Here is a 57671-nt window from a genome sequence, read left to right on the forward strand (position 1 = left end):
ACTACCCATACATTTGCTTTCATTTTGTTTAACAAGACTTACAGTAGGGAACTAAAGATAATAAGAATAAACAAAGGAGTTGTTTTCATTGAAACCATTATATACAGCTACAGTTACCGTACACGGTGGTCGTGAGGGACATGTTAAATCAGAGGACGGGATTCTGGATTTCGATGTGAGGTCACCGAAGGAATTAGGTGGTTCCGGTGAGCGTGCTACAAATCCTGAACAGTTATTTGCAGCCGGTTATGCAGCTTGTTTTGACAGTGCCTTGAATCTTGTTCTGCAAAAAGAAAAGAAAAAAGTCGATACTTCCGTGACGGCAAATGTCACGATTGGTAAAGATGAGGAAGACGGTGGTTTTAAATTAGCTGTAAGGTTGGATGTTTCGATTCCCGACCTAAGCAGGGAAGAAGCCGAAGACTTTGCCAAAAAAGCTCACATGACCTGCCCTTATTCAAAAGCAACTCGCGGGAACGTCGATGTCACCTTGATTTTAGTATAAAAATATGCAAGGGAATGGATACGGCATTAAGGCCGGCTCCATTCCCTTTTTACTATTTCACTTCTTCCAATCCCTTCAACTTCAAAAGAAAGCCCAGACCTATTACCGCCATGATGATCAGTGACCCTAATGCCATCCGGCTCGCCAATGTACCGAGGTCATGGAATACCAACGTTATCGTTCCATATAAAAGCGGACCGATTATGGAAGAAACTTTTCCGGAGAATGCAAATAGTCCAAAAAATTGCCCCCTCTTCTCTATCGGGGTCAATTCAATGATATATGTCCGTGATGTCACCCACATCGAACCTAGTGAAATACCAAACATACTCCCTGCAACCCAGAACCAAAGAGCGGTTTGTGCGAAGACTGCTATAAATAAAGCGACCAAGAGCAGAACTCCCACATATGTCACAGCTAGCCGCGGTCCCTTCGACTGAGTGATATATCCAAACAGAAACGATCCGGCAATACTCGATACTGTCGATACCAAGTAAAGCAAAATGAATCCGCTTGAGGAAAATCCAACAACAGTCTTGGCATATACGGCCATCATGCCGATAGTGGTAGCAATTGCATCATTTAAAAAGAAATAAGCAATCATGAATGTAAAAACCGATCGATAGGATTGCATCTCTTTAAATGTTGATTTAATTTCCTTATAACCGGATAAAAAAGGTTGTTTCGCTTTTTGCTGTTTTGGAGTCTCTTTTAAGAAAAAGAATAAAGGAAGGGAAAAAACCAGAAATAAAATCGCCGTTGGAATAAAGGCTTCATGTGAACTCCCTTTACTAATGAATGGATAGATCGACAGTCCCACTAACGTTCCAAGATAACCTACCGCCACTCCAAATCCTGATATAAGCGGCAATTGCTGTTTCGTGCCTAAATCACTCATCATCGTATCATAGAAAACAAGACTCGAATGATAGAAAAACTTTGCTATCACAAATAAAAGAATGACGATCGCTAAGGAAATTGGAATGCCCAGAAGCTTTCCATCGAACGGAGCCCCTCCAAATACCCCCATTAAAAATGTACATACAACAGAAATGAGTGTAAAAATTATAATGTATTTTTTCATTTTTCCCGTTCGATCGATCATGACTCCGAACAGCGGGGAAAACAAAACAAGAAACAAACTGGCAATCGCATTAGCGTAGGAGATGAAGGTACTTGCAATCTGATCAAGAACGGCATTTTCCCCAATCTGTTCCTGGAGGAAGAATGGAAAGAAAATCGTATTTATATTAGAAGAAAAAATCGTATTGGCAAAATCGTAAAACGCCCAAGAGAGAATGGGCAGGGAAAAATATAAACCAAAATTCCCCTTCCATTTTTTAGACTTCGGTTTCACCTGCAATTCCATCCGCTTTCCCTCCTTTATAGATGCTTAAATTATATGTATTCCATACCTTTACAATAAATCCTTTAAGTCTGGATTATAACATTGTGTAAAACATGATTTTTTCCTGCCTAACATGTAAAATTATGAAATAAGGCTGTCCTGCTAACTTCTTCTTTATATTCTTTAAGTTTGGGTAAAGGATATATAAAATAATGTGCCTAATAGGAGTGTGAAAGATGATTGCATTTATTCTTATTATCTTGTTAACCATACTTGTACTGTTCGCTATCTACGCTAAAAGATCAAAGAGTGATTTCCCTGAAAGCTTCATAATGCAGCATTCCCCCCTTAAAATTGGACATCGCGGTGCATCTGGATATTGCCCCGAGAATACCATGGCTTCTTATATTAAAGCAATTGAATTGGGAGCTGATTTCCTGGAAGTGGATATCCATCTTAGTAAAGATGATGTACTTGTGGTTCATCATGATCCCACACTGGATCGAACCACAAACGGCAAAGGGAACCTCCGTGATTACACGGCAGCCGAATTAAAGGAACTTGATGCAGGAAGCTGGTATCATTCTCGCTATAAAAACGAAAGGATTCCTTTACTGAGTGAGGTATTGGAGAATTTCGGGTCAGAAGTTGGAATCTTAATCGAAATAAAACATCCATCTGCTTATCCTGGCATTGAACAGAAACTTGCAGAAGAATTAGAGAAATTCCAAGAATATTCAACAAGTAAAAATAGGATAATGGTACATTCGTTCGATATGGAATCCATGAAAAGGTTCCATCAATTAATGCCGGACATACAAGTGGGCGTATTGATAAAACGGCGAATTAATGACCAAAAATTAAAAGAGATTGCCGAGTTTGCATCATTTTTGAATCCAAAGCAAACGATTTTAAGTACTAAGCTGCAAATGCGAATCCAAAAGCACGGGATGAAAGTATATACATGGACCGTCAACAATAAAAAACAAATGCGCATGTTCAAAAAGATGCAGTTAGATGGTATCATTTCTGATTTTCCTGATTATTTCCTGGATTGAAACTTTGAATGTGTTTGCCTATTATTTTTTCTTTAAAAACGTTCCAGTTGATTTCAGAAATCCGCCCCTTTCAACATCTAGCGGGATCTTGGCTAGCCAGTTATTCGGTAGGGGTGTCGCAAATTCCTTCAAGCCAGTCAGGGTTTCATTTCAAGTATTCTTTTATAATCATGGTTCGGGGTGAGACCATTCGAACTCCCCCTTTGTCGACAAACTGAACAATCCGCAAATGCGGATTGTTTTTTTAAATAACATTGAAATGATTGTATCTCATGCCCATCCGTACCATTATAGGCCCATCGCTATTGGCCTCTTCTCCATCGATAACCTGCCACGGAATTTAACCGACAAGTGGGGGAAAGCCAAAATGAGCGGACATTCTTAAGCCATACATAAGTATGTTGGTAAAAGCACCCTTTCATTGAACAAGCGTCAATTGCCTTATACATCCATCATGAAAGTTGTGGAATAATTAAAGGCGGAGCTATATGAGGCGGGCCTCCTCCATAGGACGGACCAGGCGGAATCCTTACATCCATTATTTGATCTTTTAATGGATTATCCATGCTTCGGGGATGTGCATTTTGATATAAATTATTTTAAGTACCGTTATGACGGTTCTGTTTATCGAATGAATTGAACTTCCTTTTATCCGTATGTAGACGTATGACCATGTGTGCAATCTTCGCTCTCGAATCTAGGTTCTATATGACCTTTAACGAGAAATTAATGCACCAGAAAATATTCCCTGTTTATTTTTTGAAAAAATCCCTATATTTTTTGGCTTTCTTGTACTAGAATTTGATATAGTGTTCTTAATGATTTAAACTTATTCAAGTCCCTAAATCGTTTTTGGGGACCAACCGAACTAAATTTTCTTATCTTAGAAAAAACGAGGGATTCCTATGTGGGAATTATTATTAGAATTCGATTATCAGACCGTTCGCCATGCGGTATGGGCAGGTTACTTATTTACCTTTGTCTTTCCACTGGCTGCGTTTTACTTCTTAAATAAAAAGCAATCACTCTTGAACGACAAATATCAAGCTTCCGTTCATTCAGATAAAAGTAAATCTCCTGTTCAGAAAGGCAGCACTTTTGACTGGCGCGGTGCACAGCGCTTTTTCACATTTATCCGGCACAAGGATTCACCAGATGATTCCGATGAGCCAAGCCTCCTTCTCGTTGTTTAAACATTAACAATTCGAGGAGGAAATTATAATGAAGAAGAAAAACATGTTTCTAATTGCCGTCCTATTTTTGGCAACGACCCTTTTGACAGGATGCTCAGCAGCAACGAGCGGGCCATTTCATACTGCATTGGTTAATCCTATGACAAAAATGCTAGAATTTAATGCTGATTTATTTAATGGCAACTATGGTATAAGCATCATCATGATGACATTTTTGATTCGCCTTGTCTTGCTTCCACTGACTGCCAAGCAATATAAAACACAGCTTAGCATGAAAACGAAGATGAGTGGGCTGAAACCGGAAATGACAGCAATCCAGCAGAAAATCAAAGAGACGAAAGATCCAGCTAAACAAAAGGCCCTTCAACAGGAAATGATGCAGCTTTACCAAAAACATGGAGTCAATCCTTTAAACATGGGCTGTCTGCCGCTCTTAATTCAAATGCCGATTCTAATGGGCTTTTATTATGCGATTCAAGGTTCCCATGAAATTGCGACACATAGTTTCCTTTGGTTCAGTCTTGGCCAGCCGAATATTGCCATGGCGATTATTGCTGGTGTCATTTATTACTTCCAATCGGTCATTTCCATGAGACAAATGCCGGAAGAACAGCAGAAACAAATGAAGATGATGAGCCTGCTCTCACCAGCAATGATTTTATTCATTTCTTTCTCTGCTCCTGCTGCATTGCCGCTGTATTGGTCGATCGGAGGTATATTCATGATTGTTCAGTCAATCGTGCTTCAGCGAATATATAAAAAAGACCATGCCGCTGTCCCGGCTGTAAATGAAACGGGTATTAAAAAAAGCTAATCCACTTGGATTAGCTTTTTTCATATCAGTCACTTTCCAGCTTCACTGAAACTCCTCAAGCTTGCCTTGATGGACAGTGAAGGGATTTTTAGGGCGAAATGCACTTTATTTTATTTCTTCGGCAATGGATTTGTTGTTGAAACCTTTTCGAAAAACCTCTCTACATATTCGAAATCCGTGTAAAAGAACAATAATAGATCACCCGGTTGTGATGTTTCCCAGGCTTTTACGAATGCATCCAATTCATTAGGTTCGATGAATGTCCGATCTTTATGTAACCCAGCCTCTACGGCAGCTCCCTGAAGCAGCCCCGCTACTTCGAACGGCTCCCTTCCACGCAAATCATCATCTTCTTTAATGATGAACAGATCAGAATTCATGGCCGCCACCTTGGAGAGCCTGATAAGCTCTTCATCAATACGGTCCCCCGGTCCTGCCAAAACAGTGATAAGACGATTTTTGTTATAGGCACTGACCGTTTCGAATATAGCCTTCAATCCTGCTTCATTATGGGCATAGTCGATGATGATCGTGCGCTCTTTCAATTTTTTTAAATTGAAACGTCCTTTGGACAAATTCGTATCAGGCATAAATGTGGCAGCCTTCCTTCTTAGTTCTTCCATTGAAATGCCTTGTGTTTCGGCTGCGGCTAACGCCTGAAGTAAATTGGCGATATTATGACGTGCCATGCCTGAAATCGTAATTGGAATAATGGTGCAATCCATAAATTGATGGATGACTCCATCAGATGAATGACAAATCACGCCTTGTTCATTGACGTACCAAACTTTACCTCCCCCATTTATCGCAGCCTTCACGTGAGGCTGGGTGGCATCAGTAGAGGTGTAAATAACCTCCCCATCTGTATAGGCGTTCATGGCAGCTACATTCGGATCATCTGCATTCAGCACACAATAACCTGTTTTCATTACGACTTCGGCTACCAGCCTCTTTAATTTTATGAGATCATCCAATGTATCGATTCCATCATGGCCGAGGTGATCCTCACTTACATTGGTGATGATCCCCACATCACATTTACGAAAAGCCAGACCTTCACGCAGAATTCCGCCCCGGGCCGTTTCCAATACGGCTACATCAACTTCAGGATGGGCCAATATCATTCTTGCACTGACAGGGCCACTGCAGTCACCTTGATCCAATACCTCATCGCCGATATATACTCCATCAGAATTTGTCATACCGACCTTTGTTTTTTCATTAGTAAGAAAATAATGAACCAATCGCGTTGTTGTCGTCTTTCCATTTGTACCGGTCACTGCGATGATCGGTATAGCCGCCTCTTCCCTAGTCGGAAATAAGTAATCGACAATGGCTTTGCCTACATCCCTTTTTTTTCCTTCACTCGGATAATGATGCATTCGAATTCCCGGTGCAGCATTCACTTCAATAATCGCAGTCCTTGAATGTTCGATTGGTTTGGATATATCCTCACAGATAAAATCTATTCCGGCTATATCCAAACCGATCGCTTTCGCGGCAGCAACAGCCATATTTTTAATGGTAGGGTGAACCTGGTCCGTTACATCGATTGCCTTTCCACCAGTCGAAAGATTTGCATTGCCGACAACTTGAACCAATTCCCCTTGATTCGGAATGGTATCGAGCGTCCGGTTCGATTTTTCCAAGTAACACGTCACGGTATGTGTAAGTGGAATTTTTGACATCGGCTTTTCATGACCTTCTCCCCGCAACTCATTACAATTTTCCTTTTCTATCAAACTGCGAATCGTTTCCTTACCGTTGCCAATAACATAGGGAGGAAGCCTCAAACTAGCGGCGATAAGTTCTCCGTTGACTATCAGTAACCGATAATCATGTCCTTCAATATGCCGTTCGACAATGTACTTCTCCACTTGCAACTCCAAACAATTAATTACATTGAATAGTTCATCCTTATTTTTGATATGGGTGATGACACCCTGCCCCTGTCTCCCATTATACGGTTTTATGACCAGTGGAAAACCCAGCCTGTCCGCCGAGGCAAAGATATCTTCAATGGAGTGGGCAACTTCCCCTTCAGGTACATGGAGACCACACCCTCTTAAAATTGATTTAGTCAATGATTTGTCACATGAATTCTCAACGGCAATATTCGAAGTTTGGCTAGATATTGTCGCCTGGACATACTTCTGCCTTGTACCGGTTCCTAACCGCAGTAAGCTTTCATCACCCATTCGCTCGACAGGGATATCTTTTGCCTGCGCTGCCTTAAAAATGGCTTCGGTACTTGGCCCCAGTTTATTTTTATAATATAACTGCTCTATTTGTTTTACATAAGATTGTACATTTATAAGTTTCTCACCATTCAGGATGGCTTCCACGATATCTTTTGCTGCTAAAAAAGCTTGAAGACCTGAGTGAGGCTCCTGATAGTCAAAGGTAACATAATAAACACCCTTCTTTTCCATCATTATCGTTTTTCCACGAACGGCTTCGATTCCGGCCAAGTTTTGAAGCTCAATCGTTATATGCTCCAATATATGTCCCATCCATGTTCCTTTTCTCAGCCTTTCGGCGAAACCGCCTCGATATCCTTTTGAACATGTATGGCTTCCCAAGTTCGGGAGCGCCTTTAACAATTTTTCATTGAATCCAGGTATTGAATCAGATGGTTTCTGTTCAAGTTCCCCTATATCCAATTCAATGCAAATCGTAGGTGTGTAAGCAAAATAATTAGGTCCTTTTAAATAACGGACTCGATTGATCATCATTGTTGGATCCCCTTTTTCATCAACAATTTCCTGGTAAGCAGGTCAAAACGGTATCCCCTGGTTAGTGCATGAAGGTTAAATCCCGAAAGAGTCAACTCTTCACTGCCATTATCAGAAGATGTGATATTGATATAATCACTGGTGCTGCCATCAAGAACCAATACTTGATGTTGGCCAACTACTTCAAAATGACCGTCTTTAACTAAAATTGCTGTATTTTCATCAATGCCAATACCCATAATTTCTTTATTCCCTGCTATCGCACTTAACAGACGATCAAAGCGGCCACGCTGGGAAAAATGTTGATCGATTATCAGGCCGTCAAGGAAGCCAAAGCCTACCCCAATTTCAACCTTTAATTTATTGGCATTCAGCATCGTGTCAGCAGCGACGATCATGTACTTACCTAAAATCGAAGCGCCAGCACTTGTCCCTGCTATCACCATTCCTTTATGCCAGGATTTAGAAAGGGCATCGTGGAACTTGGTTTTCCCAATCAGTTCAGACAATCGGCTTTGATTTCCCCCTGAAATGAAGATAGCTGAAAAAGATTTCAGCTGTTCACAAATTGCAGGATCATCTGCATCCTGCCTTGAATCCAGCTTGATCACTTCCACCCTGTTCACGCCTAAATCCCTGAAGATCTTGATATACTCTGCACTCACTTCCTCAGGAATTTCACTTGCTGTAGGCAATATTCCTATTCCGCCGTCGTTATGGGTTGCAAGCTCGACAAATTTATTTAATACTTCACCTTCAAGGCACTTATCCTCTGCCCCGCCAATGATAAGTAATTCACCACAATTCATTCATCATACTCACCTTTACAAATGGATTAACATCATGAAACAGAACACATAATGACTAGTATGGCAAATTCTTTCAGTCTTCATTCATAAAAATGGCAAACTGCATAATTTTGTTTAACTTAATGGAAAAAGAGGAAAAGTAATAGAGTAAAAAAATAAAAGGAGTGTGCAAAAATGAGCCAAAACCAATTAAAAGAAAAAGTATTGAACATCATTCGTGATCATAAAATAGGAGTTTTATCTACAGTTGAAAACAACAAACCACATTCACGCTATATGACATTTCTTAACGATGAATTAACTTTATACACACCAACGAGTGGAAAGACGGAAAAAATTGATGAAATTGAAAAGAATCCTAATGTTCATATTCTGATCGGCTATGATAATGAAGGATTAGGCGATTCCTACCTGGAAATCTCAGGTACCTCGAAAATTAACGATTCACAGGATTTGAAGGATAAATTATGGAATGAATCATTTGAAGATTGGTTCGAAGGTTCGAAAGATCCCAATTATTTAATCCTTCAAATTAAACCGGAAAGCATTCGGTTGATGAACAACAATGGTGAACCTCCACAAGAATTATCATTATAAATCATTAATATTTGTCACTCACGAGTAAAGTGACCAAACTCACGAGTATTACGCCAAAACTCATGAGTATAATAAGAATATCGCTAAAAAACCAATAAAAGCCCGCACTCATGTGAGTGCGGGCTTTTTTCAAGATTAAACCAACTCTGATTGGATATAATGCAAAATCAGATTGGCTGTATGTTTTAATGAAGAGACATGCGTCCGCTCGAAGGCATGTGAAGCATCAATCCCCGGTCCGATTAGACCATGTACGACATCATAGCCTGCCCGGATCGCTGCGGAAGCGTCCGAACCATAATATGGATAAATATCGACGCGGTAGTCGACAGCATTTGCTTTGGCAAGGGCGACTAGATGCTGACGTAATTTATAATGATAAGGACCCGAGGAGTCTTTTGCGCAAATGGAAACGCTGAATTCATCCGTAGATTGTCCATCACCGATCGCTCCCATATCGACAGCTAGATATTCCACTGTTTTCTCAGGGATATTGGAATTACCGCCATAGCCGATTTCTTCATTGTTTGAAATCAGGAAATGGGTCGTATTTGCCAATTTTATCTTTCCTGCGGAAATGAGGTCAATGATATGAAGCAGGATGCCGACGCTTGCTTTATCATCCAAATGCCTTGATTTCAAAAAGCCTGTATCCGTAACTTCCACTCTCGGTTCAAAGGAGACAAAATCTCCAACAGAAATGCCAATGGCTTCAGTTTCCGCTTTAGTTTTCACGACAGCATCTACCCGGACCTCAATTGTCTCATCATCACGCTTGGCATCCCCGGCATTTTTATATACGTGGACAGAGGTCTGATTGATTAAGATGGTCCCGGTGATAATTGCTCCGTCAGCTGTGTGGATTTTACAATACTCCCCTTCCACTGAGTTCCAGCGAAAACCGCCGATCATCGTCAATTTAAGGCGGCCATTTGCCTTGATTTCCTTTACCATGGCTCCCAAAGTATCGACATGGGCAGTCAACAAACGATGTTTGCCATCATCTTCGCCTTTTAATGAAGCAAGCAATGCCCCTTTATTCGTGATCTTGTAAGGAACCTTCCTCTGCTCCATGAAATCAGCCGCGTATTTAATCGCTTGATCTGTATAGCCGGAGGGGCTAGGTATGGACACCAATTCTTTTATGTATGATACGATCTCTTCTTCTTTTATCAAACTCATGCATATCTCTCCTTTCCTCTTTGTTCATTATATCTTTTCATGGGAACTTTTAACATATTAAAAGACCGCCAAAAGACGGTCCTATTAATCGATTTAACTCATATGGGCCAGGACAGGCAAGATGGCCATAACTAATGTTGAAATGCCATATAACGCTAAATTCTCCATATTAACTTTTCTTTTCCACTTATCTCGCCATACTTTGTATCTGCCCATATCTTCGTTCCTCATAAAAAAACCTCCTTCATGATGAAAGTTCAACTTATTTCAACTGTCTTTGTTTGTTGGACATTTCCTTCATATATTCCAAGAAGGCAATTCTCTTTTCGTCTGGATAGGCTACAATGTCAGCAATGATTTCCTCTTCAAGAGGTTTCAGTAACCGGCCAACCGATTCAGTAAACAATATTTCTAACTCTCTCTTTGTTTCATTAGGATTTCTCACTTCCATCAATATCACCCTTCCAATTACTTACTATTATCTATATAACCTTTATCCACTTCATTGAAACGCAAAAAAATCGACCGCCCATAAAGGCAGCCGATAGTCATCAATTAAATTATTTCGTTACCCCCACATTATGCCACTGATATTGGCGGCCTGCGAGGTAATCATAACCTGTAACGCGTTCATTCACTCCAGCCAATTGATAACGGAATAATGTTGGAATGACCGGTACCTCTTCATGAATCAATTCTTGCCACTCATTATACGTATCGATCCGATATTGATCATCGAAGGCTTCCTCTGAAATCCCTTTAGCAAGAAGCTCATCATTTTTTTCATTCACCCAGCGGGTATAGTTAAATTCTGCAGACCTTGACCATATTCCTGATGGATCAGGATCGGATGCGACACCCCATGCAGCTGAATAAACATCAACTTCGTCATTATCCTTTTTCAGCAGGTCGTAGAATGAATTGAACTCATGAAGCCTTCCATCCTGCAATTCAACGTCCAAACCTACTTGTTCCCATTGTTGGATATAATATTTTGCTAGTGGCTCAGAAACATCCGAACCGCTCATGGAAGCAAAGTTGATCTTGAACTCTTTTCCATCCGCATCTTCACGAATTCCATCATTATTCGTATCTACAAATCCTGCTTCATCCAAGAGTTTTTTAGCTTTTTCAGGATTATATTCATATGGTTTTAGATCTTTATTGTTATATTTAAAGTTCGGTGTAATGACCGAGTTAGCAGGGAAACGAAGGCCCTTGAACATTTTTTCGCCAACTTCTTCATTATTGATGGCATATGCCATCGCCTGACGAAGGCGTTTGTCTTCGAATTTAGGATTTTCATCCATAACATTTTCTTCTTTTTCCTTATCATAATGGCCGAAGTTGAAGCCAATATAGGAATAAGCCAATTCAACTTTCCCCAATAATTCGACATTGTCCAATTCCTTGGCCTGTTCATATTGTTCAGCCAGGACCTCCGCTACATCGAGGTCACCATTTTCAAGTGACTTAACGACAACAGACGGATTCACGACTTTTAATGTGACACTGTCCAATTTAGGTGCACCGCGGTAATAATCTTTATTCGCTTCGAATTCGACCGCTTCCCCTTGAACGATTTTCTTCACTTTAAATGGTCCAAAACCAATCGGGTTTTTACGGATTTTATCCGAAGATTCCAACTCTGCAATCGGAACATCTTTTAAGTATTCTTTATGAAGCGGATATGTCCATAATCCAGTCGTGACGGAAGGATTCGCTTTTTTGAAAGTGAAAGTGATTTTCTTGTCGTCCACTTTAATGCCTGAAATCTTATCCGCTTTCCCTTCATGATACTCTTCCATACCCTCGATTAATGCCATTTGTTCATCATAGCGTACCCCTTTGTAATCTTTGCTTCCCATGACAAGATATGCATATTCTAAATCAGCACCTGTCACAGGTTTTCCATCTTGCCAATTAACATTATCTTTTATTGTAAGTGTTACCGTTTTATTATCGTCTGATATTTCATAAGAAGCAGCACCGTCATTTGTGAAAACATAGTTTTCGTCTGTATCCAGTAAATCTTCATCAAAGAATGTAATAACTTGGTTATCGGGTTCGCCTTGATAGAAAACTTTGTTTAATATCCCTTCAAACGGGGTATCGGATACCAAACCATATGTCAGATGGCCGCCTTTAATCGGCTCTCCTTGATTAGTCGTCTTTGTCGGGAATTTAGAGGTATCGACCTGTTCGACATCTTTCCCCTTTTTCTCTTTCGTTGACGATTTCTCCGTATCATTCGAACATGCAGCAAGCAATAGAGACGAAATGGCCAATGCACTTAATACCTTACTGTAGCTTTTGATTTTCATATCATACACTCCCCTTTTTTTATCCTCTTCTTTGTCTTGCATCGGCGGCGCGTTTTAACGCTTGACCAACGAAATTTATACTCAGCATCAACACTAAAATCATGAGTGATGCGGGTACCCATATCCACCACTTGTTTTCCAGAACATCTGGATTTCGAGCATAACTGATGAGCGTCCCTAAACTCGGTGTGCTCTCCGGAAGGCCGAACCCTAAGAAAGTCAAACTGGATTCTAAGCCAATATTGCCAGCAAGGTTCAAAATGAAATTAACGATGATCAGTGAACTGACATTGGGCAGAAGCTGAAACAGGATGATTTTCCAATGTGGCGTCCCGAGTGTTTGTGAGGCGTGGATATAATCCAGCTCACGCTCTGACAAAGCCTTTGAACGAATCAGCCTTGCCTTACCTGTCCATAAAAACATCGTCATGATTAAAATGAAAACATATACATTGAAGATCGGTACAATCGTGACTACAACGATGATGAACATCATTTGCGGTAGGGCAATTACGAAATCGATAATCCGCATGATCACATTATCGGTTGCCCCGCCAAAGTAGCCAGCAAGAAGTCCTAATGATAAACCGATGATGGCCGTGAATAAGGTAATGAATAAGCTGATTGTGAATGAATTTCTGGTACCCACTATCAATTGTGCAAATACATCCCGGCCACCATAATCGGTTCCAAGCCAATAGTCTGAAGATGGTTCCATATAAATGGAGAGAAAATCTACCTTGGCTATTTCCTTGGCGTCCATGAAGAACGACGCACCGTAAACAAAAAGCAATATGGCTGCTAATATAATCAATGAGCCCATGGCAAGTTTATCCTTCTTGATTTCCTGCCAGATGATTTTGATTCCTGAAGGGCTCACATCGTTAACTTGTATGTTCTTTCCTGTTTCTACTTTCATTTCCATACGACTCACCCCGCTCCTATTCTATCCGTATGCGCGGATCGACCGCACTAAGTATGATGTCCGAAAGAAGAGTGCCAAGCAGAGTGGCAAATCCCGTCATCATGACAATGGCCGTGACAACGCTGAAATCCCGCAGACTGACTGAACTAAGGAAAAGCTGCCCCAGACCCGGATAACTGAAAATGGTCTCGATTATGACCGCGCCGCCGATTAATCCAGTAATTTCATAACCTAAGAATGCTGCTATCGGTAAAAAGGAATTTCTCAGGATATGCCGGGAATATACTTTTGATTCAGGTACTCCCTTCGAACGCGCTGTCCTTACGAAATCCTTGATTTTATTATCGATGATTTCATTTCGCAAATATTGGATCGTACTTGTTGTTGCAATTAAAGCTGTACTTAAAGCTGGTAAAATCAAATGATTGATCTTGCTTACAACATAGGCGAATGTACCTTCATCCACTTTTGAATCGACACTGCCGCCAGACGGGAACCAATCCAGGGCAAATCCGAAAACAAATAACATGATTAAAGCAAAAATGAAAATCGGCGTCCCAAACCCTACATAGCTATAACCCGTAACGGTTTTATCCACCCAAGTATCGTTATACCTTCCGCTAAGTATGCCTAATGGAATAGCAAGCATATATGTAAAGATCAGCGTGACCAACGCCAGGAACACCGTGTTCCAAAGCCTGTCTTCGATAACATCCATAACGGGCGTCTTATGTGTATAGGAAATACCGAAATCCCCCTGTACTGCATTGGATGCCCACCTTATATATTGTTGGTACCAAGGGTCATTCAAACCCAGTTCTTCCCTGATCCTATCAAGCTCGGCTGGATTGGCCCTAGGGTTGATTTCCTGGCCTGACAGTGCATCTCCCGGCATTGCTTTTGCCATCATGAAAACGATGATGCTCAATAAAAAGAGCTGCGGGATCATAACTAATAAACGTCTTAGGATAAACTTCCACATATTCCTTCCACCTCCTTATTGTAATGCGACTCTATGTGTCGATGAGATCGGCTTCAAATCGTAAGCACGTCCATTCTCATCGAAATATTTTGAGTAGGTAGACTCATATTCTGAGGTAAGTTTTTTTCTAAGCTGCGCTTTATCTTCGCGAACTTCCGGCTCTAAATCCGGAATGGCGGCAATCAGGCGCTTCGTGTATATATGTTGGGGATTTTCATAGATTTCCTCGCTTTTTCCTTCCTCTACCAATCTACCGCGATACATAACTCCCATCCGGTCACACATATGCCGGATTACGCCTAAATCATGCCCGACAAATAAATAAGTCAAATTGAACTCCTGTTGGAGATCCTGAAGAAAATTCAATACCTGTGCCTGAACGGAAACATCCAGTGCAGACACAGGTTCATCCGCAATGATCAGTTTAGGTTTCAATGTCAATGATCGGGCAATCCCAATCCGCTGGCGCTGCCCCCCTGAAAATTCATGAGGATACTTGTGAATCGATTCCGGACTCAGTCCGACTTTGTCCAAGAAGTCCTGTACGATTTTCTTTTCCTCTGAAGGGGATAACCGTTCGAAATTCCTAAGCGGTTCGGCAATGATGTCCAGTACCCTCTTCTTCGGATTCAATGATGAATACGGGTCTTGGAAAATCATTTGGATATCTTTTCTGAATGGTTTAATTTCTCTTCTACTTAAAGATGCTAAATCCCTGCCTTCAAACAGGATTTGTCCGGATGTCACCTCATTCAGTTTGACCACTGCCTTGCCTGTCGTGGACTTGCCGCTTCCAGATTCCCCGACCAAACCATATGTTTCCCCTTGCTGTAACTCAAAGGAAACACCGTCCACGGCCTTTACGTGATCGACCACCCTTCGAAAAAAACCGCCCCTTATTGGAAAATGCACTTTTAAATTATCTAATTTGAGTAATGTCATGGGCCGATGCATCTCCTTCAGCTTGAAAATAAAATTCTTTATAGCAGGTACAGCGCACAAAATGACCGTTGCCCACATCGTGAAGTCGGGGTGTCTCTTCATGCGCATGTTTAGGTATCCAAGGAATCCTATCTTGGAAGCGACATCCTATCCGATCCATTTTCGCTATCGATGGAACGATTCCTTCGATAACATGCAAACGGTTTTTCTCGTTTGCAGCCGAAGGAATCGAATTCAATAACGACCTCGTATATGGATGCAGCGGATTGTTGAATATCTCTTTAACACTTCCCGTTTCCACAACCTGACCTGCATACATGACAACGATCCTGTCAGCTACCTCTGCTACGACGCTCAGATCATGTGTAATTAGGATGATCCCCATTTTTGTCCTGCTTTGGATATCTTTCAGCAGATCAAGTATTTGTGCTTGAATCGTAACATCCAGTGCCGTCGTGGGTTCATCGGCAATGACCAGTTCAGGGTTGCAAGCAATGGCAATCGAGATCATTGCCCTTTGCCGCATTCCGCCCGAGAGCTCATGCGGATATTGCTTGTACGTCCGTTCAGGGTATGGAATTCCCACTTGTGTCAAAAGTTCGATCGTCCTGTTCTTTTTTTCAGCACTAGAAAGTTCAGTATGGTAATCAAGATTCTCCTCGATCTGTTTTCCGATGGTCATGAGCGGGTTCAAAGCCGTTAAAGGTTCCTGGAATATCATACCCAACTCCTTACCACGGACTTTATTCATTTGCACATCATTCAACTTTAGTAGATTTTGACCTTTATAATTGATGTTTCCTTCGGATTTCGTTCTCTGCTTATTATGTAATTGTATGATAGATAAGGCCAATGCACTCTTTCCACAACCTGATTCTCCAACAACTGCTACAATTTCATTTTCATTCACCGTAAACGAAACATCATCCACCGCTGCATGATATTTGTTACCGATTCGAAATGAGGTAGTTAGGTTTTCTATTTGCAAAATAGCTTTCTTCATCCTTGCTCCCCCTAAACTATTTTATCGAGAAAATAATTAATCTTCTGATAATTAGTTAGAATTTTAATCAATTTTTTACATTTATACAATAGTTTTTATAGAAAATAATCACATTTTTTTCATATTTTATAACTTTAGGAATATTTTTCTGCAATAAAAAAACGATTCCTTTATAACTTTTATACAGTAAAGTTTTGAAGTCCGATTAATTGCGTCGAACCAATAATTTTATAATTTATTATTTCAAGATAACTAGTTCAAAGTTCATACCTATTTATTGACCCTGTCATTTTACATACCGCAAAATGGTTCTGATTGAAGTATTTTAATATTTCAGAAAAGTTAGTATATTTGTAAGAATATCATAAAAAAGGTAATTATTTCATATATATTTCAATACTTTTAAAAAAACACCTAATTTTCATAAAATGCAATGAAACCTTTTTAAAACAGATTCGTAGAAAACGGTAGAAAATAAATGATGGGGTGATTGAATGTATTCACAAACTGTACAAACATATATGCCGTCCGTCATGCGGACGTTCGCTTTATCACTTGCCGTTTCCGTTTTAGGGATGGCTCTCGGCACTCTTGTTCCGCCATCCTTGTTTCTTCCCTTAGCGATACTTGAGATCGTCATGTTGATTGGAGCGTTCATATTACGAAGGAAAAAAGCCATCGGTTACACATTCTTGTATAGTTTCACGTTGATTTCTGGCATTACGACCTATCCGATCATTGCACACTACCTAGCCGCTGCAGGGGCAAATGTGGTAATCCTGGCAGGTGTTACGACAACAGTCGTATTTGGAGGACTGGCGGTTTATGCCACAACCACCAAAAGGGACCTTTCTTTCTTGGGAGGAATGCTATTTGCGGCCTTATTAGCTTTATTGGTCATTAGCATTTTCAACATTTTCTCTCCATTAAGCTCTACAGCCATGCTGGTCTTTTCATTTATTGGGATTTTAGTTTTCAGTGGTTATATTTTATATGATTTCAATCGAATGAAGCATTACGGGGTTACAGCCGAAGAAGTACCGCTAATGGCCTTGAATCTATATCTTGATTTCATTAACCTATTCATTAACATCTTGCGCTTCTTTGGTATTTTAGCAAGCGATGACTAAAAGTCAGATATGATCAAACCTAACAAGGTACATAAAAAAGACGCTTGGACTTATCCAAGCGTCTTTTCACGTTTCTTTCCCATAAGGATAATATCATCGCTGAAAGATGAGAGTACTGATTTTCCCAAAAACTATGGCGATTAATAAAAGACCAAATCACAATGAATTTGGTCTCAATCATCAATAAGAAGGCTAAATGGATGCGTATCTTATTTATATAATCCTGGCTTCGATTGATCGGTCCATGGCAGTTTCACACCGAAAGTACTTGCAATGAACTGTGTATCTTCCCTTCTTTTCTTTCTTATTTGGGCACGTTGTTTTGCTGATTCATTTAAATTCATTTCCATCTCTGTTTCAGGAACCAAACGCGGGACCGGAATTGGTTTACCTTCTTCATTAATGGCAACAAACGTCAAGAATGAAATGACGCATAAATTCCGATCTCCTGTAACTAAATCCTCTGCAATCACCTTTACGATGATTTCCATTGATGTTCTGCCCGTATAAGTCACGAAGCTTTCAAGGCAAACTGCATTTCCTTCGTGAATAGGGTGCAGGAAATCGACAGAATCAGTTGATGCCGTAACGACGTTGCTTCGCGCATGACGCATGGCTGATATAGCCGCTACATCATCAATGTATGCCATTAATTTGCCTCCGAACATCGTACCAATATTATTTGTATCCGGCGGGAGGACAAGGCTTGTTTTTATGACCAAAGAGTCCCGGCAATGTTTTGTTTCTTCCATGGTGACTGCACTCCTTTATGTCTGATTTCTCACTATTCCACTTTATCGAATTCTTATCTGTAAAGCAATTCACATGCTTATTTTCCTGCTTTTATTCAAAATTTATGCGGTATATACTGAAGCCACCCACTATCACTGCCCTTTTGGCCGCTTGCCTTGTTGCAGCTCACCCAGGCTCAAGCCAAATGTCATTTGTAAATGCGGATAATCCTTGAACCCTGCCCAATCCCCTCCCCAGTCAAAACCTAACCCTTTAGCGATGGTTACAACTTCCATCCAATCTGACTTTCCATTATTGTTGCCGTCATAACTCATATCCCAAATGGCCTCGCCTTGTTTGTTAAGTAGGGCAAAATCGATCGCCAAACCGAAATTATGCAGCGACTCGCCACCTCTTGCATTCGTTACGATGTTGCCCGAGCCTGATCTGCCCTTTTCATAAAGTTCATTTTGCTCGGCTAAAGACCGGAACCCCGCCGTAATGATAACTGGGATGCCTTTGTCATTAGCCACTTGAATGAGCTCGTCTTTTTTTTCGGAGACGATCGGATTCAGCTCGTCAGTCAGTTCGATTTCATCTAGATCAGGCGGAAGCACATACTTGATCAAGAGCCACAGCAACAATCCGAAAAAGCCCAATACCAAACATGTCCTTACCCAAGTGGCTTTCACTGAATAATCCTTCCTTTACGAATATCATCTGAAAGTGAAAAACTCAACCAAAGACGGATGAGTTTTTCTTCTATTATTTATAACTTTGCTTTCAATTCTTCAATTTGCAATAAATGCCGTTTTTCATGTAGTCCCACGAACGGGATCCATTGCTTCAAGCTTAAATCTTTAAACAAAGGGTGTGGAAAAGACTTTAGTTCGAGATCAATTTCCTTTGCATGGTCAACGACCTGTACAAAAGCTTTTCGGGATTCGGACAACTTTTCTTTAACCTCACTCAAAGATTGGTATGATTCTGACGGAATGACAAATGGGGGGGCCTGGACCTTCACTTCACGATTTAAAGTAAGCTCGATCGGTTTATCCACAGCAGGATTGCTATCGTCGCCTTTCAATTTATCGGAAATGCCCTTTGTTATGGCTCTCTCCATTAAATATAAATGATCCAAAACCTGGATGATGCTCCATCGTCCTGTTTCAGGATGGGCGTTCAGCTGTTCATCCGATAGGCCGTTGACCGCATTTAAAAGCTCTTCCCTGATTTTTTCATTTTCATTCATTTTTAGCATCTCCTCTTATCAGCCTCGCTAACCTCCTTTAATTATTCCATGTACTATAGGAAAGTGTAAAATGATAATACTTTTTGACTGAAGTGAACCGATTAAAAGTTGTCTATTTTTTGAAAAGCTCTATGATAGTCATAAAGGCAAAACTCATCTAATTCAAATGACTTTCAACATTCATCAAGGATAGTCTAAATAGGAGTGATCGCTATGAGTGGAGGACATATTCCATTCAGCCACAAAGGCCGCAGTACCTTACATGCAATACCCTCAAAAGGAAGCATATGGTTGATGCTCAAGCAAATGTTCAATCGGGTTCCATCGAAGTGGAAGTTTTGCACTTTGGTTTTATGTATCATGCTTTTCATTTCATTGCTTGAGTTCTCCATCCCCCAGTTGACGCAGTTTACGATTGATACAATCATTCCCGAAAAAAGATATGACTCGTTAATCTGGATTGGCGCAGGAATTCTTTGTGCTGCCATTTTATTGGCTTTACTGAACTACTTTAACAGCTATATCGTTTCCAAGGTCGGTCAAAAGGCTATTATGGATATACGTAATAGCATGTATGACCATATTCAAACACTGGATATGAAATTCTTTGATAAAAACCGTACTGGTGACTTAATGTCGCGGTTGACCAATGATGTCAATTTACTGCAGCAGCTCATCTCTTCGAGCATGCTTCAAGTCTTGACTGACACGGTGACTTTCATTGCCGTGGCGGTATATATGCTTTTCATTAACTGGAAGCTGACCATTGTCCTTCTTTTTACATTCCCTTTCATGTTCTATATCACAAGGGCATTCGGGAAACGCATCAGGATGTCATTTAGGTCTGTGCAAAGTTCCGCAGGAGATGTCAGCAACCAGTTACAGGATTCCATTTCAGGAATGCGGCTCATTCAATCTTTTACAAATGAAGAATTCGAATCAAGGAGATTTGCGGAGTGTAATCAGGAAAATATGGCTGCAAACCTTAAGTCCGTTCGGCTACGTTCCATGTTCGGTCCGATTATTGATTTATTGAACAATATCGGTCTTGTAGCAGTCATTGTGTTCGGTGCTTGGCAAGTGATGGAAGGTGAATTCACAATAGGATTAATCGTGGCCTTTCTCGCCTATTTGAGGTTACTGCAGAGTCCAGTTCGCAATTTTAGCCGGGTCATCAGCATTGTCCAGCAATCAGCCGCCGCCTTTGAGCGGATAACTGAAATATTGGAAACCCAACCTGAAATAAGTGACAAGGGAAATGCCATTGAACTCCCTGCGATAAAAAAGCAAATTGAATTTCAATGTGTTGATTTTGCTTATGATGAGAGTGTACCTGTACTCAGCAATTTAAACCTGACCATGAAAGCTGGTCAAGTAACTGCTCTGGTCGGCTCCTCTGGCGCTGGAAAATCGACCATCATGAGCCTTTTGATCCGATTTTATGATCCGCAAGATGGCACGATTAAAATGGATGGTCATGATATCAAAGAAGTGTCACTGAAATCATTACGGGGACAAATGGGAATTGTTTCCCAGGATATCATTTTATTCAATGGTTCCATCCGTGATAACATCGTGTATGGCAAACTTGATGCTACAGATGCTGAAATCAACGAATCCGCCAAAGCGGCAAATGCGCATGACTTTATCAGTGCCTTTCCTGATGGTTATGATTCTCAGATTGGAGAGCGCGGAGTCAAGCTTTCAGGCGGACAAAAACAGCGCATTGCCATAGCTAGGGCACTTTTGAAAAATCCGCAAATCATCATTCTCGATGAAGCAACGGCGGCCTTGGATACAGAATCCGAACATTTGATCCAGCAGGCATTGTCACGTTTAATGAAAAACCGGACTTCAATAGTAATTGCACATCGTTTATCGACCATTCATGATGCCGATCAAATTATCGTTCTGGAAAAAGGGCAGGTTCATGAAAAAGGAACACATCAACAGTTATTGCAAAACAACGGCAGATACAAGCAGCTCCATGACTTGCAGTTCCCTCAACTAAAAGCGATATCAAATTCCTAGCTACTTTGCGGGCAAAAATGCACAGAAAGCCTTCCTGTGCATTTTTGCTTTCATTTGAAATCATAACTTTCCAAAACCCGATTCGCAATGAGCTGATACCCTTTTTCATTCGGATGTAACTTATCACTGAAATACTCTGTTTTCTTTTTATCTTCAAAAAGATCATTTGTAGGAATGAATAACATCCTTTTATCTTTATCCGCTATTCCCTTTATTGACAGGTTATAATCGCGAATGTGCTTTTCAAGTTTTTGATTGTCTTTAATTGGGTTATATAATCCTACTACCAGAATATCCGCTTTATCGTTTGCCTCTATCAATGTTGATGTAATCTTTTTCAGATGGCTGATATACTCCCGTTTACCCTCATTGATTTTTCGGTCACTTATTTTCTTCAAGTCCCCGCCGTTGCTATTGATCAAGTCATTCGTTCCAATATAAACGATGAAAGTATCGGCTTCATCAAGTTTCGTTTTAATGCGGTAATCATCAAGCTGTTTCATCACCCCATCCGTTTCCTGGCCTTTTATACCGTAATTCCAAAAACTCACTTTTTGTTCGGATTGCGGATTATTCAATTCATCCTCAAGGCCTTCTATATATCCTTCTCCGTCCTTATCCCCTTTTCCATAGGTTAATGAATCTCCAAAAGCCATCACCCTTTGCACATCTTCCGACTCCGAGGCCTGAAATTCATATGCAGCAAAACATATAACTAGTACTATAATCAATAAACCTGCCAATTTTTTCATTTGGTTCTCCTCTTGTCTCTTTACTAGAAGTATTTAATCTTTTACATACCCAAAAAATCTGCAGTCTTAACATAAAAAAAATTGTCAGATAAAGATTTAAGAGTGTATGATAATATAAAACTTTCAATGGATTGAGTGTCATTCACCGTCCCTTAAACAAAAAACGGGATTACCCTTCATTCTGGAGATTGAATAAATGATAGTTAGGAGTTTAAATCATGGAAGAGCACATAGAGTTTAGAGAGGCAGAACTATCTGATCTACCCAGAATTGTTGAAATATATAATTCGACAATTGCTTCAAGAATGGTCACGGCAGATACGGAACCTGTATCCGTCCAATCGAGGGTTAAATGGTTTGAGGAACATCATTCAGAAAGTAGACCGCTATTTATCATTACTATAGAAGGGAAAACTGCTGGATGGATGAGCTTCCAATCCTTCTATGGCCGACCGGCATATAATTCCACTGCCGAAATCAGCATTTATATTGATGATTATTTCCGGGGAAAAGGAATCGGACAAATTTCGATTCAAAAGGCCATTGAATTGAGTCCAAAATTAGGTGTTAAGACTCTATTGGGTTTCATATTCGCCCACAATACACCAAGCCTTAAGCTTTTTTCCAAGTTCGGGTTTGAAGAATGGGCACATTTACCTCAAGTTGCCGAGCTGGATGGCATTGAGCGGGATTTGGTCATTCTTGGTAAACGTGTCGATATTTAATATTATTCTTTAGAGCTATTGCCTTGAGCAGTAGCTTTTTCATATTAATCGAGGTCGAATTGGCTAATTTAAAAATACCTATATGCTTTCTGGAGGGGAAAATGTTCAGAATCTCTTTTACTTGTTAACGCATTTAATAGCATATCCAATTCTTGACTGGCTTGAACAGTTAGCAGACTTGTTAAGCCGTAAATTGCTGCCAAGTTGATCATTTCTTTTCTCTTCTCTTCTACTTTTTCTATCGTTACCTTACGGCAAGGCATTATATAGCCACCTCCCATTTATTCAATATTTTTACACTTTCATCATAATGAAACTACTAGTAAAAATCAACTATTTTTCAGAAATTAAATGTGTTATTTTAAAGGATAAATGTGACAAAATGACTATTTCATTCTAAAATTATGTATATTTTGTGTCATTTTCTATCAAACGCAAAAAAAGCATCCACTAGTGTAGACTGCGAATGCTTACATCATATCCCTTATCCAAAAACCCAAAATATAGTCCATCGTTTACTATGTCATCCATTCAGAAGGTGACTCAGTATTTGGTCTATTTATAACAATCTTATATTCATCTTCAAGTACTTTTAATGGGGCATCATAAAGGTGCCTTTCATCAGAGGTTTTGTATACTCCATTGGCCAATAACTCTTCAATAAGCTTTGCCTTCCTCTGTTCAATCCTCTTAAATAATTCTGCCATGTAAATGGCTCCTTTCCTAGTCTTCCTAGAGCCTGCTTCTAGTTAGCTAAACTTTATCAACTTGTTTGATTTTCACCAAATTATATATACCTTTTCCATTATGTCACTAAACGTTATTTCCCAAAAATAAAAGCCCCTTCTAATTCAAGAAGAGGCTGACAGTGTCCGTACGGCTCTTCTTATCTTCCAAGCATATGCTTGTTGGATTTAGCACAGTTCCCAAAACGGGTCCGCTGCCGAGGTTTCGTTGGGCCAAGTCCCTCCACCTCTCTGGATAAGAAATCGATATATAAATGATGTAGACATGATTTTATCCTAATAACCATCAAAAGTCAATTACCTGGTTCTCCCTTTTTTCCTGGACATAAAATGGTCCCTCTTTCAAATGCGGGTTGCATTTTCTTGTCTTTCTGATATGATGTCAGTAATTACATACAATTCACACCACTAGGGGAGTCTTTTTTAAGACTGAGATGGAATTAGTTCCGGACCCTTTGAACCTGAACCGGCTCATACCGGCGGAGGGAAGTGGATGATATCGTCCATTTACAGACTATATCCATCTACCCCGTTCCGTATTCAGGAACGGGTTTTTTCATTAACAAGGAGATCCATTCTAAAGGAGGATGAACAATGGAGAATGTTAAATTAGAACCATTCAGTGATAGACTACATGCACGGTCAAAAGAAATTTGGAAAAGGAACCATTCACATCCCTTTGTCCAGGCAATTGGAAATGGTACGCTTCCTGAAAACAAATTTGCCTATTACCTGAAGCAGGACTATATCTATCTTATGGATTATTCCAAGCTCTTTGCTTTAGGTGTCATCAAAGCTCATAACATCGAAACCATGGCAAAGTTTGCGAGTATTTTAAATGAAACCCTTCAAGTGGAAATGGATATTCATCGGCATTATGCTTCCGAATTCGGGATCAGTTCCAAGGAATTGGAAGATACAGAGCCTACTCCAACCACTCTAGCCTATACAGGATACATGCTAAATGCAGCTCAGCATGGGACTTTGGCAGACTTGATCGCCTGTCTCCTGCCCTGCGCTTGGGATTATTATGAAATCGGTTTGCTATTAAAAGAACAAAATGGAGCAGCATTGGAAAACAATCGCTACGCAGATTGGATAAGGTCCTATTCATCTCCTGAATTCGGTGAAGCACACAAATGGCTGATCGCTTTGTTGGAAGAATTGACGGAAGGCATGCCAGAAACGGAACTTCTTAGATTAGAAAAGCACTTTTTGGTTACTTCCCGATATGAATATTTATTCTGGGATATGGTTCAAAATGAGCAGGATTGGCCGCTGTAGGTCGTTGACATGATGATGAATCCTATCAAGAAACTGACGTTGACTGCCATGATCACGGCTATAACGACGCTGACCAGTTCATTTATTTTCATACCTGCAGGATTTGCAAAGGTCTTTCCTATTCAGCATCTGGCAAATGTCATGACTGCCGTTCTATTGGGGCCAGCTTATGCTGTGACACAAGCTTTTTTAGTTTCCATCATTAGAAACATGTCTGGTACCGGTTCAATTTTTGCCTTTCCCGGGAGCATGATCGGTGCACTTTTGGCTGCCATCCTTTATCGAAAAACACAAAGCTTAAAATTCGCCTGTTTAGGGGAAGTGATCGGGACCGGTATTCTCGGTTCCCTAGCCTGTTATCCACTTGCCCTCCTCCTATTGGGAGAAAAAGCTGCTCTTTTTGGTTTTTTACCGGCTTTTATGCTCAGTTCATTCGCTGGTGCGATTTTAGCTTTCATATTACTTAAAATACTTCTAAAAAATAATTATATGAAGGGGTTTTTTTATGAAAACAGCATTAACCATCGCAGGCTCTGATTCAGGGGGCGGCGCTGGAATACAAGCGGATTTAAAAACATTTTCTGCACATGGTGTCTTTGGAATGTCTGCCATCACAGCCGTAACCGCACAAAATACAATGGAAGTCCGTTCAGTACAGCCAATTGAAACAGCAATCATATCAGATCAAATTGCAGCTATCTTTGAAGATATTCATGTCGATGCAGTAAAAATAGGCATGCTTGGATCAAAAGAAATCGTGGAAACTGTCGCTGCGTCCCTTAAAACCTTCTTGCCTGCCATCGTTATCCTTGACCCTGTCATGATTTCCAAAAGTGGCCATCATTTGCTCGACGAAAAGGCTGTCTCTGCCTTAAAAATGGATTTGCTTCCGCTTGCAACACTTGTAACCCCAAATGTACCGGAAGCGGAAGTACTTACTGGCTTGTCGATTCGAACGGAACAAGATTTCTACAAGGCATGCATTTCAATACAAGAAATGGGTCCCAAAGCCGTTTTACTTAAAGGAGGCCATGCAGCAGGAAATCCAAATGATCTTTTTTATGATGGGACTGACTTCCAATGGATCAAGGGAGAGCGCATTCATACAAAAAACACTCATGGCACGGGCTGTACTCTATCATCCGCCATTACATCAAACCTGGCAAATGGGCTGCCATTGCAACAGTCGATCGAACAGGCCAAGACCTATATTTCTGAAGCGATACGCAATAGCTTTTCAATCGGCAAAGGTCATGGACCTGTCCACCATTTTCATTCATTTTCAAAAAAAGAACGGAGTGAATTAATATGAAGGTTTCTGCAGCCGATTTATTCGTGAAGGTAAAAGAAAAAAAACCACTCATTCACCAAATCACCAACTTTGTTACGGTCAACGACTGTGCAAATGCCACCCTTGCCATCGGTGGTTCACCAGTAATGACTTCAAGCCCAAGAGAAGTGGCGGATATGGTCAAATTAGCAGATGCATTGGTCTTGAATTTCGGTACGATCGATGATAAAGCCTTTGAAGCAATGGAGATTGCCGGTAAGGCGGCAAATGACCTGGATATCCCGGTCATTTTGGACCCGGTGGGAGTTGGTGCCACCCCCTATCGTACAGAGCAGGTAAAAGAGCTCCTTAGTAAGGTTACTTTCCAAATCATTCGCGGGAATGCGAGTGAGATCCTTTCATTGATGGGTGGGGATAACGTTACACGCGGGGTGGATTCGGGGGAACTAGCGATTAGCAATGCAGAGCTGGCTGCACAAGCAGCAAATAAATTGAATAGTATCGTCGTGGTCAGCGGAGCTAAGGATGCGGTCAGCGATGGAAAACATACGTCCATCATCGACAATGGGAACCTCCTTTTAACTAATGTTACAGGTACCGGCTGCATGTCCACCGCTCTTATCGGCACTTTTTCCGGAGTCACCGACGATTTCTATTCTGCGGCAATTGCCGGTATCTCTACCATGAGCATTTCAGGGGAACTAGCTGCTGCAAACCTTCAAAAAGATGAAGGAACAGGAACGTTTCGCGTGCGATTAATCGATGCAATATCAAGAATGGATAAGGAAATCTGGATGCATGAGGTGAAAATAAATGAAGAAGTCCCAAATTGATTTAAGCCTGTATTTAGTTACGGAAGAATCCCTAGCATTAGAAGAATTGGCCAGAATCATTGCAGAATCGGTTTCAGGAGGAGTCTCGATCGTACAACTTAGAGAGAAAAACAATTCCTCCCTTTCCTTTTATAAAAAAGCTTCTGCATTAAAACAGTTATTGAACGAGCTGTCCATTCCCCTTATCATCAACGACCGGGTGGATATAGCCCTTGCGGTTGCAGCGGACGGAATTCATATTGGGCAAGATGACCTTCCACTGCCTGTCGTCAAACAAATGGTTCCTGAAGATATGATTGTAGGTGTATCTGTCTCCACTCTTGAAGAAGCTCTCGAAGCCGAACGAAATGGAGCAGACTATATCGGAGTCGGTTCCGTTTTCCCTACAAAGACCAAACAAGATGCAACCCTAATGGCCATTGGGGATCTGGAGGAAATTTGCCGCAGCGTATCCATTCCCGCCGTAGCCATCGGGGGTATCACTGCAGATAACATTTCCACTCTTTCTGATAGCGGGCTATCCGGTACCGCAGTCGTATCGGCCATCATGAATGCAGATAGTCCGAAGAGAGCCTCCGAATCCCTTTTAAAAATCATAAAAGACTTTAATTAATGAAAAGAGGGGACTGATTACAGTCCCCTTCCTTTTGTTTATGTCAAAACGGTATTCTTTGTTTCCTTCCCAAAAGCTACGGCAATGGCACCCACTAGAATAGCGATTGTAAAAATGGTGAAAATCGATGAAATCGGTGTGTCTGCGGCAACTAAATACCCTACAAGCAACGGTCCCAGGACACCGCCAATCCTTCCGATCCCTGCAGCTAACCCAACACCTGTACCACGAACTGCTGTTGGATACTGCTCAGGTGTATATGCATAAAGCGCACCCCATGCCCCCAGGTTGAAGAAAGATAGGAACATCCCGGAAACTATCAGCAGTGCCAGCCCCTCTGACGATCCAAAGAAAAAGGCACTAACGGCGGTTCCAATTAAGTATGTGATCAAAACGAATTTACGTCCCATCTTCTCTATCAGCCATGCAGCTGAAAAATAGCCCGGAAGCTGTGCAAGCGTCATGATCAAAACATATTCAAAGCTTTGAATCATGCTGAAGCCTTTTAAGACCATCACACTTGGCAGCCATAAAAACATCCCATAATAAGAAAAGACCACGCAAAACCATAGAATCCATAATACAAGGGTCTGACGGGAGTATTCCTTTTTCCAGACACTTTTCATATTGCTTAATATTGACGGTCTCTGCTTTTTTTCTAGTTCCGTATACTTCGGTGAATCCGGCAGTTTCAAGCGCAGATACAGCGCATATAAAGCTGGAACTGCGCTCAATAACAATGCAACACGCCAACCATAAGCCGGAATGATGAAGTAGGATATGAGTGCTGCCAAAATCCAGCCAACCGCCCAAAAACTTTCAAGAAGGACGACAACCCTTCCCCTTTTACTTGCTTCAACACTTTCAGAGACCAATGTCGAGGCAACCGGAAGTTCTCCTCCAAGTCCCATTCCAATCAAAAATCGCAATATCAAGAACAAGCTGAGTGTACTGACTGCTGCAGACAGGCCACTTGCAATTGAAAACAATAATAATGTAATGATAAAGACATTCTTCCGTCCGACCCTGTCGGCCATCGCACCAAAGAATACGGCTCCAACAGCCATTCCGATAGAATTTATGCTCCCAATCCAGCCAACCTGCTCACTGGTTAAGTTCCATTCCTGTTTCAAAGCAACAATAATGAAAGAAAGCATACCGACATCAAGTGCATCGAACATCCATCCAAGACCCGCAACACCTAGTAACTTACGTTGCGATATCATTTTCGCATCATTTCCCATATATTCCTCCTGAAGAACTTTAGACCTTCTTGTTATTTTATCCTTATTCATTTTAACTATTAACTTTCATTTTCGCTATAGTATTTACACATGTCATGACAAAATAATACTTCTTTACTTAATTATGATGATGAAATCTTGAATATTCTGTCGAATGATATAGATTGAATATTCCCTTTTTTTCATTTATCATAAAAATTGGCATAAATCATAGCGTTAACAATAAGTCATCATGTTCTGCCCAAGATAATCATTTTATTCAGGAGGGTAATTATGACAAATCTAACGTTAGAAGTAAGTGGAAAGCTGCAAAAATTTTTAACAGGACCAAAAAAGCTCTATATTAATGGTCAGTTTGTAGAAAGTGCTTCAAAAAAAACCTTCTCCACACCTAATCCTGCTACAGGACAAAAACTTGCAGATGTTTATGAAGCTGATAAAGAGGATATCGACTTAGCCGTCAAGGCTGCACGCAAAGCATTCGATGAGGGGCCTTGGTCAAGAATGAGCGCAGCTTCACGCAGTAGGCTAATGTATAAACTTGCTGATTTAATGGAAGAAAATAAAACTGAACTTGCTCAATTGGAAACGTTGGATAATGGTAAACCAATCAGTGAAACTACCAATGCCGACATTCCTTTAGCTATAGAACATATGAGATATTTTGCTGGCTGGTCCACCAAGATTGTTGGACAGACCATTCCAGTAAGCGGAAATTATTTTAACTACACAAAACACGAGGCTGTTGGTGTTGTCGGCCAAATCATCCCATGGAACTTTCCGCTTCTTATGGCGATGTGGAAACTGGGAGCGGCACTTGCTACAGGTTGTACGGTTGTATTAAAGCCTGCTGAACAAACTCCGCTTTCCGCGCTTTACCTGGCTGAATTATTGGCTGAAGCCGGTTTCCCTGATGGGGTCGTCAATATCGTTCCCGGTTTTGGTGAAACCGCTGGACAAGCACTTGTCGACCATCCGCAGGTAAATAAAATTGCATTTACCGGTTCGACCGAAGTTGGAAAATTGATCATGCGCTCCGCTTCATATTCATTGAAACGGGTCACATTGGAACTTGGAGGGAAATCGCCAAACATCATCCTGCCTGATGCGGATTTCTCAAAAGCCATCCCTGGAGCTTTGAATGGGGTCATGTTTAACCAAGGGCAGGTATGCTGTGCCGGTTCCAGGGTTTATATCCAAAAGAAACATTATGATAATGTAGTTGCCGATATGGCAAGCCATGCAAAAAACATAAAACAAGGGGTAGGTTTAGATCCAAGTACACAAATTGGACCGCTTGTTTCCGAGGAGCAGCAAAATCGGGTAATGGGCTATATTGAAAAAGGGAAAAACGAGGGTGCGGAAGTTCTTGTCGGCGGAAATAAACCGGGTGAACAAGGCTACTTTGTTTCTCCTACTATATTTGCTGGTGTCGAAGAGGATATGACGATAGCCAAAGAAGAGATTTTCGGGCCGGTCATAGCGGCAATGCCATTCGAGGATTTAGATGATGTCATTAACCGTGCAAATGCCAGTGAATATGGATTGGCTGCCGGCTTATGGACTAGCGATATAGCCAATGCCCATTATGTTGCAGGAAAACTCCGTGCCGGTACTGTATGGGTGAACTGTTATAACGCGTTCGACGCAGCTTCCCCGTTCGGCGGTTACAAACAATCCGGAATCGGACGTGAAATGGGATCTTATGCACTGGACAACTATTCTGAAGTGAAAAGTGTCTGGATTAATTTGGGTAAATGATTTTTTGACTATTAAGAAAGAGGGTCTCAAAGAGGCCCTCTTTCTTTCAGTCCATTGTTCACTGTCCCAAATAATTAATTATTCAACTATTCAAACCTTTTCAATAGTCTTTCCTTCTATAATTTTGGTAGAATGCAAGATAGACAAACCGGCTGCTGCTTGAGCTGGCTCGGGAGGTTACGTGTTCATACGGTAATGATGCCGGGGTTTGTGCTAAAGTGAATGAACCTTAACTGATTCATCTCCTTGCCGGTTATGACGAAATCCTGTCTAATAACTATAAGTTTTCACAAACGATGTAAAAAATTTCTTTTTTATATGACAATTAAGTACAATTATAAATGTAGAAAATGGAAAAGGAGTTTTGAAATGATGAGTGATTTTCAAACGAATTTAGAAAAATATGCAGAACTTGCCGTAAAAGTCGGCGTAAACATCCAACAAGATCAAACCCTGGTCGTAAACACAACATTAGAGGGTGCTGACCTAGTGCGTCTCATTGTAAAAAAGGCTTATGAGAACGGTGCGCGTAATGTCATCGTTAATTGGAATGACGATATCGTTTCACGTACCAAATATGAACTGGCACCGGATGAGGTGTTCCACGAGTATCCAAAGTGGCGAGCGGAAGAAACGATTGAACTTGCAGAAAACGGAGCTGCCTATCTATCCGTAATCTCCTCCAGCCCTGACTTATTAAAAGGTGTAAAGCCAGAAAGGATTGCCAACTTCCAAAAAGCATCCGGGACTGCACTGAAGAAGTGGCGTCAATATATGCAATCCGATAAAGTAAGCTGGTCCATCGTTGCCGTCCCTTCAATAGCTTGGGCTGATAAAGTATTCCCTGAAGAGGCAGAAGGAAAACGCGTTGATCTGCTATGGGAAGCCATTTTCAAAGCAGTTCGTGTTGATGTGAAGGATCCTGTGGAGGCCTGGAAAAAACACGATGATACCCTGCATGAAAAGGTTGATTATTTAAATGACAAGCATTACCAAAAATTACATTACACGGCTCCTGGAACCGACCTGACAATCGAGTTACCCGACAAACACCTTTGGGTCGGAGCAGGAAGCGTCAACGTACAGGGTCATGAATTCATGGCTAACATGCCTACCGAAGAAGTGTTTACGGTTCCATTGAAAACAGGTGTTAACGGTACGGTTTCCAGTACGAAACCCCTTAGTTACGGCGGCAATATCATTAATAATTTTTCCGTGACCTTTAAGGAAGGACGGATCATTGATGTAAAAGCGGAAGAAGGGGAAGAAATCCTAAAACAATTGGTTGAAACGGATGAAGGTTCACACTACCTTGGTGAAGTGGCACTTGTTCCATTCAACTCACCGATTTCCCAATCGAATGTTTTATTCTTCAACACACTTTTCGATGAAAATGCATCAAACCATCTCGCTATCGGCAGCTCCTATGCTTTCTGTATTGAAGGCGGAAAAAACATGAGTCCAGAAGAGCTTGCAGAAAATGGACTGAATGAAAGCCTTACACATGTCGATTTCATGATTGGATCTGAGAAAATGAACATCGAAGGCATCAAACAGGACGGCACTTCGGAACCTGTCTTCCGTAATGGGGATTGGGCGTTTTAATTAAAGCGTTGATATAGAGGCGTTTCTAAGGTCTAAAACCTTGAGTGGTCACAGAATTGGTCACATTTCTTTAACTTTAAACAAATTATCAAGTTCATTAGCCACGTGTTTCTGCATACTAGGAAGCACGTGGCTATTTATATAACGTAATTTTGAATAGTTGTATAACCAACCCGCTTTGAAAATATTCTATACTACCAAGTCTAGGGTTAATACAACATTTATTAAAGCTACTATAAGTTTTGATATGTACTACCGCTACATTCAATTTCATTTGAATCGACAAGTCTTGAATAAATTGATCAAAAGGTAATTTAATCGGATCAACACCAGCTAGAAATTCACTAAGATAATGTTCCGCTTCCTACTTAACATTCCTGTATTAGTAAAATTGATAAAACCACCAATCTTAATGACTGGTGGTTTTTGTGTATTTATAAAAAAGACAAAGTATTTTAAATCAAAAATACTTTGTCCACTAATTAATATACTAGCGTAAACGGATGAACACGGCAACTCCGGTTAGACCAGAGTCAAGGTTCAATACTTGTACAAATCTATTTCCAAGTAAACAAAGTACAGCATCTCTGTATAAATCACCGCGATCTAAAGTGTTAGCGCAAGGAGCAGCGCTTCCAATCACTGTAGCTTGTACAATTCTACGCTGAGCTAAAGGTATTAACGAAGCTCTTTCCCAAAGAATCGTAACTACATCCACAGAAATAGAACCAGAACCAGAACCAGACATATAATTCACCTCTTTTCGTTGTTAATATATTTAATGCAATTTCAGACAGCTTGGTTCATTCTTTTGTCATGCTATACAAAAAAGAGGCAGATATATTATCTAATTATTCAAGAAAAATTCTAGCCACTTATTCAAAAGGAAACGAGCGCCAAAAGGGAAATCCAGGAACACTTTGAAATCCACCAAGTCGTCGAAGCCACTGCCCAGATTGTCGAGCAATACATCTGAAGCCGAGCTGCGAATGAAACTTGGCAGTACATCTGTCAAAGGACTCTTAGTCGATTTCGGCGATAGATTCCATTTGAGGAAATTAACAGGAAGTATACAATTCATTTCGATAAAGGTTTTCTCCGATTGAATTTCATAGCCCTGATGATTTAGTGGAGATTGTGGAGCGGATTAGTAAGAAGGTTTAGGTAATTTGGGGTTGTGAATGAGAATGTGACGTTATCAAGACGTTATTGACTAACTTAGTGACCGCTTTTGAAACCCAAAAACATGCGTTATTAAAGGAGTTGTGACCAGTTTAGTGACCAAAAATGTGACCGCTCCTGTAACGAAATAAATAATACTAAAAAATCGGTCTGAAAGTTCGTGATTTAGGGTTTCCATTCTTTTAATACAAAAAGAAGTTCCAAAAATAAATGGAACTTCTTTTTTATATGAATTTTAAAATAGTTTGAATAAGCCAATATATTGATAGTAATCAGTTCGTATAAACCTATTAAATAGCTTCCGTTTTTTCGTAGCCAATTTGCCATATAATCTTCCAAAATCTGGATGGGACGCAATCATATAAACGGTCCAATTATCAAGCTTAGCGAAAGCTTGACCCATTTCTTTATACATTTGCTCTACCGCTTTCTGCTCCCCAATCCGCTCACCATATGGAGGATTCTCACCAGATTATTTCTTTTCCAATTGCTTCTTATTATAATATGGCTTTGGATAAACAAAAAGGAATACAAATAAGCCTCTCTCTAAGATTGGAAGAGGCTTATTCTAAGGGAACTTTATTAACTGTTTAGGCTTATTATAACTGCACTTTCTCTGGTAACACAGTGGTCACATGTGGTCACAAAAAAGTAGTTTTTCTTACTTTTTCTATTTTTATCCTTTTAATCAAAAATATCAAAACCCTTATATATCAACGTTTCCAGCCTACATCGACGGCATCAAACAGGACGGCACTTCAGAACCTGTCTTCCGTAATGGGGATTGGGCGTTTTAATTAACTGATATTCTTGAAAACCTTCTAATTCATAGCCACGTGATTCCTGTATTACATAGGAACATGTGGCTGTTTTTTTTGCATCGTTAATCAATCACCATCAGGCTTTTAGCTGTTGTCCAGCCAAAATAATTGGGCTAGTTCCGTATACATAGTCTGCTTTTTTAAACCTAATGTATCATTGGAATATCTTGAACACATCTTTCATTCGCAAATATGTTATACTATTAACAAAGAGGGTGGCTAAATTGAGAAGCAATAAGTATAATACTGGTGAAACAGTAACTATTCAGGATACTAATGAATCAGTAACCATTAATAAATGGGCATATGTAAAAAATATGAAGAGATATTCTTATACTGTTAAAGAACATCCAACTACTTTTTTCTTTGAAGAAGAATTAAAAAAAGCTTGATGACAAGTCACTAAAACCCTACTCATTTCAGAGTGGGATTTTTTTCGCTTTCATTTTTAGTACAATAAAAAACAGACTCCCATCGAGGAAGTCTGTTCATATCGGTTACGATTTAATTTAAAAATTAAGCTTTTTGAACGTTAGCAGCTTGAGCTCCACGAGCACCTTGCTCAACGTCGAAAGTTACTTTTTGACCTTCGTCTAAAGATTTGAAGCCTTCGCTTTGGATAGCTGAGAAATGTACGAATACGTCGTCTCCGTTTTCACGTTCGATAAATCCAAAACCTTTTTCTGCATTAAACCATTTAACTGTACCTTGTTCCATTGTTGTTGCCTCCTAGTGCATAACACACATTGTATTACTATTTTTAATCATTTGGAAAATAATCAATATCCTCTTCCACAATCAAAAACAATTCTTTATTAGATTAACATGAATTGATGAAGATAGCAAATTATCCAGTGATATTTAAGGCTTCACATTCTTTTCGCCTGCCTATTTTCTTTATTTATCCAATTTAATGATTCAGATATTAATTAATGGGTATATCAGAGTAATAAGAAACATTACCAAGAATGATCAACAAGGAGGTCAATCAATGAAATATTACAAAGTATCCAATAGCGGTTTTGACAGTAAGGTTATTGTAGCCTATAGCGGGTATGAGGCACTCGGATATTATTTAATGGAAATCGATGATCAACTTGGTTTTGTTGATGATATAGATGTGGAAGAAGTGGATGCGGATGAACAAGTCGAGATTTCCTATACGGGTTTCCCCGTTTATAAGACACTTAAGGATCTATATCAAGAGAAAGATTTTTGGGAAGTTCCTAATGTTGTCGTGGAAGTTGAATAAAGAAAGCACCCTCCCCATCTTTAGGAGAAATCAATATAAGCCACTGGATGTTACTTCCCAATCCACTCTGTCAAATAGTATTTAGTAATTGCAAGATATTCACGGGTATATGATTTCAACAGTGACACTTTTGGTGTTTTTGCCGGCATTCCCTTCATGTTCAAGCCTTCTTTTCTTGCTATTTCAACTGCCCGGTAAATATGAAAGTCATTGCTTACGATTAATCCTGAAGCTGCTGTATCAGGAATGAGTTCTTTTGAGAAAACAATATTTTCGTGTGTTGTTGTAGATTTGTCTTCCATCATGATGCGCGCTTCTTCAATTCCCTGGGCGATTAGCCCCTGTTGCATTGCTTTCGCTTCCGAAATATCTTCCCCCGGTCCTTTGCCGCCAGATACAATGGCCACTGTATGTTTATTAGCCGTTAAATATTCTGCAGCTTTATCAATCCGGTATTGTAAGGATAATGATGGAATCGAACCTTTGACCCTTGCTCCAAGAATAATGAGGTAATCGGCATTTTCCGGAATTTGCTGGTGAATGCTTTCTTGAATTTTCATGTGTAAAAAACCAAAATACCCCAGTAATATAACAGCACTCATTAAACCTAATTTCATCGCGCTTTTCAAGGTTTTTCCCCGCTTCATTTTCCTTTCATTTAACATTCTTTCCCACTGACCCCTCTATAGCCAAGATCGAAGAGCGTGAAATCATGAAAGATTTCCCGCTCTTCCAAAAATATTCAAACTGACAGTTTATTCTGCGACCATATCATCATATATCAATTTTCCAATTTTACTGATTACTTGACGGCTTTCTTCCTCTGATTTCATATCTTCAGTAAGAACTGCAGCATAAACAGTTTGTGTTTCTGAACGAATGATTGCACAATCATGGGAAACTCCACGAATTCCGCCCGTTTTGCTTGCGACCTTGACCCCTTTGCCCATTAGTGATGGAAGTTTATCCCTTAATTGCTGATTGTCAAATACACGCAATATTCTTTCCTGGCTTTCTTTCGTTAAAAAGTTTCCTGTATGTATCGCTTTCAAGCAGGTAATCGTATCTTCCGCCGATATGGTATTGTCGCGCCCTTCTTTTAATGCCTTAAAATCCTGCATTTTTCGTTCAAGGACAGTATTTTTCAAACCAAGTTCCTTGATGCATTGATTAATTTCCTCAAATCCCAGCAGGTTCATCATCATGTTCGTGGATGTATTGTCAGAAACAGTTATCATCAATGTCAATAAATCCTCTACAGTTAAAAATACCTTATTCGATAAGACATGCAGGACTCCAGATCCCCCTGTCACTTCATTAGGCGGGATGGTCACTGGTTGATTCAAATAGATTTTCTTTTGTTCACTTTGACGATAACCTTCGATGATCATCGGTATTTTGATAAGACTCGCTGATTGAAAGGATTCATTCTCGTGATATCCAATCGTATCCCCAAGACCATTTTCAATTTTATATGCGATTTTCCCATTAAATGTTTCAATTAATGCCAAGATAACATGTTCTATAGTTTGTAAGGTCATCTATTCCCTGTTCCTCCCTTGGATATCATTTAAACCCCTATAAAAAACTCCCTTTTCCCCTAACTTATTCTACCATGTTAAAAGCAGTACAATCTTCTTCTAAATTCCAATTGAATAATTTTTTGCATAAAAAAAGAGCCTTCATATCGAAAGCCCCGTTAAGAACTACTATTCATCTAGATTTAACTGCCCTGCCCTTCACTAATGGGAATCGTTTCTTCTCGGTTGTATCCACCTGTGTGATTTCACCATCATGTATGGTTATTATCACGGATCCATATTGCAGATCTTCCAAGCTTGAAATGATATGCCTGATTTTCAATTCTTCTTTCTTTTCCATAATATCTCCCCTTCACTACTGGTAATAAAGCCTCGTTTCATGCCCAATGTTTAAAGCGTTCGCACGAAAAGCACACGTCCGCTTCCCGCTTTCCATGTTTTCTTGAGGAACTTGGTTTACCTATCATATCCTCACATTACTTTCCGTATAAGAATAACCAGTTAATAGGAACTCCACATTCCCCTCCCCTCACTATAAAAATAAAAGGCACCCGTCATCTAACAGAAGTAGATGTAAGGGTGCCTTTAGTTGACTAATCGGCAATATTCGGGAGATGCATATGTTATAGAAAAATACGATTCAAAGCGAAAATCGCATTATTCTTACCAATTAACTTGGTATTTACTAATATAATCCAATTCCCTCGTTTTGTCAATATGAATTAGAATTTTCTGATTAGTCTGCGTTTTTATATTTTACTTATTTACCACTTTACCAAACTAAACTATTTGAGATATACTATTTTAGTATAAGTTGTCGGAATAAACACACACTGTATTTAAGAAAGGTTCGATATAAATGGTAAATAAAAAATGGGGTTTATTGATTTTGACCACATTCGTTATTGGGAATATGGTCGGCGGCGGAATTTTCATGCTCCCTGCTCAATTAGCACAGGTATCCAGTCCATTAGGGGCCACATTGGCATGGATCGTTACTGGACTGGGAGTCTTTCTAATAGCTTTGGTGTTTGGTAACCTGGCAATCCGGAAACCGGATTTGAAAGCTGGACCGCAAAGTTATGCTCAATCATTATTTAAATCCCCTGCTAAAGGAAGGGTTTCAGGATATAGCATGGCTTGGGGCTATTGGGCTGCGAATTGGGCTGCGACAGCTTCTGTCATCATTTCATTTGCTGGTTACCTATCAACGTTTTTCCCGGTGATGCATAGTGCGAAAGTGATTTATACAGTCGGTTCGTTTCACCTTGAACTAGGTAAAGCATTAACGTTTGCGGTATGTTCCATTGCCCTTTGGGGGATTCAGGCAATCTTGGTGAGAAGTTTTAACAGTGCCGGGAAGATGAATCTTTTTGCTACGGTTACCAAAGTGCTTGGATTCTTATTTTTCATCATTATCACGATATTCATCTTCGATACTTCCAATCTAGGGAACGGAGCTGAATTTTATGATAAGGCGGGATCTGCAATCTCTTTAGGCGATCAAGTGAATGCTGCTGCAATTTCAACATTATGGGCCTTCATCGGTATTGAAGCTGCCGTCATGCTTTCAAACCGAGCCAAGTCACAAAATGATGTAAAGAAAGCGACGATTCTTGGTTTACTTATCGCTGTTGCCATTTATATCGCCATTACTTTATTGACGATGGGTGCCATATCACAAGACGATTTGAAAATATCACAAAAACCGCTTGTTGACGCCCTGCAAGCTGTAGTTGGTTCAAGCGGTACGTATTTAATGGCTGCTCTTGCCGTCATTTCCTTATTGGGATCTACAATCGGATGGATTGTCGTTGCATCAGAGGTTCCTTACCAGGCAGCGAAATCGGACCTGTTTCCGGCCTATTTTGCGAAAGCGAACAAAAATGGCACACCCGTCCGTTCTATGACAATAACAAATATCATGACACAGATATTCTTATTCTCCACTATTTCGGGTACGGTTTTGGAAGCTTATAAATTCTCGATGATCGTCGCTACACTCGCTTACTTGATCCCGTACCTTGCTTCGGTTCTGTATCAATTGAAACTAGTCATGACTGGGGAAACCTATGACATCATGAAAGGCTCAAGAGTACGTGATGGCATCATCACCATCCTGGCGTTAATTTACTCGATCTGGGTCATCAAGACGGGTACAGCTGATATGAATACATTCATACTTGGCATAGCCTTATATGTATTCGGAATCGTCCTATACCCACTATGGATGAGAAAAAAAGCATAACCTTAAACACCTTGGCATCCATAAGTGCCAAGGTGTTTTTTTATATATCTCTCATAATCAATCTAGTTTTCAGCTGAACCGTTTCCCCTGAGCATAACTCCCTCAATCCAGTCATTTTTGCAGGCAAATCCAAATTAGGAGCATTCGTTACCCATGTATATGGTTCAGGACAGACGAATCCCTCCTGATTGAACAATACCCAAAACTTAAAATGTTGATCGCCATGATAGATGACCTGTATGCCAGCCTCTTGGTCAGTGAGTATGCACTCGTTTTCCAGCGCTCTTTCCTCATCATAGCCAAATAGGTCATCAAATAGCCGGCCGTCCAAGCTAATACCGTTTTGGATTTCCAATGTATTGGCAGTTTCATGAATTGCACCAGTGGGCAATGACCTTTCATTCAATTCCCAATGTTTATTGACGGGAAGAGATATACTGCAATCCTCCAATTTACTCCTTGGTCCAAATGGAAAATTGAATACAGTATGATAACCTGCTCCCCACGGAAAGGGTTCAATGCCCTTGTTGGTGATTTCCAATTGTATTTCCAATGTTTCTGCCCTTAAAGAAAAAGACATATTCACAGTGATATCTTGTGGAAAGCTACCTTTTAGATCAAAATCGCTGCTTGAAAATTCAGTATTAATGACGATTGCTTTCCCGTTCACTTCCTTTTTGCAGACTTGCCACGGCCTGTCATGCAAAAAACCATGAATATGATTGGATTTTTGCATTTCATTGATTGGAAACTTATACACAGTCCCCTTATATGTAAATTGACCATCTTCAATTCGATTAGGAGGAAACAGGATTGGCATTCCGTATAAAATGGGAGCTTTTTTATACTCTTCCACACTATCCGGAGTGCGCAGCAACTCAATATCCTTATGCTTGTACTTCAACGAAAGTAGATTGCTTCCTAAAGATGGCGCAAGTATCGCTTCCACTTTTTCATTGCCGAACTTTATGGCCTTTTCATTTAAAAAAGTGATATCTTCAATGTAACCTTTCACTTTTTCTCCTCCTTTGACTTGAACATATATCCATCCTACTTCCACGGCCCATTTTTTGCAACAAATGGAAAATATATATTTCTGAGTTTAAAATAAGTGTTGGTAATCTAGGATTTTGCTTAGATCGTTTTACTATTTTTCTATCTCTTTTATCCTTTTCCTCCGCACAGATAGACTTGTGCCTTATTAAATAAAAAAAAGGGATGCCGTTTACGGCATCCTCTTTTACTTATCTATTACTTTCACTTACTAAAGCCACTATGCCTTCTTCATCATCCAATACAAGTTCAATACCCGAGTATGGATCTTTATTCATATATTCATCCAGCCATAAGCGAAGCGCTTCTATCAAGTTGATGGTAATTAACACTTGTTTCCGGCCATCGACGAATGCTTCCGCCGAAAAGCCATAATCATCATCAAACATTAACTCCACTTCTACCTCATTGGGTTGTACCTGCTTTTTACGGGCAATGTAAACACAAACCGCATTGATGATATCTTGTTCGGAAATCTTTAGCCTCTCCATGGGTTTGTATCCTCTTTCTTCTTCTTATCTTTGAAATATGTGAATATTTTACGGATTACAACGATTAATACAACGACCGCTAACACGTTGATTAATAGACCAAGTATAGAACCAAGGGCTCCCATATTGGCGAATAGGCTACCAAAAAGTAAACCTGCCAGTCCACCTAGCATAATTCCTTTCATTAAGCCGCCTTTTGAGAATGTATTTCCACTCTTGGCTTTATTAGCAGTAGTAGCATCTGACTTCTTCGTTTCTTTATTTTGGAAGTTAGAATTATTATTGTTGTTGCTGTTAAAGCTTCTTTTTCCTGACTTGTATCCTCTTGCATCGACTGACTCCGCATGATCCTGGAATACATAAGTGCCGACTGGCGAGAATGCTAGTGTAATCGTAAGTAATGCAGCCATAAATTTTTTCATCATGTTTTTTTGCCTCCGTTTAATAGTATGGAATGTTGTTTCATTATATCTTTACCCAGATTACTGAAAGTCCACATCACCTATCCTTGTTTAATCTTATAGTATTTACGTTTAATTTCAAAATAAGTTTCATTTTTTTTCGATTTTTTTCAAAAAAAATAAGCAGGGGCATTTACTCCCCTGCTTACTTAAAGAACGATTAGTTTACACGAACGACACGTCCGTTGAAAACACCTGCCCAATATCCGCTTTCCATATTGGCGATTGCAACACCTGTTGAACTTTGGGAACCGATAAATTTGCCGCCTCCGACATAAATACCGACATGCCCATCAGTTTTATAGGTATTGAAAAATACTAAATCTCCAGGTTGTATTTGACTCTTGGATACTTGACGTCCTGCATTTTTCAATGCATCCGTACTGGCTGGAAGGTTCACACCAGCTTGTTTATAAGCCCATGCAACGAATCCTGAACAATCGAAAAGACCGTTAGCGATATCGGATGCCGTTCTTCCGCCACCAAATTTATATGTGGAGTTACCGATATATTTATAACCTGCTGTAATTGCAGAGCCTGTATTTGCACTGCTAGGCTTGCTTGATGTTTCAGTTTTACTGGCTGCAGGCTTACTAGCTGCTGCAGGTTTATCAGCAGAACTGTTTTTAGATGAATTAGATGATGATTCACCTTTAGACGAACCAGATGCTGACGATTCAGCTTTAGAAGCACTTGATGATTCTTTACTAGATGAACTTGATGTTCCTTCACTAGAAGAATTTGAAGAATTCACTTCTTCAGCAGCACGGTCAAGATCTGCTTTTTCTGCTGCTTTACGTTCTTCCTCTTTTTTGATATTTTCACGAATGGACGCAATTTGTGCTTCTAAACCTGCATCCTTATTCTCTAAAGATTGTTTTAGGGCCGCTGTTTCCGACTCTTTCTCTTCAATCTTAGCCTTCATATTGACAGTTTCAGCTTTTTGATCTTTAATTTGGGATTGCATGCCTTTAAGCTCTACTTCCATATCCTTTAGGCTTTGCAATTTTTTCTCAACAGTCGCTTGTTTTTTTTCTAAGTCAGCTTTATCCGCTTCCTGTTCTTTAAGAATCTGTTGGTCAGCTTCCACGATAGTGGCTACCGCTCCAACACGATTAACGAATTCACCAAAGCTTTTAGAACCTAAAACAACTTCTAGGTACTCAACGTCCCCGCCGCTCTCTTGGAATGAAACCGCGCGCTCTTTCAAGACTTCCTCGCGTTTTGCGATTCTCTCTTCCAACGCTTTAATTTCTTTCTTTAAAGAATCTATGTCTTTTTCGGTGTCTTTAATTTCTTGTTTAGTATCTTTGATTTTTTGGTCATTTTCTTTCATTGCCGATTCTATCTGGGCAATTTGGGCATTCATCTTCGTTTGTTCTTTTTTCAATTCCTGAATAACTTGTTCTGCCTCGGAAATATCTGATTGTATTCCTGTGCGTTGTGATTGAATATCCGAAATAGATTCAGCCTTTACAGACGGTATGGCAAAAGCGCTTCCTAATCCAAGCATAATTGTCGTGTTCAATACGATAAGTTTTTTCTTCAAACTCATTTCCCCTGCTTTCCTCCCCTTGCATTTCCATCGACCCACTTCTTTTTCTCTATGAAAAATGATTAGTCAAAATAAATTGCTGGGAACTCTTCTCTATTTTTTTTACTCTTTATGTAAGCTTCTAAGGTTGAGATAATATTAAATACATTTCTTATACTCTACTATGTTTTCATCTAAGTCGTAGTATATCATCAGATTTTGTCAAATGCGTAATAACAATATTACAATTATATTTCAATTTTAACATTAACCATAAAAATTCGACTTTTTCTCGTGATAAAACATCCAATATCTTACATAATCATCTTCTTATTTTGATGCAAGACTTTTTATCTAGTGTTTAGCACAATGTGACCATAGACTATTGACGGGTAAAAACTCACCATTTCCGAATGCAAGGAAGCCCTTTTGCAACAGATTGCAGTTTATTTACCTTTCGTACAGGAAGGTCCTGCTGTCAGCATCATTAAAAAAACTAAAAAAAACCGCTCTTAGCGGTTTTTCCGTCAATATTCGACTCATTTTTAAATCCCAGCCATAAAGTCGACAAAAACTCTCAATTCTTTTGGGCGGACATATACCCTTTCCCCTTTGCTTATTCCCAGATTCAAATATTGTTCTTTCGTCAGTTCGATTTCCAGCGGTTCGTTTGTATCCTGACGAATGACTTCTATCCGGACGATGGGGCCAATTGTATGGATATGGTCAATGATGGATGCAATCGAGTCCTTTTCCGATGGTTCTCTTTCTATGATAAAGTTATGATTCCTTACATAACCAGTGCCCATTCCATCTTCAATGTCCGGGGCATTCATTTCCACATTCCCAGTTACCAATTTCCCTTTATGGACGTTGCCCTTAAATAGATTGACACTGCCGAGAAAATCATAAACAAAGGGATTTTCAGGATGATCATATACTTCTTCCGGGGTTCCAATCTGTTCAATTTTCCCTTCATTCATGATTACGACCCGATCAGCAACATCCATCGCCTCTTCCTGATCATGCGTCACGAACACACTCGTAACATTGAATTCATCGTGAAGCCTTCTTAGCCAACGCCTAAGTTCCTTGCGAACCTTGGCATCCAATGCCCCGAATGGTTCATCAAGCAAAAGGATATTCGGTTCAACCGCAAGGGCCCTTGCCAATGCGACACGCTGCCGCTGGCCGCCTGATAATTGGGATGGATAACGATCTTTATATCCTTCCAACTTGACAAGCTGAAGCAATTCGGTAACTTTTTGTTCAATACCTTTTTTACTGGGCCTTATTTTTCTAGGGCGGACCTTTAATCCGTAGGCGATGTTATCAAAAATCGTCATATTTCGAAAAAGGGCGTAATGCTGAAAGACGAAACCCACATTTCGATCTTTTACATGTTTATGCGTATAATTCTCTTCATTGAATAGAATCTTGCCGTTCTCTGCTTGTTCGAGACCGGCGATGATACGCAGTAATGACGTTTTTCCCGATCCGGAAGGGCCAAGGAGGGCTACGAGTTCACCGCTCTTTATTTCCAAATTGATGTTTTGGAGTGCTTGATAGGACCCGTAATATTTTGTAACATTTTCAATGATGATACTCATTTCATTCCTCCTAACTCGCTTTGGTTGATTTAAAGTCCGTTTTCCATTCTATGAAACTTTTAATGATCAAGGTCATGATTGCAAAGATGGACATCAGGGATGCAACGGCAAAAGCAGCCGAAAATTGATATTCATTGTATAAGATTTCAATATGAAGCGGCATCGTATTGGTCATGCCCCGTATATGGCCCGATACGACCGATACAGCCCCAAACTCACCGATTGTCCTTGCATTACAAAGGATGACTCCATATAGAAGTCCCCACTTTATATTTGGAAGCGTCACATACCAAAATGTCTTAAACCCTCCAGCACCCAGCGTGAGTGAAGCCTCTTCTTCAGACGTCCCCTGACTTTGCATGAGCGGGATCAATTCGCGTGCAATGAATGGGAAGGTAATGAAAATGGAGGCGATGACAATCCCTGGTATTGAAAAAATCACTTTAATGTCAAAGGATTGCAGCAGTGGACCGAATGTTCCATGTAAGCCAAACAGTAGGACAAAAATCAACCCAGCAATGACGGGTGAAACGGAAAAAGGCAAATCTATCAGTGTTATTAAGAAGTTTTTTCCCTTGAATTCATATTTTGTTATGGTCCACGCAGCCACAACCCCGAATATGGCATTAAGTGGCAAGGTGATGAGGACGACGATCAATGTTAACTTAATCGCAGCCAAGGAATCAGGATGGACAATGGCGGCAAAATAAGCTTCTGCACCTTTTTCAAAAGCCTTTACAAAGATCGCGATTAATGGGACAACTAAAAACAAAGTCAAAAATAGCAAAACAATGGAGATAAGGACCCATTGTATGGATTTAGGCTCTTTTGTTGCGTTTCTCGTAATACTGACTGGGTGCTTCGTTTTAGCAACCACTGAATTACCATGTTCCATCATATCCCCTCCTACTTCCCTGAATATCTTTTGCCGGTCCACCATTGCAAGATATTGATGGTGAACAAAATTATAAATGTAATAATGAGCATGACGGCCGCAACAGCTGTTGCCCCTTCATAATCATATTGTTCAAGCTTTGTCATGATGATCAGCGGGGAAATCTCCGTTTTAAACGGCATATTTCCGGCAATGAAGACAACGGACCCATACTCTCCAAGTGCCCTCGCAAACGAAAGTGCAAAACCCGTCAATATCGCTGGAATCAATTCCGGGAAGATAATTTTAATGAATGTCTGCATTCGATTCGCCCCTAAAGAAGCAGACGCTTCTTCCATCCCTTTTTCAATATTTTCAAGCACCGGTTGAACCATCCGCACCACGAATGGAAGACCGATAAATATTAGGGCGATGATGATCCCGGCAGGAGTGAAAGCGATTTTAAAGCCGAAAAATTGTCCGATCCATCCGTTCGGTGAGTATAAGGTGGTCAAAGTAATTCCTGCCACGGCAGTCGGGAGGGCAAAAGGCAAATCCACCAGTCCATCGATGATCCGTTTGCCGGGAAACTCATAACGAGTAAGCACCCAGGCAATTAACACGCCAAAAACTGCGTTCACAAAGGCCGCAGTTAACGCTGTCATGAAACTCAATTTATACGAAGCAACAACCCTTGGCTCAGTTATGGTCGCCCAAAAGTCCTGAAGCCCCATTGAAAATGTGTTTAGAAAAACCATGGATAACGGGATCAAAACAATGATGGAGAGATACAGCAACGTAAAACCCATCGTCAATCCAAAACCGGGTATGGTCCTCTTTTTCGTCTGTTTACCTTCTGTCACTATATTCATAGCTTCGCCTCAGCTCTTTTTCCGATTTATGAAGGAGAAGGTGATAAAGCCATCTTCTCCTTCATGCTTATTACTGTTGATAAATCTCGTCAAATGTACCGCCATCATTAAAATGTGTTTCCTGGGCCTTTTTCCAACCGCCAAACGTATCTTCAACAGTCACCATATCGATTTTTGCAAATTGGTCTTCGTATTCAGCGAGAACCTTCTCATCCCTTGGACGATAGAAGTTTTTCGCGGCAATTTCCTGACCGACATCCGTATATAGGTATTCCAGGTAAGCTTCAGCCACTTCTTTTGTTCCTTTTTTCTCAACCACTTCATCGACAACAGCTACCGGTGGCTCTGCTAATATACTGATTGAAGGATTGACGATTTCATATTTGTCATCACCGAACTCTTCCAGTGTTAAATAGGCTTCATTCTCCCAAGCGATAAGTACGTCACCAATTCCCCTTTCTACAAAAGTGGTGGTTGCACCGCGGGCCCCTGAATCCAGGACTTCAACATTCTGATAAAGTTTTTTCATGAAATCCTTCACTTTTGTTTCGTCATTATCGAAATTCTTCTCCGCATAAGCCCAGGCAGCCAGGTAATTCCACCTTGCCCCTCCGCTTGTCTTCGGATTTGGTGTTATGACGGATACATCCTTTTTAATAAGATCATCCCAATCTTTAATGCCTTTAGGGTTATCTTTTTTCACCAAAAACACAATCGTTGATGTGTATGGTGTCGAGTTTTCCGGTAAACGTTTTTGCCAATCCTTCGCTAATAGGTTACTAGCTTCATAAATGGCATCAATATCATAAGCCAATGCCAATGTAACGACATCCGCCTCCAATCCATCAATAACGGCCCTGCCCTGTTTACCAGATCCGCCATGTGATTGTTGAATCGTTACATCCTGACCGGATTCTTCTTTCCAGTGCTTCACGAACGCTTCATTGAATTCCTGGTACAATTCCCGTGTCGGATCATATGACACATTCAAAAGCTCGACTGACTTTGATGTCCCCTCCCCTTCCGTTTTTTCCGAGTTGCATCCTGCAAGTACACCGAAGGCTAAAATCAAACTTGTCAATACCATCAATTTTTTCATGGAATCCCCCCTGTTTTTTGCTACAAAAAAAAGCACACTACTTCCCTTTTTATTTTTATTCAAGGAGATAGTATGCCTTCAGTTCTCTGATCAGCAAATATTCTGAATTTATTTATCATTAACATAAAGCAAAGTATACCAAGTTGTCAACTGTGTTTTATAAATAAACATGTCCTTTTATTTAAATAATTACGTGTAGAAAGTTAAAGTATTTCCCAAACGAAAAGGGCTCGATCCAACGGGGAGATCGAGCCCTTTAATACCTGGCCAACTCTCATGAATTTGATGCTTTTTGATACAGCTTATTGTCCACGATATACTTATAACACTGATCAGGCAGTAAATATCTTGGTTCCCCGCCCATCGCGAATTCATCCCTTATATATGTAGAACTGATTTCCATGGAGAGGCCTTTATCTATAAGGTGAAATGTATTGCCGTCATCATAATTCCTTAGCAATGGACTTTTGGATATGATTTTCAGCATATCTATCCCATCCCGCGCCATGACGATGAATTTATGATTGGCAATCAATTTTTCCCTGAATTTCCATCGTAAGTGTAACGGTAACTCCTGATTATCAATATCTTCAAGTAAATCTGCACCCATTATGAAAAAAACTTCGTCCTTTGGAAATCGTGATTTAAAATGTTCCATCGTATACCAAGTATATTGTTTACTCGTTCCGGCGCGTTCATTAATTTCATAATCACTAACTTCGAATAGCGGGTTGCCCCCTATTGCGAGCTTGAGCATTTCCCAACGGTGTTCATTGCTCGTTTTCATCTGTTTATCGATACGGCCATTTGCGCAAGGTAAAAAAATCACCTTGTCTAGCTTTGCACGATGCGCAATGGTCGATGCTGTCCATAAATGCACATTCGTGACCGGATCGAAGGAAGATCCATAAACTCCAATTTTGCCCATCCTTATCTCCCCCATCTGCTTTTCTTTTTCCAAGCGGCCCTGACCGGCCCCCCTTCCCCGGCTTCTTATGCAACCGGCAATGCAGCCAAATCGTACAGTCCAGATTCTAGTACATCAATGACCAGCCCTTCCATTGACCTGTTGCCAGCAACAACCGCCGGCCCCCTGTATGCCTTCAGAATCTTTAATGCCATGCTTTCAGCTGCATCCACCTTTACTACAGTAGCAGCGCCAATATATAAATATGATTTCTTTCCATTTCCATCAAAATGAAAGGGGTCATCAATTTGAGTTCCTAATGTGTACTCATCCGGATTTCCCCTACATTGACAGCTGCCCCTTCAGCCATTGGTGAATTCAGCCGATATGAATATTGCGTATCTCCTGGCCTATGCCGTATTTTCATTCAGGCTCTGAAAATATCTAACCACGGATCCATGTATATCTCCCGCCCATTCCAAGCTTAAAGTTTGGTCCTTAATGTCCAAAGCTCAGGAAAAAATGGCTGTTCGACCACTTTCTTCAGATAACTTACACCGGACGATCCGCCAGTTCCCTTTTTATTACCGATGATCCGTTCGACGGTGCTCATATGATTGAATCTCCAGAATTGTTGTTGACTTCCAATATCAACGAGCTTTTCGGCCAACTCATACAAATCCCAGTATTTATGCACATCACGGTAAACTGTCAGCCACGCGTTTTCAACACTTGCATTTTCCTGATAAATTACAGACCAATCCCTGTTACGGACCGATTGATCAATGGGAAGCCCTCTTGCAGCCAAAGCCCCTATAGCCGCATCATAAATACTAGGTTTATTCAAGGCTGCCATCATCGACTCATAAAGCTCGGGCTTGTGACGGAAAACGGCCAATATATGCGAATTCTTTTGACCCATTGCAAATTCTATCAACCTGTTCTGAAATGATTGAAACCCTGAAGAGTTTCCTAGTTTCTCCCGGAATTCCATATAATCGGATGGCGTCAAAGTCGAAAGCACATTCCAGGATTGAACAAGTAGCTGCTGGATCCTGGCCACTCTGGATAGCATCTTAAAGGAAGGCTCCAATCGTCCTGCCTCAATAAGGGCTGTTGCTGCAGTCAATTCATGGAGGATCAATTTCATCCATAATTCACTTGTTTGGTGAATGATGATAAACAACATTTCATCGTGATGACCGGAAAGCCGATGCTGACTTGATAATATTTGATTTAAATGCAGGTAGTCCTCATAGGACATATCTTTTTCAAAATCAGTTACCATACTTTCTTCCAAACGATGTTCATCTCTTGGACCCTTATCCATACTATCCCTCTTTCCCTTTACATTCTTTTGATTTTCGACATCAATACATAAACGATGCAAAGAAAGATCAGCCAAGGAACACCGAACTGGAGCACAATTTTAAACGGTCCAGTGAACCAGGTGGATACCGTCAAAGCAAACAAAAGAATTGCACCAAGAATCGTTAGATATGGAAATCCATACATTTTAACCGGTAATTTGCGTCCCCCTGATTTCTCCCACCGCTTCCTGAAAAATAAGTGGGAAATGAATACCATGAACCAGGTAAAAATGGCTCCGAACATCGATATCCCCATCATGAATGCATATGAAGTATCTGGAAGCAGGACCTTTACTCCTGCAGCAAGAAATATGCCCAAAGTAGATATGAGAAGGGCCATTACCGGGACTCCTTTATTGCTCACTTTTTGAAATAGGGCTGGAGCCTGCTTCTGCTCGGATAATGAAAATATCATTCTGGTGGAGGCATATAATTGACTGTTCATTGCAGATATTGCAGCGGTTAAAATAATGAAATTCATGATCCCCGATGCCCCGGGAATATTCAGGATTTCCATTACCCTAACAAATGGGCTTTTATCAATACCGGCCGATTGCCAGGGAACAATCATTAACATGATCCCGATTGTCAGTACATAAAAAGTGGCAAGCCGGAAGACAGTTGCCTTCAAAGCTTTAGGGACGGCAATATCCGGATCCTTCGCTTCTCCCGCCGTCACCGCAATCAACTCAGTTCCTAAAAAGCTGAAGAGAGAAATGAATATGGCGACCCAGAGCCCCCAAAAACCGAAAGGCATAAAACCGCCATCATTAGCAAAATTCTCAACACCGATCCCGCTTGAAGGTTCGGCGCCAATCACCACGTAGGCGCCCAGTAGTATGAATATGACAATGGCGCTGATTTTGATCATGGAAAATACATACTCAAAATTCCCGAATGTATTGACACTCGTCGCATTTACATAGATTAGCAGTGCAGCAAACAGGAAGATCCAAACGCTCCCAGGTACATCCGGGAACCAATATTTCATGTAAACAGCGATGGCACTCACTTCGACACCAATGGCAAGGACATTCGCTATCCAATATGAATATCTCACAACAAATCCCGCAAATGGACTTATATATTTTTCAGCAATGGTTCCAAAGGATCCCGATGTTGGATGGGCTACAGTCATTTCCGCCAAACAGCCCATCAGTAGCAGGACAATGAATGCACCAATTGCATAGCTGATAAGTACACTTGGACCTGCCGTAGAAATCGCAAGGCCGCTCCCCAAAAATAATCCGGTGCCAATTGCACACCCCATGGCAATCATTGTGATTTGACTCGATGATAATTCACGATGCAGCTTATTTTTCTCCATATGTTGCTCCCATTCTAGGCAATGATTCCCCTTTTATTTTCATAGTTTTCATATAATCTGCCGGGCGGCCCCTTCCGTCCAGCCGTCTATTCCATACCTTTTCCAATCTTCCTAAGACTTCATTAAACTTTTCTCAGCCCGCTTCGATAAAAGTCCCAATGAGTTGCCATCCATATAAATCATCCCTGGGTTCAAATAGAACTCCTCTCTGTAAGAAACCAATGGATCTTCCTGATCCAAAGTTTTCGCATAATCTTTCGTTGACATGAAATTATTGATATCCATGTTCTCCCCGCTTACTTCCCATCCACTATTTTTCACTTGTAAATCCCTACCCCTTCCCATGCCAACCTTATCATTCTGTCAGGGTCTTTTTCAATATAATCCTTTTTATCAAAAATCATGGTGTAGTGGTTGGTTTCATCATATTTCGGCCAAATTTCACCTTCCGGGGGATTGGGGTTTCCATGTTTCGCAAAGTTGACCCAGTGGCCCTGCATTCTATGGGAAACCTTTAGGGCAGCTGACCTTGAACCAAATGAAGTAATCCGTTTCCCAAATGCCGAGTCGAAAGTCTGGAAGGCAAAAGGGATTTCCATACCATGCGTCGCCCCTAATTTACTTATGCGCATTGCCGCCGTTTTATAATCAAAACGGTACATCCAAGTTTTTTCAAAGCGGCTGTATGCCTCTGCATACCAAACCGAGGGAATATGGAAAGTCGCATCACGGCCAATGCCAAGCACAGCTTTCTTTTCTGGGTAGTTTATATAAGCATTCGTAATTCGCTCTTTCGCCTCTGGATCTGTATTTTCGAACATTTTATGAATCATTGCCGCATTAGTTGGGATTAAAGGGGGATCCATCTGTTCGAATAATGTCGCTTCGTCCCTATTTGTTCCTATAAGCAAGGATATTCCCTTTGCTTTTCCGGATCGAATTGAATCTAGTGGATAATCGGGCAGGAAGTCACCATCTACGACAGGTCCAAATGATAGTGAGCCCGGCATGGCTTGTGAGTTTTCCCGTAAGAGTTTGTAGGAGGCCTCGACAATCTCTTGAACTGGAAGTGTTTTTAACCGATGGATTTCATTCTTTTCAATGTCCAATATCTCAAGGAACCTTTCACTGAATTGGCGCGCAAATCCTTTTCCGTAAACAGATGTCGGAGCGGGACTTTCTGCAATGGCCTGTTTAAAAAGACCTCTCGCTGATGGAACAGTAAGTAAAGTCGTAACCGCATTGCCTCCAGCTGATTCACCAAATATCGTAACATTATCAGGGTCGCCGCCAAACGCTTCTATATTCTCTTTAACCCATTTAAGAGACGCAACTTGATCACGTAAACCTAAATTGGTTTCAAATATTTCCCCATCACCTGCAAACTCGGTAAAATCCAGATATCCCAGTGCCCCCAGCCTATAGTTGATGCTTACTACGACTACATCTCCATTTTTAGCCAGTAAATGTCCATTGTACATATCAATGGATCCAGCTCCCGTTATATATGCTCCTCCAGGAATCCAGACCATGACCGGGCGTTTTTTATCATCAGCTCTAGGTGACCAAATATTCAGGAACAAACAATCCTCATCCATTTTTTCATTTCCGGCCATTCCTGTTCTTACCGCCCGATCCATCGGCTGCGGGGGAATGGGACCAAAATCCACTGCATCCATGACACCGCTCCACTTATCAACTGGCTCCGGTGAGCGGAAACGCAGACCATCAATCGGAGCTTTCGCATACCTGACTCCACGCCATACGCATATATCGTTTTCCATAGTACCTTGAAGATGTCCTTTTACCGTCGTAACTATTGATCCAATCATTCCCTTTCACCTCTTCATATAGTAGTAGATATTTAAGTTCTTCTTTTTCCATTCCCTTATATCCTTCATCTTTATCGAAAAAAGATCTATAGAGTCAGTTCAGCCAAAATAAAGTACTGCTATCATATAAAGCTCAGGTTATGAGTTTGGATATAGATTTTCAAATGACCAGTTCAACAAAAAAAGACCCAACCAGGTCTTTTTTTGTTGAACTCGGCAATTAGCTTAGGTGAGCATGGCAATGATGCTCAATAAAGAGCTGCCCCGAACTGAAAGCTGTTGTGCAGCATATGTTAATTGCTGTTCATCGAGCTGTTCCAGTAACGGCTTTAATTCAAGCAATTCATTCTCCAGTCCTTTAAGGTCTGTAGATATCTTGTCCACCATCAAGAGCACTTGCTCAGAATCAACAGTGGTTTCAGACAAGACTTGTAACCGTTCCTTGATTTCAGTCAACGGCATATTCTGTTCCTTATACCGATTAATCATTTGAAGACGATTTAAAGCATCTTCTGTGTAATATCGATATCTTGACCCAGTTTTTTCATAGTTCAGCATTCCTAATTGTGTGTAATAGTCAATGGTTCTTCGCGAAACATTCGCAAGTTCAGCAAGCTGGCCAATCCGATATACATCCACCCAGATAGTCACCTTCTTTTTAAATCTACTGTTAACGATACTATAACATAACTATCCTAAAAGGTGACTTCGAGGATGAATCTATTAGACTACTTTATCCGAATTGCCCTTCAACTGCTTCTTGGCAAAATACAGGGCATCTTCCTTCGATTTAAAAAAGTGCTGTTTTTCTATTTTATGATACAAACCTGTGCTGAGTAACAATTCCTTTGGTTGCTGCTGGATTCCGGAAATGATTAATTTCCCCTTATATTTACCGATGCGATTAACTATCGCCAATAGTGCAGCCTCTGCTGAAGTGTCCATATATGTTACCCGGCGCATGCTTAATACCAACACTTTCGTCTTATTATCCAAGTTCTCCAAGATCGATGACTCCAGGACGTCTATCGAACCAAAGAAGAGGGGACCCTCCAAGTTATACACATTGATCTTTGAATCCGAATTATCGATTGGAACAATCTCAGTAACCTCATGACTTCTTTCCCTAACCTTTAACGTGTGGCTCATTTTTGCAATGAATGTGATGAATGCAATCAATAAGCCGATTCCCACTCCCATGATTAAATCAGTGAAGACAGTGATGAGGAAGGTGACCAGCAAAACCGCAGAATCCGCCGTCTTCGTTTTCAATACATGAGCAAATTCCTTTCTTTCACTCATATTCCAGGCAACAAACATCAATATGGGCGCCATGCTAGCCAAAGGTATATGTGCTGCATATGGAGAAAGCACCAGCAAAACCAGTAAAACGACAATACCGTGAATGACTCCGGACATCGGGGAGACTGCCCCGCTTTTTATATTGGTGGCAGTCCTGGCAATAGCACCTGTTGCAGGTATCCCGCCGAAGAATGGGGTCGCGATGTTCGCGATTCCTTGCCCAACCAATTCCTTATTGCTATCATGCTTGGTTCCCCCCATGTTATCGGCCACGGTAGCGGATAACAATGACTCGACACCGCCTAACAAGGCAATTGTAAATGCAACGGGAAGGAGTGTAATAATGACTTCCACTGAAAGCTCCGGCACTTGGAATTCCGGAAAACCTTTCGGAATCGCTCCATACGTGGAACCAATTGTAGCCACCTTATCGGGAAATAAAAAGTAGGCTGCCATTGTTGATATTAGCAGACCCAGAAGCGGTCCTGGCACTCGGGGCAGAAGCCTAGGTGCCAGCAGTATGACGACAAAACATATAATCGCAACAAACACACTATATATATTGATCGTTTCTGCTTTAATCACCAGTTCCTTCATGTTATCCATGAACGCTTCATGTTTTTCCACTTTCATGCCAAAGAAGTTGGCAATTTGCCCTGAAAAGATTATTATCGCAATTCCTGTTGTAAATCCAATGATGACTGGACGAGGAATGAACTTCATCAAATTGCCCAACTTAAGAAGACCCATCAAGACCAATATCATCCCCGCTAAAAACCCGGCAATAAGCAGACTTTCATACCCATATTGCATAACGATTCCAAATAATAAAGGAACAAACGCCCCGGTTGGTCCTCCAATTTGATACTTGGAGCCACCCAAAATCGATATGAGGATTCCAGCGATGATGGTCGTATATAACCCATATATCGGTTCGACGCCTGAAGCAATTGCAAAAGCCAATCCTAAAGGAATGGCTACAACACCTACAACCAATCCTGCCGTTACGTCCTTTTGAAAACCCTTCATATTATATCCTTGAAATCTAGAATCTTTTATCATCCTTTTCAAACTCACATCCTTAGTCGTTTTTTAAAATTGGAATCTACCATCATCAGGAAAAATGACGTTCTTTCATTTTTGAGGGAGTTGCTTGATCGAAATTAATCTAACTATTGTAGTTTTTTCAACGGGACAAACCATGCGGGGGACTTTTCAAAACTAAGAAATAATCGTCATATGTAATCTCCTTTGTTAAGTTATTTGACATGGTCTCGACCACGCTTCAACATTATACAGTAAAACGTAGAACTGTACATTGTTAGTAACATTAACATTTGTTTACAACTTTTTGCATTTTTTTACATCCATATTACAATCCGGGACTATACTTCCAGGCTGGTTAATTTGAAGCCGGAGATTCAGACTACAAATCAGGAAGTTTGAACTTTGGACTAATTCCCCATATCTGAAACCTTGATTACAATAGAAAAAGCATGTTTTGAGAAAGGTTTCTCAAAGCATGCTCTATAAACCTAATTTCGTATTTCGGCTCAGGCTATATATATACATAAAACCTCTTGATTAAAATCAAGAGGTTTTCTTTTAGTTTACAGCTCTTCTCCTCTCGTCTCGATAATATTCTTATACCAATGAAACGACAGCTTCTTTTTCCGGTTTAACTGATCATGATGATCCACGTAAATAAATCCGTATTGCTTCTTATACCCGTTTAACCAACTTAATAGATCAATGACAGACCATGCGTAATACCCTTTTAAATGGATACCTTCTTTGATTGCACGTTTGATCACTTTTAAGTGTTCCTCAATATATTTAATACGGGGAACATCCACTATTTCACCATCGATAATCGGATCCTCATCACCAAGCCCGTTCTCTGTAACATACATTTTAATATCACCATAACGTTCTTTTAACATATGCAGCCCATCTAAAAATCCTTGAGGTGAGATTTCCCAGCCCCATTTTGTATATGTTTTATCTTCCATCTTTACGGTCCTATAAAAGCCATCAAAAGACGGGTTCCCTGGAGCTAGAGTAGATGTTTCTCTTGAATGCTCCATGTTTGAAACGGCTTCCCGATTTTTTTCCACGCAAATGGGCTGGTAATAATTGAGTCCAATAAAATCATTTTTCTCCGCATTTCTTTTTAGCGTATCCAGTTCTTCTTCGGTCCAACTTGGCGTCCAGCCTTTTTCCTTTAATTGCTCAACCACATAACCTGGATATTCACCTTTTAAAATAGGGTCATAATACCAAAAAGTTTCATATTCATTGGCATGCCGAGCAGCCAATACATTGTCATGTTTGTCATTTATACTGTAAGCAGGCAGGAAAACATGGGTAATCCCAATTTCACCGTAATGATTCAGTGTCTTGTATACCTCTACCGCTTTTGCATGTGCATAAAAAACATAATGTGTCGCTTGAAAGTATTTATTTTCATCGTTTTGGATTCCAGGCGGGTGCGCTCCTTTTAAATAGCCCAGACCGCAAAACATAACCGTTTCATTAAACGTGATCCAATGTTTGATGCGGTCTCCGAATGCGCGAAAGCAAATTTCCGCATACTTGACGAATGCTTCAGCTGTTCGCTTATTCGTCCATCCCCCATCTTGTTCAAGCGTCAAAGGCAAATCCCAATGGTACAGAGTAACAAATGGAACAATCCCATATTTTAAGCATTCATCAATAACATTATTATAAAATTCCACGCCTTTTTCATTTACTTCCCCGTCACCTGTCGGCAAAATACGTGCCCATGAAATGGAAAACCGGTATGATTCAAGTCCCATCTCTGCCATTAATTTAATATCTTCTTTGTAACGATGATAATGGTCTATCGCTACATCCCCGTTTGTACCTTCATATGTTTTCCCTGGAATCTTTGAAAAGACATCCCAATTCGTTATACCTTTTCCATCTTCATCCCATGCTCCTTCTATTTGAAAAGAAGCAGAAGCTGCTCCGAATAAAAAATCATGTGGAAATTTCATTATAAACCCTCCATTTACATACCCACTTATAAAATTGATAATAATATATTTTATTTATTGGCACAAATATTAATATGATTATATTACTTTCATTCATATTTGACTACATAAACTTTACATTAAATATAGTATTTACTATGAAGAATGAATAAATCCAGAATCAATAATTCACGAAATTAAATGACGTTAATTCTGCAGAATCAATCTCGCTTTTTTAACAAAAGGTGAATAACTTATTAGTTGTTAGTTTCATATGAACACATACAAAACCCGTCCTCCTTTGGAGGACGGGTAACATTAACAATCACTCCACAACCGGGAGCCAACCTTTTATCCCAATCAACTTTTCCCAAAGCGGATCTGGAATGACCAGTTCATCCTGATCCTTTTTTGAGAGGGTAGTCCGTATTTCCGCTTCTTTTCCAGACCTGATTTTTTCAATCCAATGCGGTTCCATAA

The 57671-nt window shown here is 40.4% G+C and carries 57 protein-coding genes, 3 pseudogenes and 2 riboswitches (1 of these 62 running past the window's edge); of the genes and pseudogenes, 19 read left to right on the forward strand and 41 right to left on the reverse strand.

Annotated features, from left to right (window positions below; all coding sequences use genetic code 11):
• Positions 1 to 88: 88 nt before the first annotated feature.
• On the forward strand, positions 89 to 505 hold the full coding sequence (locus tag FNK51_RS03800) for an organic hydroperoxide resistance protein (protein WP_076366919.1): 417 nt from the start codon (positions 89 to 91) through the stop codon (positions 503 to 505).
• 52 nt (positions 506 to 557) lie between these two features.
• Here the strand turns inward: FNK51_RS03800 and FNK51_RS03805 are convergent, their stop codons facing one another.
• Positions 558 to 1874 (reverse strand): MFS transporter, encoded by a 1317-nt coding sequence (locus tag FNK51_RS03805; RefSeq protein ID WP_141992475.1) that lies wholly within the window; start codon positions 1872 to 1874, stop codon positions 558 to 560.
• 215 nt (positions 1875 to 2089) lie between these two features.
• Between FNK51_RS03805 and FNK51_RS03810 the strand changes: the two genes are divergently transcribed.
• The 3 genes from FNK51_RS03810 (at position 2090) to yidC (ending at position 4918) form a co-directional block, all read left to right on the forward strand.
• Positions 2090 to 2911 (forward strand): glycerophosphodiester phosphodiesterase, encoded by an 822-nt coding sequence (locus FNK51_RS03810; RefSeq protein ID WP_098371205.1) that lies wholly within the window; start codon positions 2090 to 2092, stop codon positions 2909 to 2911.
• 905 nt (positions 2912 to 3816) lie between these two features.
• Positions 3817 to 4104 carry a hypothetical protein gene (locus FNK51_RS03815; RefSeq protein WP_098371207.1) on the forward strand — a complete coding sequence of 96 codons (288 nt, stop codon included), beginning with the start codon at positions 3817 to 3819 and terminating at the stop codon, positions 4102 to 4104.
• Positions 4105 to 4132: 28 nt separating this feature from the next.
• Positions 4133 to 4918, forward strand: coding sequence for a membrane protein insertase YidC (gene yidC / locus FNK51_RS03820; protein WP_141992476.1), 786 nt, complete (start codon positions 4133 to 4135; stop codon positions 4916 to 4918).
• A 110-nt stretch (positions 4919 to 5028) separates the two neighbouring features.
• On the opposite strand, the gene cphA is transcribed toward yidC, so the two are convergent.
• Together cphA and FNK51_RS03830 are read right to left on the reverse strand one after the other, a co-directional pair.
• Positions 5029 to 7653 (reverse strand): cyanophycin synthetase, encoded by a 2625-nt coding sequence (gene cphA / locus FNK51_RS03825; protein ID WP_141992477.1) that lies wholly within the window; start codon positions 7651 to 7653, stop codon positions 5029 to 5031.
• Complete coding sequence (locus tag FNK51_RS03830) at positions 7650 to 8462, reverse strand: cyanophycinase (protein WP_141992478.1); 813 nt, start codon at positions 8460 to 8462, stop codon at positions 7650 to 7652. Before FNK51_RS03830 ends, cphA begins: the two co-directional genes overlap by 4 nt.
• Positions 8463 to 8636: 174 nt before the next feature.
• On the opposite strand from FNK51_RS03830, the gene FNK51_RS03835 reads away from it, so the two are divergent.
• On the forward strand, positions 8637 to 9059 hold the full coding sequence (locus FNK51_RS03835; protein WP_141992479.1) for a pyridoxamine 5'-phosphate oxidase family protein: 423 nt from the start codon (positions 8637 to 8639) through the stop codon (positions 9057 to 9059).
• A 135-nt stretch (positions 9060 to 9194) separates the two neighbouring features.
• On the opposite strand, the gene FNK51_RS03840 is transcribed toward FNK51_RS03835, so the two are convergent.
• The 8 genes from FNK51_RS03840 to FNK51_RS03870 form a co-directional block, all read right to left on the reverse strand.
• Complete coding sequence (locus tag FNK51_RS03840) at positions 9195 to 10241, reverse strand: M42 family metallopeptidase (RefSeq protein ID WP_141992480.1); 1047 nt, start codon at positions 10239 to 10241, stop codon at positions 9195 to 9197.
• Between the two features lie 93 nt (positions 10242 to 10334).
• Positions 10335 to 10472, reverse strand: a complete 138-nt coding sequence (locus FNK51_RS26380; RefSeq protein ID WP_179891045.1) for a hypothetical protein — start codon at positions 10470 to 10472, stop codon at positions 10335 to 10337.
• Between the two features lie 31 nt (positions 10473 to 10503).
• Complete coding sequence (locus tag FNK51_RS03845; protein ID WP_034314269.1) at positions 10504 to 10692, reverse strand: hypothetical protein; 189 nt, start codon at positions 10690 to 10692, stop codon at positions 10504 to 10506.
• Between the two features lie 109 nt (positions 10693 to 10801).
• Complete coding sequence (opp4A, locus tag FNK51_RS03850) at positions 10802 to 12565, reverse strand: oligopeptide ABC transporter substrate-binding protein (protein WP_141992481.1); 1764 nt, start codon at positions 12563 to 12565, stop codon at positions 10802 to 10804.
• Between the two features lie 19 nt (positions 12566 to 12584).
• Positions 12585 to 13484, reverse strand: coding sequence for an ABC transporter permease (locus FNK51_RS03855; RefSeq protein ID WP_483296107.1), 900 nt, complete (start codon positions 13482 to 13484; stop codon positions 12585 to 12587).
• A gap of 22 nt (positions 13485 to 13506) precedes the next feature.
• Entirely contained in the window at positions 13507 to 14472 is a 966-nt protein-coding gene (opp4B, locus tag FNK51_RS03860) for an oligopeptide ABC transporter permease (RefSeq protein ID WP_137018948.1), read from the reverse strand.
• A gap of 15 nt (positions 14473 to 14487) precedes the next feature.
• Entirely contained in the window at positions 14488 to 15414 is a 927-nt protein-coding gene (locus FNK51_RS03865; RefSeq protein WP_141992483.1) for an ABC transporter ATP-binding protein, read from the reverse strand.
• The gene (locus tag FNK51_RS03870) at positions 15392 to 16417 is read right to left on the reverse strand and encodes an ABC transporter ATP-binding protein (RefSeq protein WP_141992484.1); all 1026 of its coding nucleotides are present in this window, start codon (positions 16415 to 16417) and stop codon (positions 15392 to 15394) included. Before FNK51_RS03870 ends, FNK51_RS03865 begins: the two co-directional genes overlap by 23 nt.
• Positions 16418 to 16911: 494 nt before the next feature.
• Between FNK51_RS03870 and FNK51_RS03875 the strand changes: the two genes are divergently transcribed.
• Positions 16912 to 17547 (forward strand): Bax inhibitor-1/YccA family protein, encoded by a 636-nt coding sequence (locus FNK51_RS03875; RefSeq protein WP_063232073.1) that lies wholly within the window; start codon positions 16912 to 16914, stop codon positions 17545 to 17547.
• Positions 17548 to 17756: 209 nt separating this feature from the next.
• Here the strand turns inward: FNK51_RS03875 and FNK51_RS03880 are convergent, their stop codons facing one another.
• From FNK51_RS03880 to FNK51_RS03890, 3 genes are all read right to left on the reverse strand, one after another.
• Positions 17757 to 18299, reverse strand: a complete 543-nt coding sequence (locus tag FNK51_RS03880) for an acyl-CoA thioesterase (protein ID WP_076366945.1) — start codon at positions 18297 to 18299, stop codon at positions 17757 to 17759.
• A gap of 132 nt (positions 18300 to 18431) precedes the next feature.
• Positions 18432 to 18908: a M15 family metallopeptidase gene (locus tag FNK51_RS03885; RefSeq protein ID WP_286178569.1), complete on the reverse strand. Its 477-nt coding sequence runs from the start codon at positions 18906 to 18908 to the stop codon at positions 18432 to 18434.
• Positions 18909 to 19048: 140 nt separating this feature from the next.
• Positions 19049 to 19531, reverse strand: a complete 483-nt coding sequence (locus FNK51_RS03890) for a DinB family protein (protein WP_098371219.1) — start codon at positions 19529 to 19531, stop codon at positions 19049 to 19051.
• Between the two features lie 213 nt (positions 19532 to 19744).
• Here FNK51_RS03890 and FNK51_RS03895 point away from each other — a divergent pair, with 213 nt between their 5' ends.
• Positions 19745 to 21562 carry an ABC transporter ATP-binding protein gene (locus FNK51_RS03895; RefSeq protein ID WP_141992486.1) on the forward strand — a complete coding sequence of 606 codons (1818 nt, stop codon included), beginning with the start codon at positions 19745 to 19747 and terminating at the stop codon, positions 21560 to 21562.
• A 50-nt stretch (positions 21563 to 21612) separates the two neighbouring features.
• Here the strand turns inward: FNK51_RS03895 and FNK51_RS03900 are convergent, their stop codons facing one another.
• Entirely contained in the window at positions 21613 to 22314 is a 702-nt protein-coding gene (locus FNK51_RS03900) for a GDSL-type esterase/lipase family protein (protein WP_098371221.1), read from the reverse strand.
• Positions 22315 to 22532: 218 nt separating this feature from the next.
• Between FNK51_RS03900 and FNK51_RS03905 the strand changes: the two genes are divergently transcribed.
• Positions 22533 to 23039, forward strand: coding sequence for a GNAT family N-acetyltransferase (locus tag FNK51_RS03905; RefSeq protein WP_141992487.1), 507 nt, complete (start codon positions 22533 to 22535; stop codon positions 23037 to 23039).
• Positions 23040 to 23107: 68 nt separating this feature from the next.
• On the opposite strand, the gene FNK51_RS03910 is transcribed toward FNK51_RS03905, so the two are convergent.
• Positions 23108 to 23302, reverse strand: a complete 195-nt coding sequence (locus FNK51_RS03910) for an aspartyl-phosphate phosphatase Spo0E family protein (RefSeq protein ID WP_098371223.1) — start codon at positions 23300 to 23302, stop codon at positions 23108 to 23110.
• 255 nt (positions 23303 to 23557) lie between these two features.
• Positions 23558 to 23746 carry a Fur-regulated basic protein FbpA gene (locus tag FNK51_RS03915; RefSeq protein WP_076366955.1) on the reverse strand — a complete coding sequence of 63 codons (189 nt, stop codon included), beginning with the start codon at positions 23744 to 23746 and terminating at the stop codon, positions 23558 to 23560.
• Between the two features lie 176 nt (positions 23747 to 23922).
• Positions 23923 to 24027: riboswitch (SAM riboswitch) on the reverse strand.
• A 158-nt stretch (positions 24028 to 24185) separates the two neighbouring features.
• A riboswitch (TPP riboswitch) is annotated at positions 24186 to 24290 on the forward strand.
• 89 nt (positions 24291 to 24379) lie between these two features.
• On the opposite strand from FNK51_RS03915, the gene tenA reads away from it, so the two are divergent.
• The 5 genes from tenA to thiE are packed head-to-tail and all read left to right on the forward strand — an operon-like array spanning position 24380 to position 27806.
• Positions 24380 to 25069: a thiaminase II gene (tenA, locus tag FNK51_RS03920; protein WP_098371224.1), complete on the forward strand. Its 690-nt coding sequence runs from the start codon at positions 24380 to 24382 to the stop codon at positions 25067 to 25069.
• A gap of 15 nt (positions 25070 to 25084) precedes the next feature.
• A complete protein-coding gene (gene thiW, locus FNK51_RS03925; protein ID WP_098371396.1) occupies positions 25085 to 25606 on the forward strand; it encodes an energy coupling factor transporter S component ThiW in 522 nt (173 codons plus the stop codon).
• A complete protein-coding gene (thiD, locus tag FNK51_RS03930) occupies positions 25575 to 26381 on the forward strand; it encodes a bifunctional hydroxymethylpyrimidine kinase/phosphomethylpyrimidine kinase (RefSeq protein WP_141992488.1) in 807 nt (268 codons plus the stop codon). Before thiW ends, thiD begins: the two co-directional genes overlap by 32 nt.
• The gene (gene thiM / locus FNK51_RS03935) at positions 26378 to 27193 is read left to right on the forward strand and encodes a hydroxyethylthiazole kinase (protein WP_141992489.1); all 816 of its coding nucleotides are present in this window, start codon (positions 26378 to 26380) and stop codon (positions 27191 to 27193) included. The genes thiD and thiM overlap by 4 nt, the downstream gene beginning before the upstream one ends.
• On the forward strand, positions 27174 to 27806 hold the full coding sequence (gene thiE, locus FNK51_RS03940; RefSeq protein ID WP_098371227.1) for a thiamine phosphate synthase: 633 nt from the start codon (positions 27174 to 27176) through the stop codon (positions 27804 to 27806). Before thiM ends, thiE begins: the two co-directional genes overlap by 20 nt.
• A 38-nt stretch (positions 27807 to 27844) precedes the next feature.
• Here thiE and FNK51_RS03945 read toward each other — a convergent pair whose 3' ends face one another.
• Positions 27845 to 29050 (reverse strand): MFS transporter, encoded by a 1206-nt coding sequence (locus FNK51_RS03945; protein WP_141992490.1) that lies wholly within the window; start codon positions 29048 to 29050, stop codon positions 27845 to 27847.
• Between the two features lie 273 nt (positions 29051 to 29323).
• On the opposite strand from FNK51_RS03945, the gene FNK51_RS03950 reads away from it, so the two are divergent.
• Positions 29324 to 30811, forward strand: coding sequence for an aldehyde dehydrogenase family protein (locus FNK51_RS03950; RefSeq protein WP_076366967.1), 1488 nt, complete (start codon positions 29324 to 29326; stop codon positions 30809 to 30811).
• Between the two features lie 372 nt (positions 30812 to 31183).
• Positions 31184 to 32416: an aminopeptidase gene (locus tag FNK51_RS03955; protein WP_141992491.1), complete on the forward strand. Its 1233-nt coding sequence runs from the start codon at positions 31184 to 31186 to the stop codon at positions 32414 to 32416.
• 490 nt (positions 32417 to 32906) lie between these two features.
• Here FNK51_RS03955 and FNK51_RS03960 read toward each other — a convergent pair whose 3' ends face one another.
• On the reverse strand, positions 32907 to 33164 hold the full coding sequence (locus tag FNK51_RS03960) for a hypothetical protein (protein ID WP_098371230.1): 258 nt from the start codon (positions 33162 to 33164) through the stop codon (positions 32907 to 32909).
• Positions 33165 to 33302: 138 nt separating this feature from the next.
• Between FNK51_RS03960 and FNK51_RS27705 the strand changes: the two are divergent.
• Positions 33303 to 33580, forward strand: a pseudogene (locus FNK51_RS27705) (DUF3898 domain-containing protein); the annotation flags it as partial.
• A gap of 253 nt (positions 33581 to 33833) precedes the next feature.
• Here FNK51_RS27705 and FNK51_RS03970 read toward each other — a convergent pair.
• Positions 33834 to 34061, reverse strand: a pseudogene (locus FNK51_RS03970) (class I SAM-dependent RNA methyltransferase); the annotation flags it as partial.
• A 582-nt stretch (positions 34062 to 34643) separates the two neighbouring features.
• On the opposite strand from FNK51_RS03970, the gene FNK51_RS26385 reads away from it, so the two are divergent.
• A complete protein-coding gene (locus FNK51_RS26385; RefSeq protein WP_179086028.1) occupies positions 34644 to 34811 on the forward strand; it encodes a hypothetical protein in 168 nt (55 codons plus the stop codon).
• A gap of 124 nt (positions 34812 to 34935) precedes the next feature.
• Here FNK51_RS26385 and cspC read toward each other — a convergent pair whose 3' ends face one another.
• A complete protein-coding gene (gene cspC / locus FNK51_RS03975) occupies positions 34936 to 35136 on the reverse strand; it encodes a cold shock protein CspC (protein WP_010331195.1) in 201 nt (66 codons plus the stop codon).
• A gap of 274 nt (positions 35137 to 35410) precedes the next feature.
• On the opposite strand from cspC, the gene FNK51_RS03980 reads away from it, so the two are divergent.
• Positions 35411 to 35671, forward strand: a complete 261-nt coding sequence (locus FNK51_RS03980; protein ID WP_098371231.1) for a hypothetical protein — start codon at positions 35411 to 35413, stop codon at positions 35669 to 35671.
• 50 nt (positions 35672 to 35721) lie between these two features.
• On the opposite strand, the gene FNK51_RS03985 is transcribed toward FNK51_RS03980, so the two are convergent.
• The 3 genes from FNK51_RS03985 to FNK51_RS03995 form a co-directional block, all read right to left on the reverse strand.
• The gene (locus FNK51_RS03985; protein ID WP_286178568.1) at positions 35722 to 36336 is read right to left on the reverse strand and encodes a YdcF family protein; all 615 of its coding nucleotides are present in this window, start codon (positions 36334 to 36336) and stop codon (positions 35722 to 35724) included.
• A 90-nt stretch (positions 36337 to 36426) separates the two neighbouring features.
• Complete coding sequence (locus FNK51_RS03990) at positions 36427 to 37212, reverse strand: serine hydrolase (protein ID WP_141992494.1); 786 nt, start codon at positions 37210 to 37212, stop codon at positions 36427 to 36429.
• 172 nt (positions 37213 to 37384) lie between these two features.
• Positions 37385 to 37552, reverse strand: coding sequence for a YezD family protein (locus tag FNK51_RS03995; RefSeq protein ID WP_098371233.1), 168 nt, complete (start codon positions 37550 to 37552; stop codon positions 37385 to 37387).
• 519 nt (positions 37553 to 38071) lie between these two features.
• On the opposite strand from FNK51_RS03995, the gene FNK51_RS04000 reads away from it, so the two are divergent.
• Positions 38072 to 39460 (forward strand): amino acid permease, encoded by a 1389-nt coding sequence (locus FNK51_RS04000; RefSeq protein WP_141992495.1) that lies wholly within the window; start codon positions 38072 to 38074, stop codon positions 39458 to 39460.
• Positions 39461 to 39500: 40 nt separating this feature from the next.
• Here the strand turns inward: FNK51_RS04000 and FNK51_RS04005 are convergent, their stop codons facing one another.
• The 17 genes and pseudogenes from FNK51_RS04005 to FNK51_RS04090 form a co-directional block, all read right to left on the reverse strand.
• Positions 39501 to 40475, reverse strand: a complete 975-nt coding sequence (locus FNK51_RS04005; RefSeq protein ID WP_181762175.1) for an aldose 1-epimerase — start codon at positions 40473 to 40475, stop codon at positions 39501 to 39503.
• Positions 40476 to 40704: 229 nt separating this feature from the next.
• Positions 40705 to 41004, reverse strand: a complete 300-nt coding sequence (locus FNK51_RS04010; protein ID WP_098371236.1) for a YxcD family protein — start codon at positions 41002 to 41004, stop codon at positions 40705 to 40707.
• Positions 40992 to 41426 carry a hypothetical protein gene (locus FNK51_RS04015; RefSeq protein WP_098371398.1) on the reverse strand — a complete coding sequence of 145 codons (435 nt, stop codon included), beginning with the start codon at positions 41424 to 41426 and terminating at the stop codon, positions 40992 to 40994. Before FNK51_RS04015 ends, FNK51_RS04010 begins: the two co-directional genes overlap by 13 nt.
• 199 nt (positions 41427 to 41625) lie before the next feature.
• On the reverse strand, positions 41626 to 43020 hold the full coding sequence (locus tag FNK51_RS04020; protein ID WP_181762176.1) for a C40 family peptidase: 1395 nt from the start codon (positions 43018 to 43020) through the stop codon (positions 41626 to 41628).
• A gap of 524 nt (positions 43021 to 43544) precedes the next feature.
• Positions 43545 to 44609, reverse strand: a complete 1065-nt coding sequence (locus tag FNK51_RS04025; protein WP_141992498.1) for a sulfate/molybdate ABC transporter ATP-binding protein — start codon at positions 44607 to 44609, stop codon at positions 43545 to 43547.
• A 10-nt stretch (positions 44610 to 44619) separates the two neighbouring features.
• Positions 44620 to 45504 (reverse strand): sulfate ABC transporter permease subunit CysW, encoded by an 885-nt coding sequence (gene cysW / locus FNK51_RS04030; protein ID WP_098371238.1) that lies wholly within the window; start codon positions 45502 to 45504, stop codon positions 44620 to 44622.
• A gap of 11 nt (positions 45505 to 45515) precedes the next feature.
• A complete protein-coding gene (gene cysT / locus FNK51_RS04035; RefSeq protein ID WP_098371239.1) occupies positions 45516 to 46355 on the reverse strand; it encodes a sulfate ABC transporter permease subunit CysT in 840 nt (279 codons plus the stop codon).
• A 70-nt stretch (positions 46356 to 46425) separates the two neighbouring features.
• A complete protein-coding gene (locus tag FNK51_RS04040) occupies positions 46426 to 47454 on the reverse strand; it encodes a sulfate ABC transporter substrate-binding protein (protein ID WP_098371240.1) in 1029 nt (342 codons plus the stop codon).
• A 274-nt stretch (positions 47455 to 47728) separates the two neighbouring features.
• A complete protein-coding gene (nadD, locus tag FNK51_RS04045; RefSeq protein WP_098371241.1) occupies positions 47729 to 48382 on the reverse strand; it encodes a nicotinate (nicotinamide) nucleotide adenylyltransferase in 654 nt (217 codons plus the stop codon).
• A 463-nt stretch (positions 48383 to 48845) separates the two neighbouring features.
• A complete protein-coding gene (gene kynA, locus FNK51_RS04055) occupies positions 48846 to 49691 on the reverse strand; it encodes a tryptophan 2,3-dioxygenase (RefSeq protein WP_141992499.1) in 846 nt (281 codons plus the stop codon).
• A 17-nt stretch (positions 49692 to 49708) separates the two neighbouring features.
• Positions 49709 to 51058: an amino acid permease gene (locus tag FNK51_RS04060; RefSeq protein WP_141992500.1), complete on the reverse strand. Its 1350-nt coding sequence runs from the start codon at positions 51056 to 51058 to the stop codon at positions 49709 to 49711.
• Positions 51059 to 51172: 114 nt separating this feature from the next.
• A pseudogene (locus tag FNK51_RS04065) lies at positions 51173 to 51343 on the reverse strand (kynureninase); the annotation flags it as partial.
• Positions 51344 to 51375: 32 nt separating this feature from the next.
• A complete protein-coding gene (locus FNK51_RS04070; protein ID WP_141992501.1) occupies positions 51376 to 52890 on the reverse strand; it encodes a carboxylesterase/lipase family protein in 1515 nt (504 codons plus the stop codon).
• Between the two features lie 225 nt (positions 52891 to 53115).
• On the reverse strand, positions 53116 to 53529 hold the full coding sequence (locus FNK51_RS04075) for a MerR family transcriptional regulator (protein WP_179891048.1): 414 nt from the start codon (positions 53527 to 53529) through the stop codon (positions 53116 to 53118).
• 84 nt (positions 53530 to 53613) lie between these two features.
• Positions 53614 to 55254, reverse strand: coding sequence for a SulP family inorganic anion transporter (locus FNK51_RS04080; RefSeq protein WP_141992525.1), 1641 nt, complete (start codon positions 55252 to 55254; stop codon positions 53614 to 53616).
• A 548-nt stretch (positions 55255 to 55802) separates the two neighbouring features.
• Positions 55803 to 57212, reverse strand: coding sequence for a glycoside hydrolase family 1 protein (locus FNK51_RS04085; protein WP_141992502.1), 1410 nt, complete (start codon positions 57210 to 57212; stop codon positions 55803 to 55805).
• Between the two features lie 304 nt (positions 57213 to 57516).
• Positions 57517 to 57671, reverse strand: the end of a protein-coding gene (locus tag FNK51_RS04090) for an NADH-dependent flavin oxidoreductase (protein WP_141992503.1). Its footprint extends 967 nt past the window's final position; only the last 155 of its 1122 coding nucleotides appear in the window; the start codon falls outside the window, past its right edge — the gene reads right to left on this strand; the stop codon is at positions 57517 to 57519.

It is taken from the genome of Bacillus sp. B4EP4a, assembly GCF_006680105.1.
GTDB classification, from domain to species: Bacteria; Bacillota; Bacilli; order Bacillales; family DSM-1321; genus Peribacillus; species Peribacillus simplex_E.

Coding starts and splice junctions, on each gene's coding strand:
- FNK51_RS03805 (WP_141992475.1), bottom strand. CDS start 1,874: ATGGAATTGCAGGTGAAACCGAAGTCTAAAAAATGGAAGGGGAATTTT.
- FNK51_RS03810 (WP_098371205.1), top strand. CDS start 2,090: ATGATTGCATTTATTCTTATTATCTTGTTAACCATACTTGTACTGTTC.
- FNK51_RS03815 (WP_098371207.1), top strand. CDS start 3,817: ATGTGGGAATTATTATTAGAATTCGATTATCAGACCGTTCGCCATGCG.
- yidC (WP_141992476.1), top strand. CDS start 4,133: ATGAAGAAGAAAAACATGTTTCTAATTGCCGTCCTATTTTTGGCAACG.
- cphA (WP_141992477.1), bottom strand. CDS start 7,653: ATGATGATCAATCGAGTCCGTTATTTAAAAGGACCTAATTATTTTGCT.
- FNK51_RS03830 (WP_141992478.1), bottom strand. CDS start 8,462: ATGAATTGTGGTGAATTACTTATCATTGGCGGGGCAGAGGATAAGTGC.
- FNK51_RS03835 (WP_141992479.1), top strand. CDS start 8,637: ATGAGCCAAAACCAATTAAAAGAAAAAGTATTGAACATCATTCGTGAT.
- FNK51_RS03840 (WP_141992480.1), bottom strand. CDS start 10,241: ATGAGTTTGATAAAAGAAGAAGAGATCGTATCATACATAAAAGAATTG.
- FNK51_RS26380 (WP_179891045.1), bottom strand. CDS start 10,472: ATGAGGAACGAAGATATGGGCAGATACAAAGTATGGCGAGATAAGTGG.
- FNK51_RS03845 (WP_034314269.1), bottom strand. CDS start 10,692: ATGGAAGTGAGAAATCCTAATGAAACAAAGAGAGAGTTAGAAATATTG.
- opp4A (WP_141992481.1), bottom strand. CDS start 12,565: ATGAAAATCAAAAGCTACAGTAAGGTATTAAGTGCATTGGCCATTTCG.
- FNK51_RS03855 (WP_483296107.1), bottom strand. CDS start 13,484: ATGAAAGTAGAAACAGGAAAGAACATACAAGTTAACGATGTGAGCCCT.
- opp4B (WP_137018948.1), bottom strand. CDS start 14,472: ATGTGGAAGTTTATCCTAAGACGTTTATTAGTTATGATCCCGCAGCTC.
- FNK51_RS03865 (WP_141992483.1), bottom strand. CDS start 15,414: ATGACATTACTCAAATTAGATAATTTAAAAGTGCATTTTCCAATAAGG.
- FNK51_RS03870 (WP_141992484.1), bottom strand. CDS start 16,417: ATGAAGAAAGCTATTTTGCAAATAGAAAACCTAACTACCTCATTTCGA.
- FNK51_RS03875 (WP_063232073.1), top strand. CDS start 16,912: ATGTATTCACAAACTGTACAAACATATATGCCGTCCGTCATGCGGACG.
- FNK51_RS03880 (WP_076366945.1), bottom strand. CDS start 18,299: ATGGAAGAAACAAAACATTGCCGGGACTCTTTGGTCATAAAAACAAGC.
- FNK51_RS03890 (WP_098371219.1), bottom strand. CDS start 19,531: ATGAATGAAAATGAAAAAATCAGGGAAGAGCTTTTAAATGCGGTCAAC.
- FNK51_RS03895 (WP_141992486.1), top strand. CDS start 19,745: ATGAGTGGAGGACATATTCCATTCAGCCACAAAGGCCGCAGTACCTTA.
- FNK51_RS03900 (WP_098371221.1), bottom strand. CDS start 22,314: ATGAAAAAATTGGCAGGTTTATTGATTATAGTACTAGTTATATGTTTT.
- FNK51_RS03905 (WP_141992487.1), top strand. CDS start 22,533: ATGGAAGAGCACATAGAGTTTAGAGAGGCAGAACTATCTGATCTACCC.
- FNK51_RS03910 (WP_098371223.1), bottom strand. CDS start 23,302: ATGCCTTGCCGTAAGGTAACGATAGAAAAAGTAGAAGAGAAGAGAAAA.
- FNK51_RS03915 (WP_076366955.1), bottom strand. CDS start 23,746: ATGGCAGAATTATTTAAGAGGATTGAACAGAGGAAGGCAAAGCTTATT.
- tenA (WP_098371224.1), top strand. CDS start 24,380: ATGGAGAATGTTAAATTAGAACCATTCAGTGATAGACTACATGCACGG.
- thiW (WP_098371396.1), top strand. CDS start 25,085: ATGAATCCTATCAAGAAACTGACGTTGACTGCCATGATCACGGCTATA.
- thiD (WP_141992488.1), top strand. CDS start 25,575: ATGAAAACAGCATTAACCATCGCAGGCTCTGATTCAGGGGGCGGCGCT.
- thiM (WP_141992489.1), top strand. CDS start 26,378: ATGAAGGTTTCTGCAGCCGATTTATTCGTGAAGGTAAAAGAAAAAAAA.
- thiE (WP_098371227.1), top strand. CDS start 27,174: ATGAAGAAGTCCCAAATTGATTTAAGCCTGTATTTAGTTACGGAAGAA.
- FNK51_RS03945 (WP_141992490.1), bottom strand. CDS start 29,050: ATGGGAAATGATGCGAAAATGATATCGCAACGTAAGTTACTAGGTGTT.
- FNK51_RS03950 (WP_076366967.1), top strand. CDS start 29,324: ATGACAAATCTAACGTTAGAAGTAAGTGGAAAGCTGCAAAAATTTTTA.
- FNK51_RS03955 (WP_141992491.1), top strand. CDS start 31,184: ATGAGTGATTTTCAAACGAATTTAGAAAAATATGCAGAACTTGCCGTA.
- FNK51_RS03960 (WP_098371230.1), bottom strand. CDS start 33,164: ATGTCTGGTTCTGGTTCTGGTTCTATTTCTGTGGATGTAGTTACGATT.
- cspC (WP_010331195.1), bottom strand. CDS start 35,136: ATGGAACAAGGTACAGTTAAATGGTTTAATGCAGAAAAAGGTTTTGGA.
- FNK51_RS03980 (WP_098371231.1), top strand. CDS start 35,411: ATGAAATATTACAAAGTATCCAATAGCGGTTTTGACAGTAAGGTTATT.
- FNK51_RS03985 (WP_286178568.1), bottom strand. CDS start 36,336: ATGTTAAATGAAAGGAAAATGAAGCGGGGAAAAACCTTGAAAAGCGCG.
- FNK51_RS03990 (WP_141992494.1), bottom strand. CDS start 37,212: ATGACCTTACAAACTATAGAACATGTTATCTTGGCATTAATTGAAACA.
- FNK51_RS03995 (WP_098371233.1), bottom strand. CDS start 37,552: ATGGAAAAGAAAGAAGAATTGAAAATCAGGCATATCATTTCAAGCTTG.
- FNK51_RS04000 (WP_141992495.1), top strand. CDS start 38,072: ATGGTAAATAAAAAATGGGGTTTATTGATTTTGACCACATTCGTTATT.
- FNK51_RS04010 (WP_098371236.1), bottom strand. CDS start 41,004: ATGGAGAGGCTAAAGATTTCCGAACAAGATATCATCAATGCGGTTTGT.
- FNK51_RS04015 (WP_098371398.1), bottom strand. CDS start 41,426: ATGAAAAAATTTATGGCTGCATTACTTACGATTACACTAGCATTCTCG.
- FNK51_RS04020 (WP_181762176.1), bottom strand. CDS start 43,020: ATGAGTTTGAAGAAAAAACTTATCGTATTGAACACGACAATTATGCTT.
- FNK51_RS04025 (WP_141992498.1), bottom strand. CDS start 44,609: ATGAGTATCATCATTGAAAATGTTACAAAATATTACGGGTCCTATCAA.
- cysW (WP_098371238.1), bottom strand. CDS start 45,504: ATGGAACATGGTAATTCAGTGGTTGCTAAAACGAAGCACCCAGTCAGT.
- cysT (WP_098371239.1), bottom strand. CDS start 46,355: ATGAATATAGTGACAGAAGGTAAACAGACGAAAAAGAGGACCATACCC.
- FNK51_RS04040 (WP_098371240.1), bottom strand. CDS start 47,454: ATGAAAAAATTGATGGTATTGACAAGTTTGATTTTAGCCTTCGGTGTA.
- nadD (WP_098371241.1), bottom strand. CDS start 48,382: ATGGGCAAAATTGGAGTTTATGGATCTTCCTTCGATCCGGTCACGAAT.
- kynA (WP_141992499.1), bottom strand. CDS start 49,691: ATGGATAAGGGTCCAAGAGATGAACATCGTTTGGAAGAAAGTATGGTA.
- FNK51_RS04060 (WP_141992500.1), bottom strand. CDS start 51,058: ATGGAGAAAAATAAGCTGCATCGTGAATTATCATCGAGTCAAATCACA.
- FNK51_RS04070 (WP_141992501.1), bottom strand. CDS start 52,890: ATGATTGGATCAATAGTTACGACGGTAAAAGGACATCTTCAAGGTACT.
- FNK51_RS04080 (WP_141992525.1), bottom strand. CDS start 55,254: ATGATAAAAGATTCTAGATTTCAAGGATATAATATGAAGGGTTTTCAA.
- FNK51_RS04085 (WP_141992502.1), bottom strand. CDS start 57,212: ATGAAATTTCCACATGATTTTTTATTCGGAGCAGCTTCTGCTTCTTTT.